This window comes from Pseudomonas sp. NPDC096925 (assembly GCF_044762545.1).
Classification (GTDB): domain Bacteria; phylum Pseudomonadota; class Gammaproteobacteria; order Pseudomonadales; family Pseudomonadaceae; genus Aquipseudomonas.
Window position 1 is genome coordinate 1 of the sequence record NZ_JBIWEM010000014.1, and the last position, 57,326, is coordinate 57,326.

48 protein-coding genes and 1 pseudogene are annotated in these 57,326 nt (G+C 64.9%); 33 read left to right on the forward strand and 16 right to left on the reverse strand.

The features are described from left to right. Positions 1–210: hypothetical protein (locus tag ACIQYU_RS25470; protein WP_402802669.1), on the forward strand; the 210-nt coding region annotated here is incomplete at its 5' end. A 57-nt stretch (positions 211–267) separates the two neighbouring features. Here ACIQYU_RS25470 and ACIQYU_RS25475 read toward each other — a convergent pair. Together ACIQYU_RS25475 and ACIQYU_RS25480 are read right to left on the reverse strand one after the other, a co-directional pair. After that, a complete protein-coding gene (locus ACIQYU_RS25475) occupies positions 268–1,761 on the reverse strand; it encodes a CoA-acylating methylmalonate-semialdehyde dehydrogenase (protein ID WP_085626064.1) in 1,494 nt (497 codons plus the stop codon). Between the two features lie 73 nt (positions 1,762–1,834). Next, positions 1,835–3,181, reverse strand: a complete 1,347-nt coding sequence (locus ACIQYU_RS25480; RefSeq protein ID WP_207838117.1) for an aspartate aminotransferase family protein — start codon at positions 3,179–3,181, stop codon at positions 1,835–1,837. 118 nt (positions 3,182–3,299) lie between these two features. Here ACIQYU_RS25480 and ACIQYU_RS25485 point away from each other — a divergent pair, with 118 nt between their 5' ends. The 5 genes from ACIQYU_RS25485 to ACIQYU_RS25505 all read left to right on the forward strand — a co-directional run bounded on the left by ACIQYU_RS25485 (position 3,300) and on the right by ACIQYU_RS25505 (position 7,825). Further along, positions 3,300–4,217, forward strand: coding sequence for a LysR family transcriptional regulator (locus ACIQYU_RS25485; protein WP_046616867.1), 918 nt, complete (start codon positions 3,300–3,302; stop codon positions 4,215–4,217). Positions 4,218–4,307: 90 nt separating this feature from the next. Beyond that, a complete protein-coding gene (locus ACIQYU_RS25490) occupies positions 4,308–4,970 on the forward strand; it encodes a TetR/AcrR family transcriptional regulator (RefSeq protein ID WP_012270360.1) in 663 nt (220 codons plus the stop codon). A gap of 9 nt (positions 4,971–4,979) precedes the next feature. After that, the gene (locus ACIQYU_RS25495; protein WP_207838114.1) at positions 4,980–5,564 is read left to right on the forward strand and encodes a YigZ family protein; all 585 of its coding nucleotides are present in this window, start codon (positions 4,980–4,982) and stop codon (positions 5,562–5,564) included. Between the two features lie 540 nt (positions 5,565–6,104). Next, positions 6,105–6,791, forward strand: coding sequence for an SDR family oxidoreductase (locus ACIQYU_RS25500; RefSeq protein WP_207838112.1), 687 nt, complete (start codon positions 6,105–6,107; stop codon positions 6,789–6,791). 86 nt (positions 6,792–6,877) lie between these two features. Beyond that, positions 6,878–7,825, forward strand: a complete 948-nt coding sequence (locus ACIQYU_RS25505) for an adenosine deaminase (RefSeq protein WP_233694896.1) — start codon at positions 6,878–6,880, stop codon at positions 7,823–7,825. A 31-nt stretch (positions 7,826–7,856) separates the two neighbouring features. Here ACIQYU_RS25505 and ACIQYU_RS25510 read toward each other — a convergent pair whose 3' ends face one another. Next, entirely contained in the window at positions 7,857–8,570 is a 714-nt protein-coding gene (locus tag ACIQYU_RS25510; RefSeq protein ID WP_207838107.1) for a helix-turn-helix transcriptional regulator, read from the reverse strand. A 490-nt stretch (positions 8,571–9,060) separates the two neighbouring features. Between ACIQYU_RS25510 and ACIQYU_RS25515 the strand changes: the two genes are divergently transcribed. Continuing rightward, positions 9,061–9,258, forward strand: a complete 198-nt coding sequence (locus ACIQYU_RS25515; protein ID WP_082888227.1) for a hypothetical protein — start codon at positions 9,061–9,063, stop codon at positions 9,256–9,258. Here the strand turns inward: ACIQYU_RS25515 and ACIQYU_RS25520 are convergent. After that, on the reverse strand, positions 9,209–10,390 hold the full coding sequence (locus ACIQYU_RS25520) for a multidrug effflux MFS transporter (protein WP_207838105.1): 1,182 nt from the start codon (positions 10,388–10,390) through the stop codon (positions 9,209–9,211). The genes ACIQYU_RS25515 and ACIQYU_RS25520 overlap by 50 nt on opposite strands. 193 nt (positions 10,391–10,583) lie before the next feature. Further along, positions 10,584–10,781, reverse strand: coding sequence for a heavy-metal-associated domain-containing protein (locus ACIQYU_RS25525; RefSeq protein WP_063911122.1), 198 nt, complete (start codon positions 10,779–10,781; stop codon positions 10,584–10,586). A gap of 144 nt (positions 10,782–10,925) precedes the next feature. Between ACIQYU_RS25525 and ACIQYU_RS25530 the strand changes: the two genes are divergently transcribed. The 5 genes and pseudogenes from ACIQYU_RS25530 (at position 10,926) to ACIQYU_RS25550 (ending at position 16,282) form a co-directional block, all read left to right on the forward strand. Further along, a complete protein-coding gene (locus ACIQYU_RS25530; protein ID WP_207838104.1) occupies positions 10,926–11,312 on the forward strand; it encodes a hypothetical protein in 387 nt (128 codons plus the stop codon). 52 nt (positions 11,313–11,364) lie between these two features. Then, a complete protein-coding gene (locus ACIQYU_RS25535) occupies positions 11,365–13,764 on the forward strand; it encodes a heavy metal translocating P-type ATPase (protein ID WP_402802676.1) in 2,400 nt (799 codons plus the stop codon). Continuing rightward, the gene (gene cueR, locus ACIQYU_RS25540; RefSeq protein WP_063911119.1) at positions 13,761–14,171 is read left to right on the forward strand and encodes a Cu(I)-responsive transcriptional regulator; all 411 of its coding nucleotides are present in this window, start codon (positions 13,761–13,763) and stop codon (positions 14,169–14,171) included. Before ACIQYU_RS25535 ends, cueR begins: the two co-directional genes overlap by 4 nt. Positions 14,172–14,536: 365 nt before the next feature. After that, positions 14,537–15,424 (forward strand): annotated as a pseudogene (locus ACIQYU_RS25545) (sensor histidine kinase); the annotation flags it as partial. A 129-nt stretch (positions 15,425–15,553) separates the two neighbouring features. Then, entirely contained in the window at positions 15,554–16,282 is a 729-nt protein-coding gene (locus ACIQYU_RS25550; RefSeq protein ID WP_370290390.1) for a methyl-accepting chemotaxis protein, read from the forward strand. Positions 16,283–16,347: 65 nt separating this feature from the next. Here ACIQYU_RS25550 and ACIQYU_RS25555 read toward each other — a convergent pair whose 3' ends face one another. Together ACIQYU_RS25555 and ACIQYU_RS25560 are read right to left on the reverse strand one after the other, a co-directional pair. Next, a complete protein-coding gene (locus ACIQYU_RS25555; protein WP_207838095.1) occupies positions 16,348–17,127 on the reverse strand; it encodes a helix-turn-helix transcriptional regulator in 780 nt (259 codons plus the stop codon). 80 nt (positions 17,128–17,207) lie between these two features. After that, a complete protein-coding gene (locus ACIQYU_RS25560; protein WP_402802679.1) occupies positions 17,208–18,485 on the reverse strand; it encodes an acetyl-CoA C-acetyltransferase in 1,278 nt (425 codons plus the stop codon). A 118-nt stretch (positions 18,486–18,603) separates the two neighbouring features. Here ACIQYU_RS25560 and ACIQYU_RS25565 point away from each other — a divergent pair, with 118 nt between their 5' ends. From ACIQYU_RS25565 to ACIQYU_RS25600, 8 genes are all read left to right on the forward strand, one after another. Beyond that, entirely contained in the window at positions 18,604–19,956 is a 1,353-nt protein-coding gene (locus tag ACIQYU_RS25565) for a 3-oxoacyl-ACP reductase (protein ID WP_207832845.1), read from the forward strand. Positions 19,957–19,958: 2 nt separating this feature from the next. Then, positions 19,959–20,810 (forward strand): MaoC/PaaZ C-terminal domain-containing protein, encoded by an 852-nt coding sequence (locus ACIQYU_RS25570; protein WP_207832843.1) that lies wholly within the window; start codon positions 19,959–19,961, stop codon positions 20,808–20,810. Between the two features lie 56 nt (positions 20,811–20,866). Then, entirely contained in the window at positions 20,867–21,172 is a 306-nt protein-coding gene (locus ACIQYU_RS25575; protein WP_333957886.1) for a MazG-like family protein, read from the forward strand. Beyond that, positions 21,169–21,918 (forward strand): methyltransferase domain-containing protein, encoded by a 750-nt coding sequence (locus ACIQYU_RS25580; RefSeq protein WP_100413275.1) that lies wholly within the window; start codon positions 21,169–21,171, stop codon positions 21,916–21,918. The genes ACIQYU_RS25575 and ACIQYU_RS25580 overlap by 4 nt, the downstream gene beginning before the upstream one ends. Positions 21,919–21,939: 21 nt before the next feature. After that, the gene (locus ACIQYU_RS25585; protein ID WP_333957885.1) at positions 21,940–22,575 is read left to right on the forward strand and encodes a DUF4136 domain-containing protein; all 636 of its coding nucleotides are present in this window, start codon (positions 21,940–21,942) and stop codon (positions 22,573–22,575) included. A gap of 19 nt (positions 22,576–22,594) precedes the next feature. Next, positions 22,595–23,164 carry a DUF4136 domain-containing protein gene (locus tag ACIQYU_RS25590; RefSeq protein WP_207832838.1) on the forward strand — a complete coding sequence of 190 codons (570 nt, stop codon included), beginning with the start codon at positions 22,595–22,597 and terminating at the stop codon, positions 23,162–23,164. A 273-nt stretch (positions 23,165–23,437) separates the two neighbouring features. After that, the gene (locus tag ACIQYU_RS25595) at positions 23,438–23,908 is read left to right on the forward strand and encodes a prepilin peptidase (protein WP_233688300.1); all 471 of its coding nucleotides are present in this window, start codon (positions 23,438–23,440) and stop codon (positions 23,906–23,908) included. Between the two features lie 120 nt (positions 23,909–24,028). Continuing rightward, on the forward strand, positions 24,029–24,805 hold the full coding sequence (locus ACIQYU_RS25600; protein WP_233694893.1) for a response regulator transcription factor: 777 nt from the start codon (positions 24,029–24,031) through the stop codon (positions 24,803–24,805). 118 nt (positions 24,806–24,923) lie between these two features. Here ACIQYU_RS25600 and ACIQYU_RS25605 read toward each other — a convergent pair whose 3' ends face one another. Together ACIQYU_RS25605 and pbpC are read right to left on the reverse strand one after the other, a co-directional pair. Then, positions 24,924–26,588 carry a ShlB/FhaC/HecB family hemolysin secretion/activation protein gene (locus ACIQYU_RS25605; RefSeq protein WP_402802684.1) on the reverse strand — a complete coding sequence of 555 codons (1,665 nt, stop codon included), beginning with the start codon at positions 26,586–26,588 and terminating at the stop codon, positions 24,924–24,926. 92 nt (positions 26,589–26,680) lie between these two features. Next, on the reverse strand, positions 26,681–29,035 hold the full coding sequence (gene pbpC, locus ACIQYU_RS25610) for a peptidoglycan glycosyltransferase PbpC (RefSeq protein ID WP_233694891.1): 2,355 nt from the start codon (positions 29,033–29,035) through the stop codon (positions 26,681–26,683). Between the two features lie 77 nt (positions 29,036–29,112). On the opposite strand from pbpC, the gene ACIQYU_RS25615 reads away from it, so the two are divergent. Continuing rightward, entirely contained in the window at positions 29,113–29,406 is a 294-nt protein-coding gene (locus ACIQYU_RS25615; RefSeq protein ID WP_025337571.1) for a hypothetical protein, read from the forward strand. Positions 29,407–29,567: 161 nt separating this feature from the next. Here the strand turns inward: ACIQYU_RS25615 and ACIQYU_RS25620 are convergent, their stop codons facing one another. Then, positions 29,568–34,469, reverse strand: coding sequence for an alpha-2-macroglobulin (locus tag ACIQYU_RS25620; RefSeq protein WP_233688297.1), 4,902 nt, complete (start codon positions 34,467–34,469; stop codon positions 29,568–29,570). A gap of 249 nt (positions 34,470–34,718) precedes the next feature. On the opposite strand from ACIQYU_RS25620, the gene ACIQYU_RS25625 reads away from it, so the two are divergent. Further along, positions 34,719–36,056 (forward strand): MATE family efflux transporter, encoded by a 1,338-nt coding sequence (locus tag ACIQYU_RS25625; RefSeq protein ID WP_402802688.1) that lies wholly within the window; start codon positions 34,719–34,721, stop codon positions 36,054–36,056. Between the two features lie 121 nt (positions 36,057–36,177). Here ACIQYU_RS25625 and ACIQYU_RS25630 read toward each other — a convergent pair whose 3' ends face one another. From ACIQYU_RS25630 to ACIQYU_RS25650, 5 genes are all read right to left on the reverse strand, one after another. Continuing rightward, complete coding sequence (locus ACIQYU_RS25630) at positions 36,178–36,633, reverse strand: REP-associated tyrosine transposase (protein ID WP_063911105.1); 456 nt, start codon at positions 36,631–36,633, stop codon at positions 36,178–36,180. A gap of 151 nt (positions 36,634–36,784) precedes the next feature. Further along, on the reverse strand, positions 36,785–38,698 hold the full coding sequence (gene speA, locus ACIQYU_RS25635; protein WP_207832825.1) for an arginine decarboxylase: 1,914 nt from the start codon (positions 38,696–38,698) through the stop codon (positions 36,785–36,787). Between the two features lie 152 nt (positions 38,699–38,850). Beyond that, entirely contained in the window at positions 38,851–39,222 is a 372-nt protein-coding gene (locus tag ACIQYU_RS25640) for a translation initiation factor Sui1 (protein ID WP_063911103.1), read from the reverse strand. 298 nt (positions 39,223–39,520) lie between these two features. Then, positions 39,521–40,057 (reverse strand): NUDIX hydrolase, encoded by a 537-nt coding sequence (locus ACIQYU_RS25645; RefSeq protein ID WP_207832823.1) that lies wholly within the window; start codon positions 40,055–40,057, stop codon positions 39,521–39,523. Between the two features lie 2 nt (positions 40,058–40,059). Then, positions 40,060–41,127, reverse strand: a complete 1,068-nt coding sequence (locus tag ACIQYU_RS25650) for a DUF2333 family protein (protein WP_207832821.1) — start codon at positions 41,125–41,127, stop codon at positions 40,060–40,062. 246 nt (positions 41,128–41,373) lie between these two features. Here ACIQYU_RS25650 and ACIQYU_RS25655 point away from each other — a divergent pair, with 246 nt between their 5' ends. The 6 genes from ACIQYU_RS25655 to accC all read left to right on the forward strand — a co-directional run bounded on the left by ACIQYU_RS25655 (position 41,374) and on the right by accC (position 49,492). After that, positions 41,374–42,732, forward strand: coding sequence for a diguanylate cyclase (locus ACIQYU_RS25655; protein WP_207832819.1), 1,359 nt, complete (start codon positions 41,374–41,376; stop codon positions 42,730–42,732). A 1,429-nt stretch (positions 42,733–44,161) separates the two neighbouring features. Continuing rightward, complete coding sequence (locus tag ACIQYU_RS25660) at positions 44,162–44,941, forward strand: methyl-accepting chemotaxis protein (protein WP_371053098.1); 780 nt, start codon at positions 44,162–44,164, stop codon at positions 44,939–44,941. A gap of 205 nt (positions 44,942–45,146) precedes the next feature. Continuing rightward, a complete protein-coding gene (locus ACIQYU_RS25665; protein ID WP_207832815.1) occupies positions 45,147–46,919 on the forward strand; it encodes a protein-disulfide reductase DsbD in 1,773 nt (590 codons plus the stop codon). A 179-nt stretch (positions 46,920–47,098) separates the two neighbouring features. After that, positions 47,099–47,554: a type II 3-dehydroquinate dehydratase gene (gene aroQ / locus ACIQYU_RS25670; protein ID WP_003255330.1), complete on the forward strand. Its 456-nt coding sequence runs from the start codon at positions 47,099–47,101 to the stop codon at positions 47,552–47,554. A 100-nt stretch (positions 47,555–47,654) separates the two neighbouring features. Further along, positions 47,655–48,119, forward strand: a complete 465-nt coding sequence (gene accB / locus ACIQYU_RS25675; RefSeq protein ID WP_207832813.1) for an acetyl-CoA carboxylase biotin carboxyl carrier protein — start codon at positions 47,655–47,657, stop codon at positions 48,117–48,119. A 17-nt stretch (positions 48,120–48,136) separates the two neighbouring features. Beyond that, entirely contained in the window at positions 48,137–49,492 is a 1,356-nt protein-coding gene (gene accC / locus ACIQYU_RS25680) for an acetyl-CoA carboxylase biotin carboxylase subunit (protein WP_046615992.1), read from the forward strand. 192 nt (positions 49,493–49,684) lie between these two features. Here the strand turns inward: accC and ACIQYU_RS25685 are convergent, their stop codons facing one another. Further along, positions 49,685–51,538, reverse strand: coding sequence for a sigma-54-dependent Fis family transcriptional regulator (locus ACIQYU_RS25685; RefSeq protein WP_207832810.1), 1,854 nt, complete (start codon positions 51,536–51,538; stop codon positions 49,685–49,687). A 283-nt stretch (positions 51,539–51,821) separates the two neighbouring features. On the opposite strand from ACIQYU_RS25685, the gene ACIQYU_RS25690 reads away from it, so the two are divergent. The 5 genes from ACIQYU_RS25690 to ACIQYU_RS25710 are packed head-to-tail and all read left to right on the forward strand — an operon-like array spanning position 51,822 to position 57,153. Next, a complete protein-coding gene (locus ACIQYU_RS25690) occupies positions 51,822–52,877 on the forward strand; it encodes an ATP-NAD kinase family protein (protein WP_233688292.1) in 1,056 nt (351 codons plus the stop codon). A 22-nt stretch (positions 52,878–52,899) separates the two neighbouring features. Then, the gene (locus tag ACIQYU_RS25695; RefSeq protein WP_207832806.1) at positions 52,900–53,877 is read left to right on the forward strand and encodes a thiamine pyrophosphate-dependent dehydrogenase E1 component subunit alpha; all 978 of its coding nucleotides are present in this window, start codon (positions 52,900–52,902) and stop codon (positions 53,875–53,877) included. Between the two features lie 33 nt (positions 53,878–53,910). Further along, positions 53,911–54,933 (forward strand): alpha-ketoacid dehydrogenase subunit beta, encoded by a 1,023-nt coding sequence (locus ACIQYU_RS25700; RefSeq protein ID WP_013970705.1) that lies wholly within the window; start codon positions 53,911–53,913, stop codon positions 54,931–54,933. Next, positions 54,930–56,036: an acetoin dehydrogenase dihydrolipoyllysine-residue acetyltransferase subunit gene (locus ACIQYU_RS25705; protein ID WP_233688291.1), complete on the forward strand. Its 1,107-nt coding sequence runs from the start codon at positions 54,930–54,932 to the stop codon at positions 56,034–56,036. The genes ACIQYU_RS25700 and ACIQYU_RS25705 overlap by 4 nt, the downstream gene beginning before the upstream one ends. Positions 56,037–56,088: 52 nt before the next feature. Further along, positions 56,089–57,153 (forward strand): 2,3-butanediol dehydrogenase, encoded by a 1,065-nt coding sequence (locus ACIQYU_RS25710; protein ID WP_233688305.1) that lies wholly within the window; start codon positions 56,089–56,091, stop codon positions 57,151–57,153. The last annotated feature ends 173 nt before the right edge of the window (positions 57,154–57,326 follow it).

Sequence of the window (57,326 nt, forward strand, 5' to 3'; positions counted from 1 at the left end):
CGTAGCGGGAGGCGAATAATACAGCGTTTAAAACCGCTGTCAACCTTCATCTCAACCGCCATCGATCATTTGATCGAAGCCCTTTCAGCACCTTCAGAATCGCCTAACTCGTTGAATTTCAAGGAGTTTGTCGTTCCGTTGTCGCTGGAAGTGGGGCGCATTATAAGGGGATTCGAAGGGGCGTCAACCTTTAATTTCAAGAAACTTTAATATCGCTGAAAAACAAAGCGGGGAGGCCTACCGGCCTCCCCGCTTCTGCTTCATCCCTTACAAACTAGGGAACGCAAACTGCGAAGCCTCATGGCTGGCCCGCTGCGGCCAGCGCTGGGTGATAGCCTTGCGGCGGGTATAGAAGCGCACCCCGTCCGGGCCATAGGCATGCAGGTCACCGAACAGCGAGCGCTTCCAGCCACCAAAGCTGTGGTAGGCCACCGGCACCGGCAGCGGTACGTTCACACCGACCATGCCCACTTCGATCTCATCGCAGAACAGGCGCGCCGCTTCACCGTCACGGGTGAAGATGCAGGTGCCATTGCCATACTCGTGATCATTGATCAGTTGCATGGCCTGCTCCAGGCTGTTCACACGCACTACGCACAGCACCGGGCCGAAGATCTCTTCCTTATAGATGCGCATCTCCGGGGTCACCTTGTCGAACAGGGTGCCACCGACGAAGTAGCCATCCTCATTACCGGCCACACGGAAGCCACGGCCATCCACCACCAGCTTGGCGCCAGCAGCAACACCGTCATCAATATAGCCCACCACCTTGTCACGGGCAGCAGCCGTCACCAGCGGGCCCATGTCCAGGCCGCACGAGGTGCCGGCACCAATCTTCAGTGCCTTGATCTGTGGTTCCAACTTGGCAATCAGGGCGTCGGCCACCTGGTCACCCACGCACACCGCCACCGAAATGGCCATGCAACGCTCGCCGCACGAACCGTAGGCCGCACCCATCAGTGCGCTCACGGCGTTGTCCAGGTCGGCATCCGGCATCAGCACCGCGTGGTTCTTCGCACCACCCAGGGCTTGTACGCGCTTGCCGCGCTTGGTGCCTTCGGCGTAGATGTACTCGGCGATCGGCGTCGAACCGACGAAGCTCAGGGCCTTCACTTCCGGCGCTTCGATCAGCGCATCCACCGCTTCCTTGTCGCCATGCACCACGTTGAGGATGCCCTTCGGCAGGCCGGCTTCCAGCAGCAGCTGGGCGATGAACAGGGTCGAGCTCGGGTCGCGCTCGGAAGGTTTGAGGATGAAGGCGTTACCGCAGGCGATGGCCAGTGGGTACATCCACAGTGGCACCATGGCCGGGAAGTTGAACGGGGTGATACCGGCAACCACGCCCAGCGGCTGGAAGTCGGACCAGGCATCGATGTTCGGGCCGACGTTGCGGCTGTACTCGCCTTTCAGCACTTCCGGCGCTGCGCAGGCGAATTCGACGTTCTCGATGCCACGCTTCAGTTCGCCGGCGGCATCCTCGAGGGTCTTGCCGTGCTCTTCGCTGATCATCTGCGCGATACGCGCTTCGTTCTGCTCCAGCAGTTGCTTGAAGCGGAACATCACCTGGGCGCGCTTGGCCGGTGGGGTGTTGCGCCAGGCCGGGAAAGCCGCCTTGGCCGAGTCGATAGCCTCCTGCACGGTCGCGCGGCTGGCCAGTTCGACCTTGCGCACGGCCTGGCCGGTGGACGGGTTGAAGACATCGGCGGTGCGCTCACCCTTGGTAACCAGTTCGCCGTGGATCAGGTGCTGAACAATGCTCATGCAAAACTCCAGATAAAGAAGGTAGAGGCAGGCGCGCGATGTGTTCACGCGCCTGGCATCAGAATCAGAACGATCAGTCGATCAGGTTCAGGGTTTCGCCCACAGCGTCGAACAGGCGGTCCAGCTCCTGCGGCGTGGTGTTGAAGGTTGGGCCGAACTGCAGGGTGTCGCCACCGAAGCGTACATAGAAGCCTGCCTTCCACAGTTTCATCGCCGCTTCGTATGGACGCACGATGGCATCACCGTCGCGGGCAGCGATCTGGATCGCGCCGGCCAGGCCGTAGTTGCGGATATCGACGATGTTCTTGGTGCCCTTCACGCCATGCAGCAGCTTCTCGAAGTGCGGCGCCAGCTCGGCGGCTGCCTGCACCAGGTTTTCCTTCTGCAGCAGGTCCAGCGCGGCGATACCGGCGGCACAGGCTACCGGGTGGGCCGAGTAGGTGTAGCCGTGCGGGAATTCCACGGCGTACTCCGGGGTCGGCTGGTTCATGAAGGTCTGGTAGATCTCGCTGCTGGCGATCACCGCACCCATCGGGATGGCGCCGTTGGTGACCTGCTTGGCGATGCACATCAGGTCCGGGGTCACGCCGAAGGCTTCAGAACCGGTCATCGCGCCCATGCGGCCAAAGCCGGTGATCACTTCGTCGAAAATCAGCAGGATGTTGTGCTGGGTGCAGATTTCACGCAGGCGCTTCAGGTAACCCTTCGGCGGCGGCAGTACGCCAGCCGAACCCGCCAGCGGCTCGACGATCACGGCAGCGATGTTGGAGGCGTCGTGCAGCTCGATCAGCTTGAGCATTTCGTCAGCCAGGGCGATACCGCCCTCTTCCGGCATGCCTTTGGAGAAGGCGTTCACCGGCAGCACGGTGTGAGGCAGGTGGTCGACATCCAGCAGCTGACCGAACAGCTTGCGGTTACCGTTGACGCCACCCAGGCTGGTGCCGGCGATGTTCACACCGTGGTAGCCACGGGCACGGCCGATGATCTTGGTCTTGGTCGCCTGGCCTTTCAGGCGCCAATAGGCACGCACCATCTTCAGCGCGGTGTCGGCACACTCGGAACCGGAGTTGGTATAGAACACATGGTTCAGGTCGCCCGGGGTCAGCTCGGTGATCTTCTCGGCCAGCTGGAACGACAGCGGGTGGCCGAACTGGAAGGCCGGGGAGTAGTCCAGGGTGCCGATCTGCCGAGCCACCGCCTCGGTGATTTCCTTGCGGGTGTGCCCGGCGCCGCAGGTCCACAAGCCCGACAGGGCATCGAAGATCTTGCGCCCCTGGTCGTCGAACAGGTAGTTGCCTTCGGCGGCCACGATCAGGCGTGGGTCGCGCTGGAAGTTGCGGTTGGCGGTGTAAGGCATCCAGTGGGCGTCCAGCTTCAGCTGGCTGGCGATACCGGCGGAGGCGGTTTCGGGCATGTTCATCGGCGGTTCCTCGGAAGACGATCAGGCAACGATGGATGTTGTTGCAGCTAACTTGGCACGGCGATAAAGTCTGAAAAAGCCAACATTTCTAATCTTCAGACAGGCCCTGACTAAACTAATGAGCCGACGCCCCGATCCACTCGCCCAAGTCAGCGATTTCGACATACGTCTGCTGAAGATCTACCGCAGTGTCGTCGAGTGCGGCGGCTTCTCGGCCGCCGAAAACGTGCTGGGCATCGGCCGTTCGGCCATCAGCCAACAGATGAACGACCTCGAGCAACGCCTCGGCCTGCGCCTGTGCCAACGCGGCCGTGCCGGGTTCTCACTGACAGAGGAAGGCCGCGAGGTCTACCATTCGGCCCTGCAACTGCTCAGCGCCCTGGAAAGCTTCCGCACCGAAGTCAACGGCCTGCACCAGCATTTGCGGGGCGAGCTGAACATCGGCCTGACCGACAACCTGGTGACCCTGCCGCACATGCGCATCACCCATGCCTTGGCCGAGCTCAAGGACCGCGGCCCCGACGTGCGCATCCAGATCCGCATGATCGCCCCCAGCCAGGTCGAGCACGGCGTGCTCGACGGCAGCCTGCACGTCGGCGTGGTGCCGCAGACCAGCCCGCTGTCGGGCCTCGAGTACCAGCCGTTGTACAGCGAGCGCTCACTGCTGTACTGCGCGGTCGGCCACCCGCTGTTCTATGCCGATGACCAGCAGATCGACGACGACCGCCTCAACAGCCAGGAAGCCATCACCCCCACCTTCCGCCTGCCGGCCGAAATCCAGGCGCATTACCAGGCGCTGAACTGCACGGCCAGTGCTTCGGACCGTGAAGGCATGGCGTTTCTCATCCTTACCGGGCGCTACATCGGCTACCTGCCGGACCACTACGCCACGTTCTGGGTGCAGCAAGGCCGCTTGCGCGCCCTCAAGCCCCAACAACGCTTCTATGACCTGAGCCTCAGCTGGGTAACGCGCAAAGGCCGACGGCCTAACCTGGTGCTGGAAAGCTTCCTCGAAAGCCTGGCTGCGACACGCTGATGCCAGTCTGTGCCGCAAACGCTTGTCACTTCGGCACAGGCAGGTAATCTTGTCCGACAGCCGCAGCCACTGACCCGTACGGAATCGTCCATGACCCTAGAAGTCCCTGCGCATCGCCTCTCCGCCTCGGGCAAGCCCGCGGGCCGCATCCGCCAGAAGAACGAACAGGCCATTATCCAGGCCGCCGAAGACGAGTTTGCCCGCCATGGTTTCAAGGGCACCAGCATGAACACCATCGCCCTCAAGGCGGGGTTGCCCAAAGCCAACCTGCATTACTACTTCACCAACAAGCTGGGCCTGTACATTGCCGTGCTCAGCAACATCATCGAGTTGTGGGACAGCACCTTCAACGCCTTGAGCGTCGAGGATGACCCGGGCGAAGCCCTGAGCCAGTACATTCGCACCAAGATGGAGTTCTCCCGGCGCAACCCGCAAGCCTCGCGGATTTTCGCCATGGAAGTGATCAGCGGCGGCACCTGCCTTACGGAATATTTCAGTGCCGACTACCGCGAATGGTTCCGGGGCCGGGCCGCGGTGTTCCAGGCCTGGATCGAAGCCGGCAAGATGGACCCGGTCGATCCGGTGCACCTGATCTTCCTGCTGTGGGGCAGCACCCAGCACTACGCCGACTTCGCCACCCAGATCTGCCAGGTTACCGGCCGCAGCCGCCTGACCAAGCAGGACATGGAAGACGCGAGCAACAACCTTATCCACATCATCCTGAAAGGCTGCGGCATCAAGCCGGCTGCCTGACCGTCATTTATGCCTTCTACCCTGCTCGACCTCTGCGAATACCGCGAGGAAATCCGCAAAAGCCGCTTCATCACCCTCGCCGGGCCGATCAGCAGTGCCGCCGAAGCGATGAGTTTCATCGAACGCCATAGCGACCTGGCGGCGACCCACAACTGCTGGGCCTGGAAGCTCGGCGCCCAGTACCGCAGCAGCGATGACGGCGAACCTGGCGGTACCGCGGGGCGGCCAATCCTCGCGGCCATCGAAGCGCAGGACTGCGACCAGGTGGTGGTGCTGGTAATCCGCTGGTACGGCGGCATCCAGCTGGGCACCGGTGGCCTGGCCAGGGCCTACGGCGGCGGCGCCAACAAGTGCCTGCAACAGGCACCCAAGCGGCTGCTGGTGCAGCGCAGCGAATTCACCTGCAGTTGCAGTTTCAGCGAACTGGCGCTGGTGAAGTTGCGCCTGGCGGAGGTTGACGGCCTGGTCCTGGATGAGCAGTTCACCGCCAATGGCGTGGACCTGCTGATTGCACTCGGTGACGTCCACCTGGCCCCACTGCAGCAGCAGTTGGCCGACTTGAGCCGCGGACGCATTCTGCTCGAAGCACGCTGAACATTGCCCACAACAACTGTGGGCCGGCCTGTGGATAAGCTTGGGGCATTCGCTTGCAGGTCAATGTTTTCAAGGCCTACAGAGCTTTGATCATATTTTGATCACCGTTTGATGACAGCGACAAACTGCTGAAAGCCCAGAAGTTATCCCCAGCACGAGGCCAGAGGCGCCAGCCTGCAGCCTCTCGGTTTGCACACAATAACTGTGGAACAGCCTGTGGATAACCCGTGCGCCAACAGGCGAAGTGCCCGCCCAGACAAGGGCGCGGCGCGACTGGTCGTTTTTTAGCCAGCTCGCACGCCGAATTACCCACAGGAGAACGCGATCCTTTGTGGGAGCGGCCTTGCGTCGCGATAGGGCCGCAAAGCGGCCCCGGCAATTCATGGGGTGTTGCTGAAATCCTGGTGCTGCTTCGCAGCCCATCGCGACACAAGGCCGCTCCCACAGGTACTGCACCGCTTTTGAATGAAGGGCCGCAAATTGGCCCCAGTGCATTATCCTCAATACCTTCCCTGCAAACTGATCACGGAGTGCGTACACATGGCTAACGCAAAAACTGCACTTATCATCGGCGCCTCGCGCGGGCTGGGCCTGGGCCTGGTGCAGCGCCTGCACGAAGACGGCTGGAACATCACCGCCACCGTGCGCAACCCGCAGCAGCCCGGCGCCCTGGCCGATGTACCTGGCGTGCGCATCGAGCAGCTGGAAATGAACGATACGGCTCAACTCGATGGCCTGAAGCAACGCCTGCAAGGTCAAGTGTTCGACCTGGTATTCGTCAACGCCGGCGTCATGGGCCCCCTGCCGCAAGACCTGGAGGCGGTGCAGAACAAGGACATCGGCGACCTGTTCATGACCAACGCCGTGGCACCCATCCGCGTGGCCCGCCGCCTGGTCGGCCAGGTACGCGAAGGCAGCGGCGTGCTGGCCTTCATGAGCTCGATCCTGGGCAGCGTGACCATCCCCGACGGCGGCGAAGTCTGCCTGTACAAGGCCAGCAAGGCGGCCCTGAACTCGATGATCAACAGCTTCGTCGTCGAGCAGCAACGCCCCGACCTGTGCGTGCTGGCCATGCACCCGGGCTGGGTGAAAACCGACATGGGCGGCGAAAACGCCGAGATCGATGTGCTGACCAGTACCCGCGGCATGCTCGAACAGATCAAGGCACAAAGCGGCAACGGCGGCCTGCGCTTCATCAACTACAAGGGCGAACCCTTGGTCTGGTGATTCACCGGGTCACAGCCTGGCCGGGCGCATTGCCCGGCCAGCCTCTGTAGAATGGCGGCAACCGTACCTGATCGAGATGACCCACTATGTATGATTGGTTGAACGCCCTGCCCAAGGCCGAACTGCACCTGCACCTGGAAGGCTCGCTGGAGCCCGAGCTGCTGTTCGCCCTGGCCGAGCGCAACAAGATCGCCCTGCCCTGGGCCGATGTGGAGACCTTGCGCGGTGCCTATGCCTTCAACAACCTGCAGGAGTTCCTCGACCTGTATTACCAGGGCGCCGACGTGCTGCGCACCGAGCAGGACTTCTACGACCTGACCTGGGCCTACCTGCAACGCTGCAAGGCGCAGAACGTGATCCACACCGAACCGTTCTTCGACCCACAGACCCACACCGACCGCGGCATCCCCTTCGAAGTGGTGCTCAACGGCATCAACCAGGCACTCAAGGACGGTCGCGAGCAACTGGGCATCAGCAGCGGCCTGATCCTCAGCTTCCTGCGCCACCTCAGCGAAGATGAAGCACAGAAAACCCTCGACCAGGCCCTGCCGTTCCGCGATGCCTTCATCGCCGTTGGCCTGGACAGCTCGGAAATGGGCCACCCACCAAGCAAGTTCCAGCGCGTGTTCGACCGCGCCCGCAGCGAAGGCTTGGTCGCCGTTGCCCATGCCGGCGAGGAAGGCCCGCCCGAGTACATCTGGGAAGCCCTGGACCTGCTGAAGGTCAAGCGTATCGACCACGGTGTGCGCGCCATCGAGGACGAGCGCCTGATGCAGCGCATCATCGACGAGCAGATCCCGCTCACGGTGTGCCCGCTGTCGAACACCAAGCTCTGCGTATTCGACCACATGAGCCAGCACAACATCCTCGACATGCTCGAGCGCGGCGTGAAGGTCACGGTCAATTCGGACGACCCGGCCTACTTCGGTGGCTACGTCACCGAGAACTTCCACGCCCTGTACACCCACCTGGGCATGACCGAAGACCAGGCCCGTCGGCTGGCCCAGAACAGCCTGGATGCCCGGCTGGTCTGAATGACATGACGGCGACATGACAGTGTCGCGGTCAACCGACCTGCCAGGTTGGCACGCGGGCAATGCGATTGATCTGCTGAACACCCAGTGCAGAGATATGCAATGCCCGCGAGTCCTCGGCCTCGCGCATCCACCCCGATTGCAGGAACAGCCGGAACAACGCCTGCCCCAGTACCCCGCCCAGGTGCGGCCCCTCATCGCTCCACTCGGTGCAGCGGCAGATCACACAGCCACGTTGCTGATGCGGTGCCAAGGCATCGATGTAGACCCCGACCAAAGCCAACTGCGCCCGCCCCTCCTCGCTCACCATCAGCTGGCGACCGCTACCCTCCAGCCAGCCGGCCACCACCAGACGGTGATACAGCTCACCGGCCAGTTCCCCACCCAGGTGATCGCCACAGCGACGCGCCCTGCGTATCGACATGGGCAGCGATGATACCGGCGCCTTGGCCCGCTCCCCCTTGGTACTCTCCAGCTGGACACTGGCCAGGGCCTCCACCGCCGCCCCGACTTGCGGGGTGGCAAGGCGGAAGTAGCGCTTGCGGCCCCGCGCTTCGTGCCGGAGCAAACCGGCCGACGACAACAGCGAAAGGTGAGCGCAGGCCGAGGACGAGGTCAGGCCGGTCATTACCGCGAGCTCGTTGGCCAGCCGCGGCGTGCCATCGATCAATGCCCACAACATGGCACTGCGTTTGGGGTCGGCCATCAGGCTGGCGATCTGGCTGATACTGCTGGCTGCGTTCATGTCCCTGTAACTCCCTGCAAGTTCACTGTGTGGATGCGATGGCCAACCCTGGCAGGGAAGCGCCTCTCGCTGGCACTGGCCTGGTTCGCCAGTATAAGCCGCAAAAAACGCCATTCAGGCAGCCCCGCGCAGTGGTGCCGCAGGCAAAAAAACCACTGGGTATGCCTACCCAAGGCAAGCAGTGAAACGGTGCGTGAAACCTGCCCGGACCGCACGGGCAAGCAGCCCGGCACACCCTGGCAGGGGCACGGGAACGACAGGCGGAAAAAACACCGAATGCAACTTCGGACGCGGCCGACACCTGATTTCCACAAGTAGCGCAAGCCAAAGCGAAGGTTCCACGTGCTTGCGGGCATTGCGCCCCAAGCAGGCAAAAGCGTGCAGAAAAGTTTCCAGTCGACCGTCAGTCAGGACACTGAAGCAGGTCATGGCAGGAAGAAGGGGTAGCGCTACACTTCATCCGCTCTCCCCCCTTTGGAGGTATGCCGCGATGAAAATTGTCGTCAGCGCGTCGAGCCGAAACCCCGCCTGCCCCTGGCAGGTTCAGCTCGATCAACACGTGGTCAGTTTCCGCAGCGAGGCCGAGGCGCGTGCCTTCGTCGCCACGCTGGAAACCCGCCTGCAGGCACCTCACCCGCTTATGCGGGAACCTTGGCCGGCAAACGTCGGGTCAGCAGCGCGACACTGACCACCAGTGCCCCGCACAAGCTGATCACCAGCGCCATCGGCACCGCACTACCATCATGCAGCAGCCCGACCAGCGCCGCTGCGCCGGCGGCGACACTGAACTGCAGGCAGCCCATCAGCGCCGAGGCACTCCCGGCCCGCGTGCCCTGCCCGCTCATGGCACAGGCAGAGGCGTTGGGGATGATGCAACCGAGGCTGGAAATGCAGACGAACAGCGGTACCAGCAATGGCCACAGCTGTGTTGGTCGCAATGCCGCCACGCCCAGCAACGTCAGGCCCGCAGCCAGGTACAACCACACCGCACGCGCCAGCAGGAACGCCGGCCCACGCTTGGCCAGCAAGCGTGCATTCACCTGCGCCACCAGGATAAAGCCGGCAGCATTGGTGCCGAATAACCAGCCGTAATGCTCGGCCGGCACGCCGTAGAGCTTGATGAACACGAAAGGTGAACCGGCGATGTAGGCAAACATGCCGGCAATGGCGATACCACCGGTCAAGGCATGGCCGATGAACACCCGGTCAGCGAGCAGACGCATGTACTGACGCAAGGCGCCAGCCAGCGGTTGCCGCGGTATGTGCTCGGGCAGGCTTTCCGGCAGGCCCAGGCTGACCGCCAGCAGGCAACCTGCACTGAACAGGCTAAGGGCGAGGAAGATCGATTGCCAGCCGGCCAGGTTCACCAACACCCCGCCCAGCATCGGTGCCAGGATTGGCGCCAGCCCCATGACCAGCATCAGTTGCGAGAACACCTTGGCCGAGGCCACCGGGTCGCACTTGTCACTGACAATGGCCCGCGACAGCACCATCCCGGCGCAACCGCCCAGCGCCTGGACGAAACGCGCCAGCACCAGGGTGTCGAGGTTGGGGGCATAGGCACAGGCCAGTGACGCCAGGGTGAACAGGGTCACCCCGAACATCAGCGGCTTGCGTCGGCCAAAGCGGTCAGCCACCGGCCCGTAGGCCAGTTGCCCGATGGACAGGCCAAGGAAGTAGGCGGCCAAGGTGGCCTGGACGTGTTTTTCATCGGTGGCGAACGCCTGCGCCATGGCCGGGAAGGCGGGCAGGTAGAAGTCGATCGCCAAGGGCCCGAACGCACTGAGTGCGCCCAGGATGAGCACCATTCGCAGGTTCATCAGGAATCCATAGCAGGCTAAGCAAGTGCTTGATTCTACCTGCTGTGGACCCTATCGACATGAAAACATTTGCAACAATACTGGGCCTGGTGCGGCCCCTGTAGGAGCGGGCGTGCCCGTGAATCAGGCGGCGCGGTGGATGGCACCGGTTGCGCCGGTGTTCGCGGGCACGCCCGCTCCCACAGGTCAGTATTCAGGCCGCCTCGGCCTGATAACCTTCATCGCGAATGGCCGTGAGAATCTGCTCCTGCGCCAACTCACTCTGTACCCGTACCTGCCTGGCCGCCAGGTCGACCTCCACCTTGGCCGCGGCATCCTGCTCCTGCACCGCCCGGGTCACGGCTTTCACGCAATGGCCACAGGTCATGCCTTGTACATTGAACACTTGCATGGAGTTACCTCCTTCAGGTTTTCCACGAGTCTCAAGCTTGCCATCGGGGCAAGGTCAAGTCCTGCCGACAACAGCCGGGGTGGAAATCCGCGCGCGCGTCGGCCAAGCTGCGCCTTTGATGATCAGGCAAGCAGGAGATTTTTCATGTTCAGGGCAGCATTGGGCGTCGTCGGGCTGTTGAGCACGCTGGCTGCAGTGCCACCGGCCAGCGCCGAGGGCAACTCGGACTACAGCGTGCTGATCATTTCCCGGGAGCGCCTGGAAGTGGCCACCAGTTGCGAAATCGGCATCTACCTCAACGACCAGCTCTCCGGGCGCGTATTCCAGGAGCAGTCCACCTCGTTCAACCTGCCGCCCGGCCCGGTAGACGTGCGCCTGCGCCTGCTGCCCGGGCAAATGCCCGGCTGCGCCGCGGGTGTCGAGGACCAGCGCAGCACACGATTGAACCTGCAGGCGGGCCAGATCAACAAATACCGCATCGCCATGGGGCACTATGGTCTGGAGTTGAAGCGAGCCGGCCTGGGCTATTGACCTTACCTGCGTGGCAAGGTTGATGCTGGAGGCCTGTCCAAGGAGGAGAGCCATGCCCGCATCCACCACATACGACCTGCCGATCTCCGGCATGACCTGCGCCAGCTGTGCCGGCCGGGTCGAGCGCGCCCTGCGCAAGGTCACCGGCGCTGAACAGGTCAGCGTCAACCTCGCCACCGAACAGGCCCGGGTCCAGGCCCCGGCCAACAGCCTGCCCGCCCTCGTCGACGCCGTACGCGAAGCCGGCTATGGCGTGCCCACCCGCACCGTCGAACTGCAGATTGGCGGCATGACCTGCGCCAGTTGCGTCGGCCGCGTAGAGCGCGCCCTCGGCAAGCTGCCGGGAGTTGAGCAGGTCAGCGTCAACCTGGCCAGCGAACGCGCACACCTCGAAGTGCTCGCGGCCCTCGACGACAACCTGCTGATCGACGCCGTGCAAAAGGCCGGCTACAGCGCCAGCCTGCCGCAAGCCGCCAAGGCCGACCAGCCTGCTACCCAACGCCGCCTGCGTAACGAACGCCTGGCGGTCGCTGCAGCGTTGCTGCTCGCCCTGCCGCTGGTGGTGCCAATGGTAGTGCAGCCGTTTGGCCTGCACTGGATGTTGCCAGCGTGGGTGCAGTTCCTGCTGGCCACGCCGGTGCAGTTCATTCTCGGCGCGCGTTTCTACGTGGCCGCCTGGAAAGCCGTGCGCGCCGGTGCCGGCAACATGGACCTGCTGGTGGCCCTGGGCACCAGCGCCGGTTACGGCTTGAGCCTGTACCAGTGGGCGCAAGCCCCCGCCGGCATGGCCCCGCACCTGTACTTCGAAGCCTCGGCCGTGGTGATTGCCCTGGTGCTGCTGGGCAAGTACCTGGAAAGCCGTGCCAAACGCCAGACCGCCAGCGCCATCCGGGCCCTCGAAGCCTTGCGCCCGGAACATGCCGTGCGCCTGGTCGATGGCCAGGAAGAAGACGTGGCCATTGCCCAACTGCGCCTTGGCGACCTGGTACTGGTCAAACCCGGCGAGCGCTTCCCGGTCGATGGCTTGGTCGAAGACGGCAGCAGCCATGCCGATGAAGCCCTGATCAGCGGCGAGAGCCTGCCGGTGCCCAAGCAACCCGGGGACAGCGTCACCGGTGGCGCCATCAATGGCGAAGGCCGGCTGCTGGTCCGTACCCAGGCACTGGGTACCGAAACCGTGCTGGCGCGCATCATCCGCCTGGTGGAAGACGCCCAGGCGGCCAAGGCGCCAATCCAGAAGCTGGTCGACCGGGTCAGCCAGGTATTCGTCCCGGCCGTGCTGGTACTGGCGCTGATCACCCTGGTCGGCTGGTGGCTGGCTGGCGCACCGCTGGAAACCGCGCTGATCAACGCCGTCGCCGTGCTGGTCATCGCCTGCCCCTGCGCCCTCGGCCTGGCCACACCCGCAGCGATCATGGCCGGCACCGGGGTCGCCGCCCGCCATGGCATCCTGATCAAGGACGCAGAAGCCCTGGAGCGAGCCCATGCGGTCAACCGTGTGGTGTTCGACAAGACCGGCACCCTCACCTCCGGCAGCCCGCGCGTTGTCCACAGCCAAGCGCAGGTGGGCAGCAGCGCCGACCTGCACCGCCTGGCCGGCGCCCTGCAGCGCGGCAGCGAACACCCGCTGGCCAAGGCGGTACTGGATGCCTGTGCCGAACAGGGCCTGGACGTGCCTGCTGTTGCCGACAGCCAGTCGCTGACCGGGCGTGGTATCGCCGGGCGCGTGGAGGGCCGCGAGCTGGCCTTGGGCAACCGCCGGCTGCTCGACGAAAGCGCCCTGCCACCCGGAGACCTGGCCGCGAAGGCCCAGGCCTGGGAAGCCGAGGGGCGCACCCTGTCATGGCTGATCGAACGCGGCGCACAGCCGCGGGTGCTGGGCCTGTTCGCCTTCGGTGACAGCCTCAAGCCCGGCGCCGCGCAGGCGATCGATACCCTGCACGCGCAACGCATCAGCAGCCACCTGCTGACCGGCGACAACTGCGGCAGCGCCAAAGTGGTGGCCGACGCCCTGGGCATCGACGACGTGCATGCCGAAGTGCTGCCGGCCGACAAGGCCGCGACCGTGGCCGCACTGAAGCAGGATGGCGTGGTTGCCATGGTCGGTGATGGCATCAACGATGCTCCGGCGCTGGCTGCAGCCGATATCGGCATCGCCATGGGTGGCGGTACCGACGTGGCCATGCAGGCCGCCGGCATCACCCTGATGCGCGGTGACCCACGCCTGGTACCGGCCGCCCTGGAGATCAGCCGCAAGACCTATGCGAAGATCCGCCAGAACCTGTTCTGGGCGTTCATCTATAACCTGATCGGCATCCCGCTGGCTGCGCTGGGTTACCTCAACCCGGTACTGGCCGGCGCCGCCATGGCCCTGTCCAGCGTCAGCGTGGTGAGCAACGCGCTGTGGCTCAAGGCCTGGAAACCCACCAGCAACACTCAGGAGGCCCCATGAACATCGGCCAGGCCGCCCGCCGCAGCGGGCTCAGCACCAAGATGATCCGTTACTACGAGTCCATCGGCCTGCTCAAGCCCGCCACGCGCAGCGACAGCGGCTACCGCCTGTACCAGGCGGAAGACTTGCACAGCCTGGCCTTCATCAAGCGTTCCCGCGACCTGGGCTTTTCCCTCGAGGAGGTCGGCAAGCTGCTGACCCTGTGGCAGGACCGCCAACGCGCCAGCGCTGATGTGAAAGCGCTGGCCATGCAACATATCGATGAACTGAACCGGCGCATCGAAGAGCTGGTGAGCCTGCGCGACACCCTCGGCGAACTGGTCTCGCACTGCCAGGGGGACGAGCGCCCGGACTGCCCGATCCTCAAGGACCTGGCCAACGGCGCTGCGGGCGGCTGCTGTCACTGAGGCGCCCCGCAATCCTTTGGTATGCCATATACGTCCAAACACGACCGAATAGTCACCAACTGCGACTTTGTCCAATAAATACGGGCGTTTTCCTACATTAAACCCGGATGCTGCCGATGCAGTTGTTACCTGCCTCGTGTATCGAAAATAAAAATCCGGGAGCGTCGATGAGCATCAAACAGAAACTGACCTGGGCATTCGCGGTCATCGCCGGCTTGCCCATCGTCCTTGTGGCCACCCTGGTGGTCCTCAACCTGCGTGGCGAAGCCCGCGACGGATTCCTCGATGGCAGCAGCCGGGAAATCCGCCAGGTCAGCAACGCAATGAACATCTTCTTCCAGGGCATCAACCAGAACGTCGAGTACATGGCCTCGCAGCCCCTGGTCGCCGCCACGGGCAGCGAACTGAACAAGTACATGAGCGCAACCCCGTCCTATGAACTGGGCGACCATGCCAGCAAAGTGCTGGAGTTCATGACTCGTCTGGCCACCACGCACCCCAGCTATGCGTACCTGTCCTACGGGGTGAATGACGGTGGTTACGTCGGCTGGCCGGCCGGGCAGAAGTTCGTCAATTACGACCCGCGCACCCGCCCCTGGTACCAATTGGCCATGGCCAACCCTGGCAAGACCTTGCGTACCGGCGCCTACTACTGGGCTGCCGACGACGCCGTGCTGGTCAGTACCGTGCGCACCGTCGCCAACCAGCTGGGCAACCCTGGGGGCGTGGTCAACGTCGACGTGTCGCTCAAAGGCCTCACCGAGATCGTCCAGCAGATCAAGCTGGGCGAAAGCGGCTACTTGCTGCTGGTGGAAAACAACGGCAACGTACTGGTCGACCCCCGTGACGCCAAGCACAACTTCAAGCAACTGGCGAGCTTTGGCGACGGGTACGCCGAGCTGGCCAAGCACGGCAAGGGGCTGGCCGAAGTGGAGCTCAATGGCGTGCGCTACATGGCCAACATCTACCCGGATGAACAGCTGGGCTGGACCTTGATCGGCCTGATCGAGCAAAGCGAAGTGATGCAGACCACCACCCGCCTGACCTGGCTGATCGGCATCGTGGCCGTGGTGCTGGCTGCGCTGTTCGCCGTGGTTGGCGCCACCTTCGCCAAGCTGATCGTGCGTCCGATCAACAGCGTCACCAGCGGCCTGGAAGATATCGCCCAGGGCGAAGGCGACCTGACCCGCAACCTGGAAATCCGTGGCCGTGACGAAACCGCGCAACTGGCCAACTGGTTCAACCAGTTCCTCGGCGCCATTCGCAGCCTGATCCAGCACATCGGTACTGCCGCCAGCAAGATCCTCAGCACCTCCAGCAGCTCGACCAGGGTTTCCAGCGACATGGCCGAAGCCGCAGGCCGCCAGCGCGAAGCAGTGGACATGGTCTCCACCGCCTTCCACGAAATGGTCGCCACCGCCAACGAAGTGGCTCGCTCCTGCAGCCAGGCGGCGCAGTCGGCCGACAGCGGCCAGCAACAGGCACGCGAAGGGCAGCAGCAGATCGATGCCGCAGTACACAGCGTCGACCGCCTGAGCCAGGAGATCGAACAGTCGGCGCAGTCGATCCAGCAGTTGGAGCGTGACAGCAACGCCATCCAGTCGATCCTAGGCACCATCCGCTCGATTGCCGAGCAGACCAACCTGCTGGCGCTCAACGCCGCCATTGAAGCGGCCCGTGCCGGCGAGCAGGGCCGTGGCTTTGCCGTGGTCGCCGACGAAGTGCGTGCGCTGGCCAAGCGGACTGCCGACTCCACCGCCGAGATCGACGGCCTGCTGGGCAACCTGGCCAGCCGCACCGCCGAAGTGGCCGCACAGATGCACGCCAGCCTGGAGGTTTCGCAGCAGTCGGTGAGCCGCATCGGCCTGGCCCGTGACAGCTTCGGGCAGATCCGCGAGTCGGTGGATGTGATCCGCGACATGAACACCCAGATCGCCACGGCGGCCGAAGAGCAGCACCAGGTGGCCGAGGACATCAACCGGCACATCAGCCAGATTCACGGCGATGCGCAGCTGGTGGCGGAACTTGCCCAGGCGGCGCGGGTGGATTCGGAGAGCCTGGCCGGGTTGTCCAATGAGCTGGATGCACTGGTGCGCAGGTTCCGTACCTGATGTGTTGCCTGTGCCGGCCTCTTCGCGGGCATGCCCGCGAAGAGGCCGGCACAGGCGACCAATCACTAAAGCTTCAATTCTCCCGGCGTCGCGCCAAACAATTGCTTGAACGCCGCAATGTAAGCCGAGGTGGAGTCATACCCACACCCCAACGCCGCCTCGGTCACACTCTCCCCCGCCTCCAGCAGCGCCAGCGATGACAACAGCCGCATACGCTGCCGCCAGTTGCGAAAGCTCAAACCCGTCTCCCGCTGGAACAGCCGCATCAGCGTCTTCTCCGAACACCCCAACTCCCGCGCCCACTGCTGCAAGGTCTGCGGCTGGTCCGGTGCAGCGATCAGGCCATTGCACAGCGCCAGCAACCCCGGGTGCCGTGGCAGTGGCAGCGAAAAACCGACCTCGGGCAGCGTGCGCAACTGGTCGAGCAGCACCGCCACCAGCCGCGCCTCGGCGCTGTCACCCTCCGGGTAGTCTGCCGGGAACAGGCAGAACTGCTTGATCAGTTCGCGCGCCAGCGGGGTCACTTCCAGCACACGGCACTGTTCCGGTGCCCATGGGCAGGCATCCCGGCGCACGTACAGGCTGCGCATTTCGGCCTGCATCGAGGTGACCACCTCATGTTCGGCATCGGCTGGTATCCACACGCCCCACTGAGGCGGAGCGAAGTAGCTGCCCTCGTGGGTATACACCCCGAGGACGCCGCTGATCGCGTAGGAGAACTGCACCCAGTCGTGCTGGTGGCGGGTGGTCCAGGAGCCGGCGCCGAGGCTTTCGGCACGGGCATAGAGCGGCCTGGGCAGGTGGTCCAGCGCCGGGATGGCGCGGGGGTGTCCGATGATCGGCATGGCGGCTTCTTGTAGTTCTGATCAGACAAGCCTAACAGTTGATTCATGGTCAAGTCAGGCGCGCTCCCACAGGGTTTGCCTCAGCGCTCTACGATAACCGTCACCCCCTGCCCACCCGCCGCGCAGATCGAAATCAGCCCTCGCCCCTTCCCCGCCCTCGCCAGCAACTTGGCCAGGTTGGCCAATATCCGCCCCCCGGTGGCGGCAAACGGGTGCCCGGCCGCCAGCGAACTGCCCTTGACGTTGAGCTTGCTGCGGTCGATCGCCCCGAGCGGCGCATCCAGCCCCAACCGTTCGCGGCAATAATCGGCATCTTCCCAGGCCTTGAGCGTGCATAGCACCTGGGCAGCAAAGGCTTCGTGAATCTCGTAATAGTCAAAGTCCTGCAGCGTCAGGCCATTGCGCGCCAGCAGCCGCGGCACCGCATACACTGGCGCCATCAATAGCCCTTCGCGTCCCGTAACGAAATCCACCGCAGCGGTTTCGCCATCGACCAGATACGCCAGCACCGGCAGCCCCTGCTGCTCGGCCCATTTCTCGCTGCCCAGCAAGACCAGCGAAGCGCCATCGGTCAGCGGTGTGGAATTGCCCGCCGTCAGCGTGCCCTGCCCGCTGCGATCGAAGGCCGGCTTGAGCCGGGCCAGTTGCTCCAGGTTCAGGTCGGGGCGCAGGTTGTTATCACGGGTCAACGACAGAAACGGCGTCAGCAGGTCATCCTGCCAACCTTCGGCGTACGCGGCAGCCAGCGCCTGGTGGCTGAGCAGCGCCAGCTCGTCCTGTTCGGCACGGCCAATGCGCCAGGCCTGGGCCATGCGTTCGCAATGCTCGCCCATCGACATCCCGGTGCGCGGTTCACCGTTACGCGGCAATTCGGGTTTCAGGTGGTGGGGGCGCAGCTTGAGGAACGGCTTGAGCCGCTCGCCCAGGCTTTTGCCACGGTTGGCTTGCAGCAGGATGTGGCGCAAGCCTTCGTTGACCGCAATCGGCGCATCGGAGGTGGTGTCCACGCCGCCGGCAATGCCACAGTCGATCTGCCCCAGGGCAATCTTGTTGGCCACCAGCAGCGCCGCCTCCAGCCCGGTGCCGCAGGCTTGCTGGATGTCATAGGCCGGCGTCTGCGGCGACAGGCGCGAGCCTAACACGCACTCACGGGTCAGGTTCATGTCACGCGAGTGCTTGAGCACCGTACCGGCCACCACCTCCCCCATGCGCACCCCATGCAAGCGGTAGCGTTCGATCAGCCCTTCAAGGGCGACAGTGAGCATCGCCTGGTTGCTGGCCGTGGCATAGGCACCATTGGAGCGGGCGAAGGGAATTCGGTTGCCGCCCAGGATCGCGACCCGGCGAAGTGAACGCATGCGCTTGTTCCTCCTGAAACAATTTGATCCGTACAGCCTAGGTGTTTTTACCGCATTCGAACGACCTTGCCACAAAGTTGGTCCACACTTTCAAGCTTGCCTTCCGGGAGACCCACTCATGAGCGATCGCTACCTCGGCTTTGCCAACTCCAACCTCGGCCGCCGTCTTGTGGATGCCCTTGGCCTGCCACGCCCGGCGCCGCTGGAGCGCTGGCAGACAGGCCGCCTGCGCCCGGTCGAAGGTGCTCTGGTACTGGGTGGCGGGGCACTGGCGAGCCAGGTCGAAGCCATTGCCCCGTGCCTGACCGACACCCTTTACAGCTTCAATACCGACAACCTCAAGGCCGAGGCATGGGTAGCTGGCCTGGGACCGAAGATCAAGGCCGTGGTATTCGATGCCAGTCACCTGTCCGACAGCGACGCGTTGAAGCAGTTGCGCGAATTTTTCCAGCCACTGCTGCGCAGCCTGGCGCCGTGCGCCCATGTGGTGCTGCTGGGCCGTGCGCCAGAAAGCCTCGACAACCCGTTGGCCAGTATCGCCCAACGGGCCCTGGAAGGCTTCGGCCGCTCGCTGGCCAAGGAACTGCGCAACGGTGCGACCGCGCAGTTGCTATATGTCGGCCCCGGCGCGGAAGACCAGCTGGAAGGCGCCCTGCGCTTCTTCCTCTCGCCCAAAAGCGCCTTCATCTCCGGCCAGGTGCTACGCCTGCAAGCCTGCGCCAGCCAGGTCAAGGACTGGACACGGCCTCTGGCTGGCCGCCGCGCCCTGGTGACGGGCGCCGCGCGCGGCATTGGTGCCGCCATAGCCGAAACCCTGGCGCGGGACGGCGCCGACGTACTGCTGCTCGATGTGCCGCAGGCCAGCCAGGACCTCGATGCCCTGGCCGCGCGCCTGGGCGGCAAGGCGCTGCCCCTGGACATCTGCGCCAGCGACGCGGCAACGCAACTGCTCGCGGCCCTGCCCGACGGCATCGACATCGTGGTGCACAACGCCGGCATCACCCGTGACAAGACCCTGGCCAACATGACCCCGGAATACTGGGACGCGGTGCTGGCGGTCAACCTCAAGGCACCGCAGCTGCTGACCCAGGCGCTGTACGACAACGGCGCCCTGGGTGAAAACGCGCGCATCACGCTGCTGGCCTCGGTCAGCGGCATCGCCGGCAACCGCGGGCAGGCCAACTATGCCGCGAGCAAGGCCGGGCTGATCGGCCTGGCCCAGGCGTGGGCGCCCCGGCTCGCCGAGCGCGGCGGCAGCATCAATGCCGTGGCCCCCGGCTTCATCGAAACCCACATGACCGCCGCCATGCCCATGGGCCTGCGCGAGGCCGGGCGACGCTTGAGTTCGCTGGGCCAGGGCGGCCGCCCGCAGGATGTCGCCGAAGCCATCGCCTGGCTCAGCCAGCCGGGCTCCGGGGCAGTCAACGGCCAGGTGCTGCGGGTATGCGGCCAGGCCTTGATGGGGGCTTGAACATGAGCCGACACTGGCACGACCTGCACAGCCCGGCTTCGCGCGCCAACCTGTACCTGCGCGCGGTCAGCAAGCGCACCATCAGCGGCGCTCATCTGCCGGACGACGGCCTGCGCTGTTTCATCCGCGTCCAGCCGGGCAACCTGGCCGCCTATCGACGGTTGTGCCACTTCACCGACGATGGCCGGCTACCGGGGACTTATCCCCATGTCATGGCATTCACGCTGCAGTTGCAATTGATGACCGCGCCAGACTTCCCCTTCCCGCTGCTCGGCCTGGTGCACCTGCACAACCGCATCGAAGTGGTGCGCCCACTGGGCGGTATCGAAGGGCTGCGCTTTGCGGTGTATGCGGCCAATCTGCAAGCACATGCCAAGGGCGGCACCTTCGACCTGGTTACCGAAGCCGAAGACGGCATCGGCCTGATCTGGCGCGAGACCAGCCGTATGCTGGTGCGCGGGCTGAAGCTGGAAAGCGAGGCAGGCGAACCTGCCGAGGACGAGCCACAAGCATTACCAGAGGCGAGCCGCTGGTACGCCGACAAGGATATCGGCCGGCGTTATGCCAAGGTCTGCGGGGACTACAACCCGATCCACCTCAGCGCCGCCAGTGCTCGGCTGTTCGGCTTCCCCACGGCGATTGCCCATGGCATGTGGAGCAAGGCCATGGCCCTGGCAGCACTGCGCGGGCACCTGCCGCACAGTGGCTATGCCTTCGAGGTGGATTTCCGCAAACCGGTGCGCTTGCCGTCGGAGGTGGTGCTAGGTGCCAGTGAGGCGGGGGCTGCGGGTGAGCTGCGGCTGGATGGGCATGGAGGGGTGCTGCATATGGTCGGGCGCTGGGCTCGGCTTTAGGCCCCTTGCTTTGCATCGGGCCTGCGCAGAAGCTATGCAGCATTAGGAGACCCCCGATGAACCTGCAAGAACTCACCCAACGCCTGCACCAGATCCGCGACAACAACGACTGGCGCCGCTTCCACAGCCCGAAGAACCTGGCCATGGCCGCCAGCGTCGAAATGGCCGAGCTGGTGGAAATCTTCCAGTGGCTGAGCGAGGACCAATCGCGCCAGTTGCCCGCCGACCAGCTGGCCCACGCCGGCCAGGAAATCGGCGATGTGGTGCTGTACCTGTTGCTGCTGTGCAGCGAGCTGGGCCTGGACATGGACCAGGTGGTGCGGGCCAAGCTGGCCGACAGCGAGAGGCGCTTCGCCCGATGAACGACCGTCACTTCGATGAGCTGGCCACCCGCTTTGCCGAGAAGATCTACGGCGGTGCCAAGGGCGCGATCCGCCTGGCCGTGTTGCAGGCCGACCTGGCCGAAGCCCTGCCCGACCGCCCGCTGCGCATTCTCGACATCGGTGCCGGGTTGGGCCACATGGCCTTGTGGCTGGCCCAGCGCGGCCACCAGCTGACCCTGGCCGAACCCGCCGCGCCGATGCTCGACGGCGCACGGGCGCGCTTTGCCGAAGCCGGCCAACCGGCCACCTTCATCCAGGCCCCCTGGCAAGACCTGCTCGGCCAGCTGACCGAACCCTACGACCTGGTGCTATGCCACGCCGTCCTTGAATGGCTGGCCGAGCCCGAAAGCATCCTGCCAGTGCTGCACCAGCTCACCGCCCCCTCCGGGTGGCTGTCCCTGGCCTTCTACAACCGCGACGCACTGGTCTATCGCAACCTGCTCAAGGGCCATTTCCGCAAGTTGCGCAGCAATCGGCTGGAAGGTGAAAAGCAGAGCCTGACCCCACAAAAACCGCTTGATCCACGCGAACTCAGGGCGCAACTTGAGCCTATGTGGCAGGTTGAAAGCGAAAGTGGCGTGCGGGTGTTCCACGACTACATGCCCAAGGAATTCCAGGGCAAGGCCGAGCTGCTCGACCTGCTGGAAATGGAACTGGCCTACCGTCGCCACCCCAGCTTCGCCGGGCTCGGCCGCTACCTGCACTGGGTCTGCCGCCCTCGCTGAACCACCCGCCGGGAGGAATACATGCCGTACCGTCTGTTGTGCCTGGTCGTGCTGCCGCTTGCCCTGGCTGGCTGCCAGGGCAGCAACCCGTATGTGGCCAGCAGCCGCCCGTTGCCACCGGCCCCTGCCCAGGCGGCCACTACCTTCGATGCCAGTGCCTATCCGGCACCCACCCGTGATTACGGCCACTATCGCAGCTGGAGCTGGCGCAATGGCCAGTTGCCCAGCGGCTCGGTCGATACCGACCCGGCGCAACTGGCCGATGCCGTCAGCGGCGCGCTCGACCAACACGGCCTGCGCCCCGCCCGGGGCAGCCCCGGCGACTTGCTGGTCAGCGCCGACATACGCCTGGAAAAGCGCTTGCGCCAGGTACGTGACTACGATGCCTACGACCCCTACTACGGCCCGTACCCCTACGGGGGTGTCGGCTATGGCGGCTACCGCCATGGCTATGGGGCCTATGCCAGCGTGCCCGTCGTGCGCACCTACGAGGTGCAGGTGATGGTGGTGCGTATCGACCTGTACGACGCCCGCAGCGGCCAGCCGGTATGGAGTGCCAGCGCCGAAAGCGGCAGCGACAAGGACTCGCCGCGTGAACGCGAAAGTGCCTTGCGCGATTCCGTGCACAAGGCGCTCAGCGGCTATCCTCCCAGTTGATATCTAACGGAGAACCATCATGTTGCGCCGTCTCCTTCTACTGTCATTCGCGTTATTGCTCGCCGCCTGCTCCAGCAATAACGTCCAGCAGGATTTCGATGCCAGCCGTGATTTTGCCGCCTACCGCAGCTGGGCATGGCAGGAGCCGGGGCTGCAGTACCGCCCGGACGACCCGCGAATCAAGAGCGACCTGACCGAGCAGCGCATTCGCCAGGCGGTCGCCGACCAACTCGACCAGCGCGGCCTGCGCCCGGTACAAGGTGGTGCGCGGCCCGACCTGACAGTGCGCGCCTACCTGATCGTCGAGCAGCGTCAGCAACAGATCACCACCCACTACGGCGGTGGCTGGGGGGGCTACTGGGGCGGTTACTGGGGTGGCCCGATGTACAACGAAACCCGCAGCGTCGACTACAAGGTCGCCACCATCCAGATCGACCTGTTCGATGGGCATGACAGCAAGCTGGTGTGGCGCGGCAGTGCCGAGCAGATCATGAACAACTACCCGCCGAGCCCCGAGGAACGCAACAGCGCAATCCACAACACCGTGACCAAGGTATTGGCCAACTACCCGCCGGGCAGCAGGAAGTAACCCCTGTGGGAGCGGGCGTGCCCGCGAAGAAAACGACGCGGTGCATGGCACCGGCGTTGCCGGTGTTCGCGGGCACGCCCGCTCCCACAGGGACACGATTCCGGGCAAGACAGCTGTACCTGCCAGACCTGTGTCAGCTACGACAAAATCCATCCCGGCCACGCCTTTTTGCCTGTCCCGCCCCACTCCCCCGCAGGTTCCCGTCTATCTTCACTTAAGGAAACCTGACTGACCGGGTAGATGTGTTCAACATTTGGGAAGGACGACCTGCCAATGCAAAGCATTGTTCTCCTGATGTGGCTTGCCTTGTGCTCCGAACAGGACGTGCGTCAACGCCAGATATCCAACATGCTCACCCTTGGCGTGGCTACCTGCGCCCTGATCTGGCTGTTCGCCACCGGCCACAGCTGGATCGGCGCCGATGCCAGCGATGCCGGCTGGGCGCTGGCCATCGTCATGTTACTGACCCTGCCTGGCTACATGCTTGGACGTTTCGGTGCCGATGACGTCAAGCTGATGGGCGCACTGGCCTTGGCCACCAGCCCGCAATACGTGCTTGGTACCTTTATTGGCGCCGGTGTCAGCGTGCTGCTGTGGCTGCTCACCCGCCGGCGTCTGTGGACCTTGCTCAACCCAAAGGTGAAAAAACGTTTGCAGGCCCTGACCGAGGAAATGGGCGACAAGCAGGCCTTTGTCCCCTATGTGCTGACCGGCTTTCTTTTGACAGCTGTCTGGATCCAATGAATTTGCCTGTGGTCCGATGCCTTGTACATACCTTGTACATATTCGCGTGGTGCGGCTATTTTTAAGCTGCCAGAGCGTCTGGCCCCGGGAGCAGGGCCGTATACGAACAGGGAGTGGATCGTGACCAGACCAGTGAGTGAATTGAAGATTCTAGTGGTAGATGACCAACCGGTCATTGTCGAACAACTGTGTGAATTCCTCGAAACCAAGGGCTATGTCTGCGTACCAGCCCATTCAACTGACGAAGCCATCGAGCGCTATGCGGCAGACCCGGCCATCGGCCTGCTCATCTGTGACCTGCATATGCCGGAACGAGATGGCATCGAACTGGTGCGAGCCTTGAAAGGGGTCGACCGCAGCCAGCGCATGTTCGAAGCCATCATGTTGACTGGGCGTGCCGAGAAACAGGACGTGATCCGCGCGTTACGCGAAGGCTTTGCCGACTACTACCAGAAACCGATGGACCTCGATGAACTGCTGGAAGGCGTACGTCGGCAGGAAGAGGCGTTGCTGGAGCGCCAGCGCAACTTCCGCGACCTTGGCGGATTGAATCAGCGCCTGCAGGAACTGGCCGAGTCGATTGACGAGCTCTACCAGGATCTGGAAAGAGCCCGGGGCCAAGGTACTCACCGGCGTGCCACAGATGTGGAAGAAAGCGAAAGCGAGCTGCCAGCGGCGTTCGAGAAGCTGTCGCCACGCCAGCTGGAAGTGGCGCGCCTGGTGAGCAAGGGCAAGACCAACTACCAGATCGCCTGTGAGCTGGGCATTACCGAGAACACCGTGAAACTGTATGTGTCGCAGGTGCTGCGCCTGACCCACATGCACAACCGCACCCAGCTGGCACTGGCGCTGACGCCCAGCTCTTCGCCGATGCATCAGCGATTTACCACCCATTGAGTGCCTTGCAGCCAATCACGACACCTGTGGGAGCGGGCGCGCCCGCGAACACCGGCACAGCCGGTGCCGTGCACCGCGTTGGACTCTTCGCGGGCATGCCCGCGCCCACAGCGCCCCCTTACAACTGAACGCCAACAGTCAGAGTCAGCCGCGGCCTACGGTCCAGGCTATCCAATGCCACATCCGCCAGAGGCTTGGCCACCTCCAGCGCCACATTGAACAAGCGCCCATCGCCCAACCGCACACCAAGCGCCGCCGAGGCCAGATGGGCGTCCTCCACCGGCCCGCGGTTGTGCCAGGCCTGCGCCGTATCCAACACCACATAGGGCTGCACCAGCGCCAGCCAGCTATCACGAACGCTGTAGTTCAACTCGTAAGCCACACCCCAGCCCTTGTCCCCGTCCGCCTGGTCACGCGGGTAGCCACGGCCGAAGTTCTGCCCGCCAAACCCCGCACGCTCGCTGTCGGGCAAGCGGTCATCACTCCAGTACAACGCCCCGGACACCACTCCCTGCCAGCTATCGAGCAACGCATCACTCTGCAACCCTGAAAGCCGCAACCGCAGAAAATCCAGATCGTAGCCGGCGTCGCTGCGCGCCCCCAGGTAATCCAGCCCCTGATAGACCCCGACACTGGCGATACGCAAACGCCCCGCTTCCACCTTGCGCCAGTCGCCCTCGAATGACAGCGCACGCACATAGGTGTCGTAGTCCCGGGCCAATGGCAACCCATCCACCCGGTCTTCGAAGTGCTCACTGACCGAATACACCTGCCCCTGCACCACCATCCGTTCATCCGACCTGACGATCACCGGCTGGCGCAGGCCGATCGCATAGCGGTCGCTGTCGCGCTTACGGGTGATATCGCGGCCATCGTCCAGACGAATACGCGTGCCGGGTTCGCTGCGGTAGCGCGAAGCCGACAGCAGCAACTGGCTGCCGCCCGCGTCCAGATACTGGCTGTAGGCCAGACGCTGGTAATGCACCTGGTCATCCCCCGGTGGCAGCAACAGGCTGGCCTCGATCTGTTCGGCAAAGCGGGTCTGGGCGTGGCTGGTTGCCGTCAACAGCGCCTGCGCGTCGTCGCGGTTGCCATCGACCACGGTAACCGCAGCGCTGAACGGCTTGCGCCGCGCATGCACGGTCAACCGAGCGGCGCCATCAGCGGTTTGCGCCACCGCCAGCTGCGGCTCTATCGTCACCCCCGGCAGGCGCTCGGCCAGGCCCAGGTAGCGCTCCAGCGTTTCCCGGGTCAGCGGTCGCTCGGCGGCAAGCCGCTCCAGCAACTGGTGCAGATAGGTACTGGCCGGGCCAATATCGCCATCCACGCGGTAATCACGGATATAGCCTTCGACCAGCACCACATTGACCCGGCCATCGGCCACCTCCTGCGGCGGCAGGTAGGCGTACGACAACAGGTAGCCTTCCTGCCGATAGCGCTGGGTCAGGCGCGCGGTGTATTGCTGCAGTTCGCCCAACGTGGTCTGACGCCCGATCAGCGGCTGATAGTGTTCGCGCAGGTCGCTCAAGGGGAACACCGTGCCACCTTCGAAGCGCACTTTATGCAGCACCAACGGGGTATTCGCAGGCGCCCACGTGGGGCTGTCGCCATCCGCCACGCCCAGCTGCAGGTGAGCGCTGACCGGGCGGTAGGCATCTATCGGCAGGTTGGCGCCGGGCAGGCGACGTTCGTACTCATGGCTGTCGAGAAAACCCGGCAAAGGTTCGGCATGGGCCGCAAGCGCCCAAGGCAGCAACAACAGGGGCACGGCCAGAGGACGCATAGGGCGCTCCATGTTCCCTTGGGTTGCGGGGCGCCAGCCGGTCACACCCGTTACCTGCAAGCGTAGGTGCTGCCTCGGTCCTCGTCGAACGGCTACTCGCTGACCTGGAACGCCACGCGCGCCGTCTCGCCGCTTTCATCCAGCGCGCTGATTTCAGCCTGGCCTACCTGCTGGAAACGCACCAGCAGGCTGTCCTGACCTTGGGTTTCGCCCAATGGCTGACCGTTGAGGAACCACCAGCGCCGCCCTCCACCACCCAGCGCCGACACATGCAGTTGCAACGGTTCGCTGCTGGTGGCCGGGCGGCGCAGGTTGTCGCCCGGGCGCACGCCCACGATCGACAGCGGTGGCGCGCTGGCCGACAGCTGCGGCGGACAGGCCGGGTCGATGGCCGGCAGGCGCGCCACACGCCGCTCGACGCGTGGCAGCCAAGGCTCCAGCGGGGCCGGCCAGAGGGCGATGTCGCGGGCCTTGGCGCCCGGGCAACTGCCATCGACGCGCAGCCCCTGGTCGTTGACCCACACGCTTTCGCGCAGGCCCAGGCCGAGTGGCTGGTCGGCGGCCTGCAGGGTTGGCGGCGTGGTGCCATCCAGGGTCCAGGCGAAACGCTGACGCCGGCAGTTGGGATCCTGCTTGTTCATCGGCTGGCCCAGCGGCCAACAGATTGCCGCCACGCCGACATTCGCCGGCACCCGCTCCACCGGCACGCTGATGCCACGCTGGCTGTCACGGTTGCTCAACAGGTCGTGCACCTGCAGCATCAGCGGCGCTGCCGAAGCCAGCCCGAATTGCCCGGGGACCGGCGTGCCGTCGGGGCGGCCGATCCATACGCCGATCAGGTAGCGCGGGCCCACACCAATCGACCAGGCATCGCGAAAGCCATAGCTGGTGCCGGTTTTCCAGGCCAGTTGCGGGCGCTGCACCAGTTCGGCATGCGGGTCGCGGTCGGGACGTGCCTGGCCGCTGAGGATGCGCCGGATGATCCACGCCGCCCCCGGTGACAGCAGGCGCCGTTCCAGTAACGGGTCCTGCGGTTGCAGGCGCACTCGCGCACTGTTGCCACCCCGCGCCAGCGCAGCGTAGCCACCCACCAAGTCCTCCAGGCGACTGCCCGCGCCCCCCAGGATCAACGACAGGTTGGGCTCGGCCAGGGGCGGCAGTATCAACGGCATGCCCGCCATGCGCAGTTGCGCGGCAAAGCGTTTCGGGCCGTAGGCCTCCAGCAGCTGCACCGCCGGCAGGTTGAGTGACAGCGCCAGCGCCGAACTGGCCGATACCGGCCCGCTGAAGCCCATGGAGAAGTTACCGGGGCGGTAGTCGCCATAGCGTCGCGGCACATCCTGCAGCAGCGACTCGGAATGGATCAGGCCGTCATCCAGCGCCATGCCGTAGAGGAACGGCTTGAGCGTGGAGCCGGGCGAGCGCAACGAACGCACCATGTCGACATGCCCGAAGCGGCGCTCGTCGGCCAGGTCGATCGAGCCCAGGTAGGCACGCACCGCCATGGTTTGCGCCTCGACCACCAGGATGGCGGCGGAGGTGCGCTCCGGCAGCCGTGCGCGCCAGCCCAGCAGCAGGTCTTCGAGGCGCCGCTGCAGCGCGGCGTCGAGCGTGGTGCGGATCAGCGGCGGGCTGTCGCTGCTGTTCAGGCGCCGGGCCAGCAGCGGCGCCAGGGCCGGTTCCTGACGTGGCGCCAGCAGCAGCGGTTCTTCGGCTGCCTCACGGATTTGCTGTGCCGGCCACACCTGGTATTCGGCCAGGCGTTGCAGCACCTTGTCCCGGGCGCGCTGGGCACGTTCGGGGTGGCGGTCCGGACGCAGGCGGCTGGGCGCCTGGGGCAGTACGGCCAGCAGCGCCGCTTCGGCCGGGGTCAGGTGCATGGGCGACTTGCCCAGGTAGGCCCAGCTGGCGGCTGCCACGCCCTGCAGGGTGCCGCCGAAGGGCGCGCGGTCCAGGTAGATCTGCAGGATTTCGCGCTTGGAAAAATGCCACTCCAGCTGCGCCGTGCGCCACAGCTGGCGCAGTTTGCCGGCCAGGGTGCGCTCATGCGGGTCGAGCAGGCGCGCGACCTGCATCGACAGCGTGCTGCCGCCCGACACCACACGCCCGCCGTGCAGGTTCAGCCAGGCAGCGCGGGCCAGGGCCAGCGGGTTGACCCCGGGGTGGCTGTAGAACCAGCGGTCCTCGTAGGTCAGCAGTGCCTGCAGATACAGCGGCGAAACCTCGTCGGGGCTGACCGGGTAGCGCCAAACGCCATCGGCATCGGCAAAGCGCCACAACGGCGTGCCGTCCTCGGCCAGCACCACCCGGGCCAGGTCGTCGCCGGGCATGGGCAGCGGCCAGAGGCGGTCGGCCAGCCACAACAAGCCGAACAACACGAGCATGCCGATCATAGTGGCACGCAACAGCCTGCCCGCACGGGTACGCGGCCGCGTTAAGCTTGGCATCGGGAACCGACCTGGCCAGGTGATGGCCAAAGGCTTGGGAACGGCAACCTCGCCGATTCGTTCATCAGGAAGCAACTATGCATGTAGAAGGTTTTTTCGAGTGGCTGGGCCAGGCGCTGGGGTCGTTGATCCGCTTCATCGTCGACGCATTGAGCGGGCTGTTCAACCTGCTGGCCAGTGCCGGTGGCAATTTCATCGATGGCCTGGCGCGCACGTTGGGCATGGAAACCTCGCTGCTCAGCATCCTCGCCCTGATCATCGGGCTGGTGCTGCTGTACTCGGCAATCCGCGCGTTCATGCGTGCCTCGATCATCCTCGGGATCATCTGGCTGCTGCTGGGGTTGTGGGTGATGAGCTGGGTAATACACTGACATTGAACTGCCCGGCGCGGACCTGTGGGAGCGGCCTTGTGTCGCGAAAGGGCTGCGCAGCAGCCCCAGATTTTCAGCTCCGCCGCTTGAGTTGCCGGGGCCGCTTTGCGGCCCTTGCGCGACACAAGGCCGCTCCCACATAGCCCGCGCCTGACAGGCGCTTAGCGGGCTCTTACGGTCATCTCCCCTTGCCCATCCCCCACGGCCTGCAGGTTCGGCCGGTACATCGATTCGACTTGCGGCGGCGGCACGCGGTAGGTGCCCGGGGTCACCGCCCGCGCCAGGTACAGCAGGTGGGTGGTGCCGTAGCTGTCCAGCTTGAGCGCGGCGACGTAACGGTCATCGCGGTACTCCTGGTGCACCACACTGGCGTTCTGCATCGACTCGCGCCATTCCTTCACCGCACTGCTGGCGTTGTCCAGGCTGGCGGCACTCTGCGCCAGGTTCTGGTTTTCCAGCTCCAGACCTGCCGGTAGCAAATCCACCACCAGCGCATCCGGCACCCGGTCTTCAGCCTTGAGCGCCAGGTGCACCAGCACCAGGTCGCCACTGCGCAGGTTGTGCAGGTCCAGCGGCTGGCCATTCATGCCCAGGTACTCACGGCGGATCTGCATGCCGTTGCCACCGGCCGCAGGCGCCTGGCGAGGGTAACCCGACAGGGTCAGTTGCTGGTACAGCGTCTCGCTGCCCTGGTTCTGCACACTCAGCGGCGAGGCCAGCAACGGGCCTTCGAGCTTCATGCCGGACTCGGCATTGTTGAACTCGCGCACTTCGCCCGCGCTGTCCAGGCGCGCCTGCCACTGGCCTTCCGGCTTGCCCAACAGGCCACGGCCGGCCAGGAACAGCGCATTGCGCTCCTGGGTCGACAGCCAGCGATTGGCCGCCAGCTCATCCGCCAGGGCGAACAGACGCTGGTCGACCTGGCGGCTGGCCAGGTTGCTTTCCTGCAGCAGCGCCAGGATCAGTGCCTGGTCGCGCAGGGCGCTGCCATAGTCGGCCATCCAGCCTTTACCGCGGCTGATGCCCAGGCCCGCCTGCAGGGCCTGCTCGGCACGCGGCTTGTCGCCCATCTTGTCCAGCGCCACCGCCAGTTGTACCAGCGGCAGGCCAGAGCGGGCGTCGGCGCGGCGTTCGAACAGGCCACGCAGGGCACCCAGCGGCGCCTGCTGGCTGCGCGACAGTACCAACGCCGCGTAGGCCTGCACGGCGAAGCGGGTGTGTTCGGCGTTCTCGCTGTAGTCGACCTCGATCAGGTTGCGCTCCTGCAGGTAGCGCAGCAGGCGTTCGCTGGCCTTCTTCAGCGCTTCGGCCGGCACACCATAGCCTTGGTCACGAGCACGCAGCAGGAAGTCGGTAACATAAGCGGTCAGCCAGTACTCTTCTTCGCTGTCCGAGCTCCACAGGCCGAAGCTGCCGTTGTAGCGCTGCATGCCCAGCAGGTGCTCGATGCCCATCTCGATCTTGCGCTTGCGTACATCGGCCGGCTCGCCCTTGATGCCCAGGCGCTTGAGGCTGTCGGCATCGGCGTACAGCGACGGGTAGAGGCCGCTGGTGGTCTGTTCCAGGCAACCGTAGGGGTAGGCTTCGAGGGCACGGATCTGCTCGGCCAGGTTCAGCGGTGGCCGGCTCGACAAGGCCAGGCTGGCTTCCAGGCCAGCGGGTTCAAAGGCGGCCAGGTCTGCTTCAGGCAGGGTCCAAGGCTGGTCCTTCAAGGCCACGCGGTAATGCTTGAGCATCGCCGGGTAGGCCGGGCGCACGCCCAGCGTCCACTCACGCTCGAACGCGCCGGTCGGCTCGTTCGGCAGCTGCAGACCAGTGACCCGCACATGCACCTTGCCCTGCCCCAGGCCACCCTGGGCCTGTACCGGGATCATCAGCGTCGAGCGCTGACCTTCAGCCAGGGCAACGTTCTGCACGGCGTTGGCCGCCAGGCTCAGCTGCCCTTCGGTGCTGATTTCAACGTTCAGCTGCTGGGCACGGCCCGACAGGTTGGCCAGGTCCAGCGCCAGGCTGGTGCGGTCGCCACCGGCCAGGAAGCGCGGCGCCGAGAGCTCGGCAATCAACGGCGCAGCGACCACGGTCTTGCCTTCGGCCATGCCGAAGTGTTCCTCGGTCCAGGCCTGGGCCATCAGCCGCAGTTCGCCATTGAAGTCGGGGATATCGACCGTGGCCTGGCCCTCGCCCTTGTCGTCCAGGGTCACCGGCAGGCTTTGCTGGGCGACGATGGTCACCGTGGTATTGGGGCGCTTGCCACCCTTGGCCATCGCCGCGTCACCGCCGAACGCCAGGCTGGCCAGGCGGCCCTGGCCGGCTTCGATCAACTGGCCGTAGATATCCAGCTGGTCAGCACCGTAGGCCTTGCGCCCGAACAGGCTGGCGAACGGATCGGGGGTCTTGAAGTCGGTAATGTTGAGGATGCCCACGTCCACCGCCGACAACAACACATGCACCTGCTTGGGCACGCTGCCATCGGCATTTGCAGCCTTGACCTTCACGGTCAGCGGCTGTTTCGGGCGCATTTTCTCCGGCGCCTGCAGGCTCACCGCCAGCTTGCGCTCGGCGCGGTCCAGCGGCAGGTGCAGTACGCCCACCGCACGTTTCGGCGTGGCGTTGGCCTTGCGCTCGCCGGGGCGGATCACCAGCGCGCTGATGTACAGGTCGTGGCGCGCCCACTGCTTGTCCAGCTGCACGTCGAACGTCTTGCCCTCGGCGGGCACGTCGATCTCCTGCCACCACAGCGGGCCATCGCTGGACTCGATCATCAGGTAGCCACTGCCGGCTGCGGGCGGGGTGACGGTGACCTTGGCGGTAGCGCCGTCGGCGTAGGCCGGTTTGTCCAGCGCCAGCTTGACCTGGTCCGGCCGCACCGCACCGCCTTCGGCGTTGTCCTGGGCGCGGTAGCCGGCCCAGAAGCGCGCGCTGGACACCAGGCCAGTCTGTGGGTCTTCCACCTCGACACGGTACGGGCCCCATTCCACCTGGAAGCTCAGCTTGGCGGTGGAGCCGGCCTTGACGCTGACAGTCTCCTCGCTCTGGGTGAGGAACTTCTCGTTGTAGGCGTAGCTCCAGCCATCGCTCTGCGAGTAGTTCCAGTAGTAGTCGCGACGTTCGCGTACCAGGCGCACCTTGAGGTCGTTGGCCGCCAGCTTGTTGCCATCGCGGTCGGCCACCAGGAACTCGAACTCCACCGGCCCGTCACTGTCGGTTTCCTCACCGTCGAACAGGCCGCGCAGGCCTGGCAGGCGCTCGGCCGGCCAGATGGGTTGTTCCAGGCGCCGGGTGATCGGCCGGCCACCGGACTCCTGCAGGCTGGCCTGTACGGTCAGTTGCAGCGGCGAGCGGGCTTCGGCCCAGCGGCTTTCGATATCGACCACGGCCTTGCCGGCCTGGTCCAGGGTGACTTCGTCCAGCTCCAGGTCCTGGTTCAGCTCGGTTTCGGTGACCGAGCCGAACTGGTAGCCCGGCAGCGCCGGCACCGCCTCGCGCAGCGGGCGAACATAGGCCTGGCCGCTCAGGCGGTTGCCGGCAGCCGGGGCGCCGTAGAGGTAACGGCCATTGACCTGGATGCGCGCATCCTGATCCGGAGCCAACGGTTTGCTGCTGCCCTTGAGTTCCAGCGCCAGGCGCTCGGGCAGGAAGTCTTCGACGAGGAATTCATACACCTGCTTGCGCCCGCCGCCCAGGTCGAGCAGCAGTTGCCAGCGGCCGGTCGGGGCCTCGCTGGCCAGCTGCAGCTGGTACTGGTACAGGCCGTTGCTGTCGGCTTCCCAGACGAACTTGCGGTTGACCTGCTCATCCGGGCGGCGCACTTCCACGCTCACCGGCTGAGCCTTGACCGGCTTGCCGTCCTGGTCGCGCAGCAGGCCGTTGAGCAACACCGTTTCGCCTGGGCGATACAGGTCACGCGGGCCGAAGATGAAGAACTGCAGTGGGTTGGCCTGCGGGCCGGTGATGTCGAACTCGGCCAGGTCCAGTGCCGCGCTGCTCAGGCGCAGCAAGGTGGTGTGCACACCCTGGGTGGCGATCAGGGTGTCGGCCTTGGGCGTGATCGGCAGCTGGGCGTGGCCATCGCTATCGGTGCTGGCCTGGGCCAGCAGCTTGCCCTTGTCGTCATGGATTTCCAGGTTGACGCCGTTCATCGCCTTGCCGCCCTCCAGGGCCTGGGCGAACACATCCAGGCGGTCGCGGTAGCGATGCGCGGACACACCGATGTCGCTGAGGGTGAACAGGGTCGCTGGCTGCGAGTAATCGTAGGTGCCCGAGGCACGCATCACTGCCAGGTACACGCCTGGCTCCTGCAGCGGCTTGATGCCGGCGATTGGCAGCAGCACGGTTTCGCGGGTATTGCGTGCGGGGTTGAGATCGAAGCGGCCGCTGTAGACCAGCTCGGCCATCTCCAGGGTTTCCTTGGACTGGTAGTAGTACAGGCTGCTGTTGCGCCCCCAGTTGACCAGGAAGGTCGAGAGCATGTCCGGCTTCACGCGGAAGAACTCGACATCGACCTTGTCGACGTTGAGGGCAATCACCGGCAGGCCCTCGGCCAGGCGCGTGGGCAACAGCGATCCACGGCTGGCGAAGCCGATGGTCGGCTGCATGTCGCGGGTTTCCAGGCGGCTGACCGACTCGCTGTCCAGCTGCTTGCCGTTGACTGCCTGCAGGCCCTTGTCGACGGTCAGTACCAGCTTGCGCTGCGGCTCCAGATGGCGCAGGCGCAGCTCCATCTGGTTGTCGGAGAGTTCCCAGGCGCCGTCGAGCTTGCCTTTGACCGTGTCGACCAGGTGCACTTTGCTGGCGAAGTCCTGCTTGGCATCCAGCGGTGCGGAGAAGCTGATCGACAGCGTTGCAGCGCCATCGAGCTGCACTTCGGAAACATCCAGCACGGTGAGCTCGCGGCCCTCGTAGCGCTTGGCGAGTACGGCCGGGTCTTCGCGCTCGGGCGCCGGGGTGGCGGCGGGCGCAGTGGCCGCCGGCTTTTCGGCTGGCGCCGGTTTGTCAGGCGTCGAAGAGTCACAGGCACTGAGCAAAGCCAGCGCGCAGGCCAGCAACAATCCTTTGTTGAACATGGAGTAGAACTCTTTGGCAGCATGTACGTTGAGGGCAGCAACTATAGCGCAACTATGGTCGCGCGAATTGGCTACATGGCCGGTACACTGCTGGCAATTTATAAAAGCGGGGGCGCTTTGCGCCCCTTTCGCGATGCAAGGCCGCTCCCACAGGTACTGCACAGGCTTCCGGTTTGGGCGCCCCCTGTGGGAGCGGCCTTGTGTCGCGAAAGGGCTGCGCAGCAGCCCCAGGATTTCCCAGGACACCCGATGACCTCACTGACCACCGACTGGCAGCACCGCCCCACCCACCACAAGGTCTGGGCCCTGGCCGCGCCGATGATCCTGTCCAACATCTCCGTGCCGCTGGTAGCCCTGGTCGACAGCACCGTCATCGGCCACCTCCCCCACGCCCACCAGCTTGGCGCCGTGGCCGTGGGGGCCACGCTGTTCACCTTCATGGTCGGCCTGATGGGTTTCCTGCGCATGGGTTCCACCGGCTTCGCCGCCCAGGCCGCCGGCCGTGGCGATGGTGCTGCGTTGCGCCAGGTGCTGGTGCAAGGGCTGCTGCTGGCGGTCGGTTTCGCCCTGCTGATCGGCCTGCTGGCCCTGCCCTTCAGCCAGTTGGCGCTGCACGCGATGCAACCCAGCACGGCCCTGCAGCAAGCCACCGAAGACTTCTTCCACACCCGCCTGCTCGGCCTGCCTGCGGCACTGGCCAGCTACGCGCTGGTCGGCTGGTTCCTCGGCACGCAGAACGCCAGGGCGCCACTGGCCATCCTGCTGACCACCAACCTGCTGAACATCGCCTTGAACCTGTGGTTCGTGCTTGGCCTGAACTGGGGCGTGCTGGGTTCGGCGCGGGCGTCGGTGATTGCCGAATGGAGCGCCGCCCTGCTCGGCCTGGCCCTTACCCGCCCGGCCTTGCGCGCCTACCCGGGGCAGATCGTGTGGGCGGCGCTCAAGCGCTGGCAGGCCTGGAGGCCGCTGCTGGCGGTGAACCGCGACATCTTCCTGCGCAGCCTGGCGCTGCAACTGGTGTTCCTGCTGATCACCGTGCAGGGCGCACGCCTGGGCGAAGCCACCGTGGCGGCCAATGCCCTGCTGCTCAACGGCCTGCTGCTGACCGCTTATGCGCTTGACGGGTTGGCACATGCGGTGGAGGCCCTGTGCGGCCATGCCATTGGCGCCCGCGACCGCGACACATTGCGCCGCTCGCTGGTGGTGGCCTGTGGCTGGTCGCTGATCACCAGCCTGGGGTTTGCCGGCTTGTTCCTGCTGGGAGGGCACCTGTTCATCGATTTGCAGACCGACATCGAGAGTGTGCGGGCAGCGGCTTATCCGTACCTGCCGTACCTGGCATTGCTGCCGTTGATTGCGGTGTGGAGTTACTTGCTGGATGGGCTGTTCATTGGTGCGACCCGGGCGCGGGAGATGCGCAATGCGATGTTGCTGTCGGTGCTGATTGCGCTGCCCCTTGGGGTGGTCATGAGCGGATTTGGCAACCATGGGTTGTGGTTGGCCTTTCTCGGATTCATGGCGTTACGGGCGGTGACGTTGGGGTGGGTGGGGTGGCGGTTGCAGGAGAAAGGTGAGTGGATTCAGTAATGCCGCGGCCGCTTTGCGGCCCATCGCGACGCAAGGCCGCTCCCACATTGATCGGCGGACGCAGGACTTTGTGGGAGCGGCCTTGTGTCGCGAAATGAGGGCGAAGCCCTCACCTGCTGACTCACAGCCACACACAATCCCAATGTGGATACTCGCCAGCCCGCTTTACCAGGCCAGCCCGAATCGGGTTTGCAATGATGTAGCGGGCGACGGCCCTCACATCCTCCTCGCGGCGCAAAGCCCGGTCATGAAAGCTGGTCTGCCAGATATGCCGCCTGTCGGCCCCTACCTTGTACAGCGCACAACTGCTTCTGGACTTGAACTCGCACATCAGCCTACTCAGGCTCGACGGCCCAAGCTCAACAAGCCAGTGAAGATGATCCGGCATCAAGACCCACGCCAGAGATCGACACGCCTTGCACTCTTCGCTGAGCCGTAATTGCTGGATAACTGTTCTGGCGAACAAAAAGTCTTTGAACAACGGTGTTCGGTTGCGAGTGGTTGTGGTGAGCAGGTAGAGACGCCCTGGTTCGGACACTCGGCCACTACGTAAACGATGGGAGCCGGGACTTTCCATGTCATCCTCCTTTGAACATTGCATTCAAAGGTAGCGGCGCTGATGTGACAGGCGAGGACTGGACCATTACCAGGTATGACGCGGTGAGGGCTTCGCCCTCATATCGCGACGCAAGGCCGCTCCCACAAAAAAGGCAGGAGCGGCCTGGCGGTTACGACGACAGGTACGAAGACCGGGTCAACCCCAGGCGCAAGGCATCCAGATACTGGGTCCGCTCACGCGCAGTGATCTTGGCGCTGGCCACCTTGTCACGGTAGTGGGTCATCAACTCCTCCGGCGACAGGTGCACGTAGCGCAGCATGTCTTCGATGGTGTCGTGGGTCTCGATACCGGCGTGGTACACGCTACCGTCGGCGTTCTGGTAGATGTTCACCGAATCGGTGTCACCGAACAGGTTGTGCATGTCACCGAGGATTTCCTGGTAGGCACCGACCAGGAACACACCCAGCAGGTAGTCCTCGCCCTCCTTCACCGCATGCACCGGCATGCTGGTCTCGATGCTCTGCTCGTCGACGTACTGGTTGATCTTGCCGTCGGAGTCGCAGGTCAGGTCCTGCAGCACGGCACGACGCATCGGCTCTTCGTCCAGGCGGTGCAACGGAATGATCGGCAGTACCTGGCCGATGGCCCAGGTATCCGGCAGGCTCTGGAACACCGAGAAGTTGCAGATGTACTTGTCGGCCAGCTTGTCGTTCAGCTCGTCCAGCACCTGACGGTGCGAGCGCTGGCGGGCTTTCAGCGAGTTGTGCAGGCGGCGGCACACGGCGAAGTAGCACTGTTCGGCCAGGGCCTTCTCGGCCAGGCTGATCTTGCCATCGGCATACTGCGCAGCCACGTCACCCAGGTAGTGGGTAGCGCGCCAGTAGGTCTCGGTGACCATCTCGATGTCGGTCGGGCCGAGCAGGTCGACCAGCCACTGCACGGTCTCGGGCAGGGCTTCCTTGTTCTCGATGGTCGGCACGTCGTCGTTGTGCTTCTCGACGTCGGTCACCTGGATCACCAGCATGGCGTGGTGCGCGGTCAGCGAACGGCCACTCTCGGAGAAAATGTGCGGGTGCGGCAGGCCCTGCGCGTCGCAGAACTCCTTGAGCATGCCCACCACCACGCCGGCGTAGTCGTCCATGTCGTAGTTGATCGAGCTGGCATTGCGCGAGTGGGTACCGTCGTAGTCCACACCCAGGCCACCGCCAACGTCGATGTGGTCGACCGGCAGGCCCAGCGCACGCAGCTCACCGTAGTAACGGATGGCTTCCTTGAAGCCGTGCTGGTAGTCGGCCAGGTTGGCGATCTGCGAGCCCATGTGGAAGTGCAGCAGGCGGATACCCTGGTCCAGGCCGGCATCGCGGAAGCGCTGCACCACCGAGATCAGCTGGGCGGCAGACAAGCCGAACTTGGACTTTTCGCCACCGGTGTCGGCCCACTTGCTCGAGGCCAGCGACGACAGGCGCACGCGCAGGCCGACCTGCGGCTTGACCTTGAGCTCGGCAGCCTCGTCGATCACCAGGGCCACTTCCGACTCTTTCTCGATGACGATGAACACATTGTGGCCGAGCTTCTGGCCCATCAGCGCCAGGCGGATGAACTCGCGGTCCTTGTAGCCGTTGCAGACGATGGTGCCGCCTTTCGGCGCCAGCGCCAGCACTGCCAGCAGCTCAGGCTTGGAGCCGGCTTCCAGGCCAATGGAGACGTTCTGCGTGGCGATGATGTTCTCCACCACCGCTTCCTGCTGGTTGACCTTGATCGGGTACAGCGCGGTGTACTTGCTCTGGTATTCCAGGCGCGCGATGTTGGCGTCGAAGGCGCCGGTCAGTTGGCGCACGCGGTCCTGCAGAATGTCGGGGAAGCGCACCAGCAATGGCAGCGACAGGCCGCTCTGGCGCAGTTCGTCGACCTGTTCGAACAGGTCGATCGGTGCGCTTTTCGGGCCGTTGGGGCGTACTTCGACGCGCCCGGCTTCATTGATGGCGAAATAACCAGCGCCCCAATGGCGGATGCCATAAACACTGCGGCTGTCGGCCACGGTCCATTGGCTACCATCGTCTTTGCGTGTGCGTCGTACGGACATTCAAGTCCCCTATAGATAAGTCGAAGACACTGCCCCGCAAGGAGGCGGGCGCAGTGTAAAAGCCAAAAATGACGATTCGTCCGTGCCCTGGGATAGACCCTGGTCACGGCAACGAGTTTAGAAAGCACTGGGCAAAAAATCGCGTGGCCGCATCAGCCGCCGGACTTTTTCGCCTTGAAACCCTGCTTGGTCAGCTCACCGATCAGCAGCTCGACATGGTCGCCCTGGATTTCGATGACCCCATCCTTCAGGGCGCCACCGGTACCGCAGCGGCGCTTGAGGGTAGAGGCCAGCTCCTTGAGCTGGTCGAGCGGCAGCGGCACGCCGGTGACGGTGGTCACGGTCTTGCCGCCGCGCCCTTTGCTTTCGCGGCGCACACGGGCAATGCCATCGCCTTCGGGGATGATTTGCTGCTTGCAGGTACAGGCATCCACCGGCTGGCCACAGTCGGGGCAGTGCCGACCAGCGTCGGTGGAGTAAACGAGACCGCCAAGGGCGGCGAAGGAAGAAGCTTTCTTGGCCACTTTTGTTCCTCTGTGCTGAGGACAAAAACTGGTCGGCCCCAGGGGGTTGAGCCCGACCGCGAAGCCCCACTCTGGCAGGGGCGGCGCTACCACCGCAAGACCTGCGGCAGCCCGAAAAGGGCGCGCAGTTTAACGATAAATCCGGCTGTTGCTAAGTACTGGATTGCGGCATTTTGCGAATGTTTTGCGACCCCTTCGCGGGTAAACCCGCTCCCACAGGTACTGCGCAGGTTTCACGGCCTGTGAAATCCCTGTGGGAGCGGGTTTAACCGCGAAGGGGCCGGCATGGCCCACGCATCTATTTGAGGCTTGCTTTATAGCGCTGCAACGCCGCCAACGAGTCCGGGCAATACGGCTTCGTCAGGCTCTCCTCTTCAGCCTGTTCCAGGCCAATGAAGCGCGCCTCGATCACCTCTTCCGGCTGCAGCCGCAACGGCGCATCCGAAACCGCCGAATACACCGCACACCACAAGCGGTTATCCGGCTGGTCGAAGTAGAACCGCTCATGAAAGCGCAGCTCCACACCGTCGATCCCCAGCTCCTCGGCCAGCTCCCGCGCAGCCGAATCGGCATACGCCTCCCCGGCCGTCACCATGCCGCCTGCCGCCACATCCCAGTACCCCGGGTACAGCGCCTTGCTCAGGGTGCGCCGGTGCACGCACAGCTCACCGGCGCTGTTGAACAGCAAAATGAACGTGCAACGCCCGATCAGGCCGCGCTCGCGCAGTTCGGCGCGGGGCAAGGCCCCCAGCACCTGGTCGGCTTCGTCCACCCAGGTGACCAGCTCGCGGTCGGAAGCCGCCCGGTGGGCGGCCTCGTTTGGGCTGATAGCCATCATCAACCCTGCGACAGCAGCTGACGCAGGTCGATGACCGCGGCGTTGGCCCGGGAAATGTAGTTGGCCATGACCAGCGAGTGGTTGGCCCACATGCCGAAGCCGCTGCCGTTGAGCACCATCGGGCTCCACAGCGCTTCTTGCGAGGCTTCCAGCTCACGGATGATCTGGCGCACGCTGACCGTGGCGTTCTTCTTCGCCAGCACGTCGGCAAAGTCCACCTCGATGGCGCGCAGCAGATGCGACAGTGCCCAGGCCTGGCCACGGGCTTCGTAGAACACGTTGTCGATCTGCAGCCACGGGGTTTCCACCAGCTCCTCGTCCACCTGCGGCGCCTGGCCGGCGACCACCGACTCGGTCTTCAGCGTGGTGTTGAGCTTGACCCGGCCAACGCTGGCCGACAGCCGCTGCGACAGCGAGCCCAGGCGGGTGGCCACGTCACCCAGCCAGTTGTTCAGGTTGTCGGCACGGGTGTAGAAGATCGCGCCCTTGTCGCCGGCAGCCAGACGGGTCTGGTAGCGGGTCAGCGACTTGATGCCCTCTTCGAACTCCGACTCGCTCGACGGCAAGATCCAGCTCTTGTTGTCGAAGTTGAAACGCGGCTCGGCCTTGGCCAGGTCGGCGTCTTCGGTGGACTGCGACTGCGAACGGGCGAAGTCCTTGCGCAGGGCACGGGACAGGTCGCGCACCTGGACCAGCACGCCATATTCCCAACTCGGCATGTTGTCCATCCACAGCCCCGGCGGGAAGCGGTCGTTGGAAATGTAGCCACCCGGCTTGTTCAGCAAGGTGCCGGCCACGGTCTTGAGGGTTTCGATAGTGGTGTAACCCACCACCATCTGCTGGCCAGTGCGCTCGGCGGCGGCCTGGGCGTTCTGCTGCACCGGGAACAGGTCCGGCTCCTGGCTCCAGTACCAGCCCAGGCCGATACACACCAGCAGGTACAACCCGATCAGGGTCCCCAGGGCACGGCTCCAGAGGCCGCCAAGGTAGCTACGGGCGGCGGCGCCACGGCCGTCGACACGCTCGCGGGGCTCGGCTTTGGCCTCGCGGTTTTTCCAGTCCAGCATGGCTTTGTCCTTATCAGTCACGACGGTTCAGGGGCTTGGACCACAGGCCTGCGCCAGGGTGCCACGGCAAGCCCGCGTGGCAGCACTATAAAGCAGACACCGCCTTACGCATAAGCGACCAATCAGTCAGCAACTGAATATTCGTTCTACCCGCTTTGTTGATGCAGGGCACTCACGCATCCGGCAAGAGCTGCTAGCATAGAGCCATCATTGCCCCTGCACATCCCAACCTAAAGTAGCCAGGACATGAGCCAAGCAGTCGAGCCGAGCCCGCAGTGCCCCGCCCAACAGCAGACGCGTAGCGGCCTGCGCAAGGACGACCCGCTCGATCAGGTGCTGCTGCCGCCCCTGCGCAAGCCGGTGTACATCCTGCTGCAGGACCACGAACGTGCCCAGCGCCTGGCCCAGCAACTGGAGTTCTTTGGCCTGGTGGTGCAGGCGCTGGCCAGCCCTGCGGCGTTTCACGCCTCGATCGACGAATACCCGCCTTCGGCCATCATCATGGATGTCGACTTCAGCGGCACCGGCCAAGGCCTGCTGCTGGCTGCCCAGGTGCAGCAGGGGCTGGCCCGACACATCCCGCTGCTGTTCTTCAGCCACCACGAAACCGACACCCCGACCCGCCTGGCCGCCGTGCGCGCCGGTGGCCAGGACTTCCTCACTGGCACCCTGGAAGCCTCCAGCCTGCTGGAAAAGGTCGAACTGCTGACCAATGCCGCCCAGCACGACCCGTTGCGCGTGTTGATCATCGACGACTCGCGCACCCAGGCCCTGTACACCGAACGTGTGCTGGCCAGCGCCGGCATGATCACCCGCAGCCTGACCGACCCGATCCGCACCATGGCCGAGCTGGCCGAGTTCCAGCCCGACCTGATCATCCTCGACCTGTACATGCCGGCCTGCACCGGCCCTGAGCTGGCCAAGGTGATCCGCCACAGCGACCGTTATGTGAGTGTGCCGATCATCTACCTGTCTGCCGAGGACGACCTGGACAAGCAGCTGGATGCCATGAGCGAAGGCGGTGATGACTTCCTGACCAAACCGTTTCGCTCACGCCACCTGATCACCACCGTGCGCAACCGCGCCGCCCGTGCCCGGCACCTGAAGGCGCGCATGGTGCGCGACAGCCTGACCGGGTTGTACAACCACACCCACATCCTGCAACTGCTGGAAGACTGCAGCTTCCGCGCCCGTCGTGAGCAGCAGCCGTTGAGCTTTGCCATGCTCGACATCGACCACTTCAAGAAGATCAACGACCGCCACGGCCACCCCATGGGCGACCGGGTGATCAAGAGCCTGGCGCTGTTTCTCAAGCAGCGCTTGCGCAAGACCGATTTCATTGGCCGTTATGGTGGCGAAGAGTTCGCCGTTGTCATGCCCAATACCGCGCTGGACGCGGCGCACAAGGTGCTGGACGAGATCCGCCGGCGCTTTGCCGAGATTCTCTACCCGGCGCAGCCTCGGGACTTGCAGTGCACCTTCAGTGCAGGCGTGGTGCAGCTGGATGAGGGGCTGGATGCGCTGACCATGGCCAGTGCGGCGGACGAGGCGCTGTACCGGGCCAAGCATGCGGGGCGTAATTGCGTGGTGCGTGTAGAGCCCTGAGTTCTTCATCGCCTGTACCGGCCTCTTCGCGGGCTTGCCCGCTCCCACAGGGATTGCGCCTGCATTCAGGTCTGGTAGATATCCTGTGGGAGCGGGCAAGCCCGCGAAGAGGCCAGTACAGGCAATGCAAATACAGGCACTGTGCCACTTTTTTATGACGCCAACCGCCTGTCGTCATCACCCCGTCACAAAATCGCAATAACTTCAGCCACCGACCTCTCCCCCTCCCCGCAGGAAGCTCGCGGCTATGCGCCTGAAGTGGCTGACCAATTTCAACACCCTGTTGCTGGTAACCGTGTGTATTGCCCTGGGCGCCACCTTGTGGTGGTCGCAGCGTGCCCTGGAGCGCCCCTACCAGTTGATGGAGCGCTACCTGGGCCTGTCCCAGCAGTTCCAGAACCAGGCGGCCCGCAACATCCAGGCCTACCTGGGCAGCGGCGATGCCCTGCGCCATGCCGCAGCCATGGAGGCCAACCAGAAACTGCAGGCCGCGCTGGCCGAGTGGCCTGGCGCACTGGCCGACAAACTGCGCCCCAGCCTGGACAGCCTGCAGGCCTTTACCGCCGAGGAGCTGCTGGCCGCCGGCAAGCTGGCTGGCGACCCGCAAGCCCTGCTGCTGCAGGCCGAGCGGGAACTGGGAGCCAACTTCGAACAACTGGCCGGCTACGCCCGTGACAGCGGCAGCGCCGACGCCAACCGCTACCTGGTGCCATTGCTCGACGCCACCGTGCACCTCGGCCGCCTGTCGCTGGCCCGGGACAAGCTGGTCAGCAGCGGCCGCCCGGAACTGGCCGACGAAGTGGAGCGCGAGCTGCAACTGATCCGCGCCCAGGCCCAGGCGATCGACGCCTTGCCCTTGCTGGGCGTAACCCGTACCGCCGAATCCGGTGCCAACGACTTCGCCGCGATGATGGGCCTGGAAACCCAGGCCAGCGCCCAGCAGGAAGACATTGCCGTTGGCCTCAAACGCGAACTGCAGAGCCTGCTCAGCCGCTACCCGGCCGAACTGCAGCGCACCCGCGAACAGATCGAGCGCCGCGTCGCCCTGGCCGCCAGCACCAGCCAGCGCCTGGAGGCCGTACAGCAGGCCATCGCGGCGCTGGAGCCCGAGGTACGCGGCCAGCACGCGAAAATTGCCGCCGAAGTGCGCATCATCCAGGGCCTGATGATCGGCCTGATCCTGCTTATCGCCCTGCTGATCGACACCTTGCAACGGCGCCTGGCGCGCACCCTGACCGGCCTGGCCCCGGCCCTGTCACGCTGGGCCGAGGGCGACTTCGCCAAGGCCATCGCCCTGGGCAAGACCAACCGCGAACTGCGCGACATCCAGGAATCGCTCAACCGCCTGCGCCAGTACCTGGTGGAGCTGGTCGGCACCATCCGCCACAACGCCGAGCAGGTGGCTGGCAGCAGCCACGCCCTGGCCGGCATGAGCGCCGCCCTGCATGACGGCGCCGAGCGCCAGGCCGGCGACACCGGGCAGATCCGCGATGCCCTGGGCGAACTGGAAGCGACCATCCAGCAAGTGGCCGGCGACGCCAGCGCCGCCGCCGACGCCAGCCGCGATGCCGGGCGTGCAGTGGAGCAAGGCCAGGCGGTGATTGGCCAGAGCCTGTCGGGCTTGCGTGAGCTGGTCGATGAAGTGCAGGGCAACGCCCGCATGATCGAACAACTGGCGGAAGAGTCGGCCACCATCGGCGGCGTGCTGACAGTGATCCGCTCGATTGCCGAGCAGACCAACCTGCTGGCGCTGAATGCCGCGATCGAAGCGGCCCGGGCCGGTGAGATGGGCCGTGGATTTGCCGTGGTGGCCGATGAGGTGCGTTCGCTGGCGCAGCGCACCACCGGGGCTACCGGCGAGATTCAGGCCTTGATCGACCGCTTGCAGCAGGCAGCCAGAAGTTCGGTGGCCGGGATGCGCGCGCAGCTCGAACATGCCGAGGCCACGGCCAACCAGGCCCAGGCGGCGGATGGGGCGCTGGACGAGATTGTCTGTGCCATTCGCACCATTTCGGACACTGCGGTGCGGATTGCCGATGTCACGGCGCAGCAGAGCGGTGCCGTGAGCGAGATTCGCGACCACAGCGAGCGGATACATGAGTTGGGTGAGGACAACCTGCAGCGCATTGGCGAGGGGCGTGAGCAAGGCGAGCAGTTGCTGAGTTTGGGGGGCGAACTGAACCGGGCGGTGCGGGCCTTCAGAGTCTAGGTTGGCCTGTACTGGCCTCTTCGCGGGTAAACCCGCTCCCACAGGGATAGCCTATGCGCTCGAGGTGGGAGCGGGTTTACCCGCGAAGAGGCCGGCACAGGCAGCACATGAGCCAGCGGCCATGTGTCGCCCCTTCCGCCAGCATGGCCCCAACCTGCACCAACTCCGCTATCATGCCCAGCACGTTCCACCTCGCGAGTCCGCCATGCGCCGCCTGTTTTTTCTGCTGTTCCTGCTGCTGGCCAGCCCTGCCTTCGCCACAGGCCTGCTCGACAACCGCCCCAGTGCCACCCTCGGCGCCGCGTCACTGGCCAACAACGCCGACTTCCTGCCGGTACACGAGGCCTTCAAGCTCAACCTGGTGCAGGCCGATGCGCAAACCATCAAGCTGCGCTTCGTCGCCACCGATGGCTACTACCTCTACCGCCACCGCTTCCAGTTCCGCACCGAACCGGCCGACATTGCCCTGGGCACACCGAACATCCCCAAGGGCGAGGCCAAGCACGATGAATTCTTCGGCGATGTCGAGGTGTACCACGGCGTGCTCGATATCGAGCTGCCGCGCAACGATCCGCGTGCCTTCACCCTGCTGGTGGGCTATCAGGGCTGCGCCGACAAAGGCCTGTGCTACCCACCGGAAACCGCACGCCTGAGCATCGATGGCGAAGGCGGCGCAAGCACCCCGGCCACCGCTGAACACGCCTGGACCTGGAAGTCGCTGCTGCTGTTCTTCCTCGCCGGGGTCGGCCTGACCTTCACCCCCTGCGTGCTGCCGATGCTGCCGATCCTCTCCGGCGTGGTGCTGCGAGGCCAGGCCGGTGGCCTGCGCGGGCTGGCGCTGTCGCTGGCCTACGTGCTGCCGATGGCGGCCAGCTTCGCGGTACTCGGTGCCCTCATGGGGCTGTTCGGCGCCGGCCTGAACCTGCAGGCACGCCTGCAGTCGGCCTGGGTGCTGGTGCCTTTCGCGCTGTTCTTCGTGGTGTTTGCCCTGGCCATGTTCGGCCTGTTCGAGCTGAAACTGCCTCAGGCCTTGAGCAACCGTCTGAACAATGTCGCCAGCCACACCCGGGGCGGCTCGCTGCTGGGCGCGGCAATACTCGGCGTGCTCTCCAGCCTGCTGGTTTCGCCATGTGTGTCGGCGCCCCTGGCCGGTGCGTTGCTGTACATCAGCGCCAGCGGCGATGCCCTGGGTGGCGCACTCAAGCTGTTCGCCCTGGGCCTGGGCATGGGCGCACCCTTGCTGCTGGTGGCCACCGGTGGCGCGGCCTGGCTGCCGAAAAGCGGCCCTTGGCTGAACACGGTGAAAAACGCCATCGGCGTCCTGCTGCTGGGCCTGGCCATCGGCTTGCTCAGCCGTGTGTTGCCGGGCCCGATGACCTTGCTGCTGGTCGGGTTCCTCGCCGCTGGCGTGGCACTGTTCCTCGGCGCCCTCGAGTTCGTCGTCAAGACCGCACGCCAGCGCCTGGCCCAACTGCTTGGCCTGGCCTTGCTGGTGTACGCCCTGGCCTGCTGGTACGGTGCCCTCAGCGGCCAGGGCGACCCGCTGCGCCCGCTACCGCCGGCAACCCTTGTGGCCACCGGCAACAGCCCGGCGGTGCAGGCGGATAGCTGGCAGACCATCACTACCCCCGCCGCACTGGACGCCGCACTGGCCCAGGCCAAGGCGGCCGGCCAGCCGGTACTGCTGGACTGGTACGCCGACTGGTGCATCAGCTGCAAGGTGATCGAACGCGAGGTGTTGACCGCGCCGCAGGTGCAAGCACAGCTGGCCGGCTTCAAACTGCTGCGTTTCGACATCACCGAAAGCAATGCCGACCAACGCAGCCTGCTCGACCGCTACCAGCTGTTCGGCCCTCCTGCCCTGTTGTTCTTTGCCGCGAACGGTAGCGAAATAACCGCTGATCGGGTCATTGGCGAGATAAATGCCGGTGAATTTGCGCAAATTCTGACACGCGTACGCGACAAAGTCGGTCTATAACTTCCCCCGAGCTGTGAAAAATCCTGAAATCAGTGACCAAACCTAATCATTTGGTCACATACTTCGCGCGAACCTCGGACATCGTGCTGGCTATTGCCGGGAACTGGACACTTGCCGTCGCTTTACGGCACACTCGCCGCGCTGTGTCGAATTGCCCTACAAATCCAAGGAATCCGCAGATGGCAACGCTACTGGTGCTTCACGGCCCCAACCTCAACCTGCTCGGTACCCGCGAGCCTGGCCACTACGGCGCCGTGACCCTGGCCCAGATCAACCAGGACCTGGAGCAACGTGCCCGCGCCGCAGGCCACCATCTGCAGTACCTGCAGAGCAATGCTGAATACGAACTGATCGACCGCATTCACGCCGCACGCAACGAGGGTGTGGACTTCATCCTGATCAATCCGGCTGCTTTCACCCACACAAGCGTCGCATTACGTGACGCATTGCTTGCGGTGAGCATCCCATTCATCGAAGTGCACCTGTCCAACGTGCACAAACGCGAACCGTTCCGCCACCACTCCTACTTTTCCGATGTTGCCGTAGGGGTGATCTGCGGCCTGGGCGCCAGCGGTTATCGCCTGGCCCTGGAGTCCGCGCTGGAACAACTGGCTGCCAACGCACAGCCCAAATGATGAAAACCCTGGCCTCAGTGGGCCAGGGTTCGAGAGAAACGTTTCAGATACGTTTTTTTGTATTTCGCCCCCTGACCGAACCTTTGGGAGTTGATGATTAATGGATATCCGTAAAGTCAAGAAACTGATCGAGCTGCTGGAAGAGTCTGGCATCGACGAACTGGAGATCAAGGAAGGCGAAGAGTCGGTCCGTATCAGCCGTCACAGCAAGACCCCAGCTGCCCAGCAGTACTTCGCACCGGCTCCGGTAGCCGCTGCCCCTGTTGCTGCCCCGGTCGCCGCCGCTGCCGCTCCGGCCGCTGAAGCCGCTGCCGCCGCCCCGGCCCTGAAAGGCACCGTGATCCGCTCGCCGATGGTAGGTACCTTCTACCGCAAGCCTTCGCCGACCTCGCCGAACTTCGCTGAAGTTGGCCAGACCGTGAAGAAAGGCGACACCCTGTGCATCGTTGAAGCCATGAAGATGATGAACCACATCGAAGCCGATGTTGGCGGTGTCATCGACGCCATCCTGGTAGAAGACGGCCAGCCGGTTGAATTCGACCAGCCGCTGTTCACCATCGTTTGAATCGCGGAGAGCCAACGATGTCTGGGAAGCTCGAAAAAGTCCTGATCGCCAACCGCGGGGAAATTGCCCTGCGGATCCTGCGTGCCTGCAAAGAGCTGGGTATCAAGACCGTCGCCGTGCACTCCACCGCCGACCGTGAACTGATGCACCTGGGCCTGGCAGACGAGTCGGTCTGCATCGGCCCTGCATCGTCCAAGGATTCCTACCTGCATATCCCGGCGATCATCGCTGCCGCCGAAGTGACCGGCGCCACCGCGATCCACCCGGGCTACGGCTTCCTGGCGGAAAACGCCGACTTCGCCGAGCAGGTGGAAAAATCCGGTTTCGCCTTCATCGGCCCGAAAGCCGACACCATTCGCCTGATGGGCGACAAGGTTTCGGCCAAGGACGCGATGATCAAGTCGGGCGTACCGACCGTGCCGGGCTCCGATGGCCCGCTGCCGGAAGACGAAGAGGTCGCCCTGGCGATCGCTCGTGACGTCGGCTACCCGGTGATCATCAAGGCCGCCGGTGGCGGTGGTGGTCGCGGCATGCGCGTGGTGCACAAGGAAGAGGACCTGATTGCCTCGGCCAAGCTCACCCGTACCGAAGCCGGTGCCGCCTTCGGCAACCCGATGGTCTATCTGGAGAAGTTCCTGACCAACCCACGCCACGTGGAAGTACAGGTACTGTCCGACGGCCAGGGCAACGCCATCCACCTGGGTGACCGTGACTGCTCGCTGCAGCGCCGCCACCAGAAGGTGCTGGAAGAAGCGCCAGCCCCGGGCATCGATGAAAAAGCCCGTCAGGAAGTGTTCAAGCGCTGCGTCGATGCGTGCATCGAGATCGGCTACCGTGGTGCGGGTACTTTCGAGTTCCTGTACGAGAACGGCCGCTTCTACTTCATCGAGATGAACACCCGCGTGCAGGTTGAGCACCCGGTTTCGGAGATGGTCACTGGTATCGACATCGTCAAGGAGATGCTGAGCATCGCCGCTGGCAACAAGCTGTCGTTCCGCCAGGAAGACGTGGTGATCCGTGGCCATGCGCTGGAATGCCGTATCAACGCCGAAGACCCGAAGAAGTTCATCCCGAGCCCAGGCAAGGTGAAGCACTTCCACGCCCCGGGCGGCAACGGCGTGCGTGTGGACTCGCACCTGTACAGCGGTTACTCGGTTCCGCCGAACTACGACTCGCTGATCGGCAAGCTGATCACCTACGGCAAGGACCGCGACGAAGCCATGGCGCGCATGCGCAATGCCCTGGACGAGATCGTCGTCGACGGCATCAAGACCAACATCCCGCTGCACCGCGACCTGGTGCGTGATGAAGGTTTCTGCAAAGGCGGCGTCAACATTCACTACCTCGAGCACAAACTGGCTAGCCAGGAGTGATCACGTAGTGTGATGTACCGAAACCCCGGACTTGTGCCGGGGTTTTTTATTGCCTGGGGGATCCTGGGGCCGCTTTGCGGCCCATCGCGACACAAAGCCGCTCCCACAGGGTTTCGCAAGGTCTCAAGGTTGACGCTGTACCTGTGGGAGCGGCCTTGTGTCGCGAAAGGGGCGCAACGTGCCCCGAGGACCCTACACCTTCATCCGCGGCATCTCGATGTGATGCTCATGAACCCGCCGGTACAAGGTCGCCCGCGATATTCCCAGTGCCCGCGCCGCATCGGCCGGCTTCCAGCGATGGCGGATCAGCGCATCCAGCAACAACTGCCGCGCCGGGCACGACACCCCGCTTTCAGCCGAGCCAACCGCTTCACCCCGCACCTCCTGCGGCAGGTCCTGCAACTGCACCCGCCCGCCCTCACTCACCGCACAGGCATAGCGCAACACCTGACGCAGCTGGCGCAAATTCCCCGGCCAGCGGTAAACCAGCAGCGCCTGCAGCGCATCATCCGCCAGCACCACCTCAACCCCACAGGCCTCGGCCTCCTCGGCCAGCAACTGGTGAATCAGCCCCAGGCGGTCCTCACGCTCGCGCAGCGGCGGCAACTCGAACCGGGCATTGGCCAGGCGGAAGTACAAATCCTCACGAAAACGCCCCTCCTCCACCATCGCCGCCAAATCACGATGGGTCGCGCAAATCACCTGGATATCCACCCGCTCCCGCCGCGCCGCGCCCAGCGGCGCCACTTCACCCTCGGCCAGCACGCGCAGCAACCGGGTTTGCAGGTTCAGCGGCATGTCACCGATTTCGTCGAGGAACAGCGTGCCGCCATCGGCCTGCTGCAAAAGCCCCTGCATGCCTTTGCTGGAAGCACCGGTGAAGGCCCCGGCCACATAGCCGAACAGCTCGCTCTCGATCAGGCTTTCCGGAATGGCCGCGCAGTTCAGGGTGACGAACGGGCCATCGCGACGCAGGCTTTGCTGGTGCAGCTGGCGGGCGAACACCTCTTTGCCAGCCCCGGTCTCGCCTTGTACCAGCACCGCCAGGTTGCAGTCCTTGACCCGTGTGGCCAACCGCAGGTGCTGCTCGATGCGGGCGTCCTGGGCCTGACGCAACGGCTGCGCAGGCTGGCGCTGGCGGGGTGCGCTGACCCGGCCGTAGAGCCCACCCAGGCCCGGCAGGCGTTGAGCGGACGATGCGTTCACGCGGCGCAGCTGGTCCATGTCGAACAGCTCGCCAATGTGCTCGGGCAAACGCCCCAGGTGCGCCACCAGCCGCTGACGCGCCAGGCTGTTGATCGCCTGCAGGCGGCCATCGGCATCCCAGGCCAACAAGTAGTCGGGCTGGCTTTCCACATAGCCCGGCGTGCCATGGGCGCGCATCACCCAATGGCCCTGGGCGCTGTGCATGAAGAAGGCATTTTCGATCTCGCGGGCGGTCTGCTCGACCAGTTGGCGGATCAGGTGCTGGCTGCGGCGGTCGTCCGGCGACTGCAGGGCCGAGACATCCACGACGCCCAGCAACTCGCCCAGCGGGTCGAACACCGGCGCCGCCGTACAGGTCAGGCCAATGAACGCAGCGCGGAAGTGGTCGCGCTTGTGCACCGTGACCGGGGCCTTGCTGGTCAACACCGCCGCCACGCCGCAGGTGCCCTCCTCGCCCTCCGACCAGCAGGTGCCCAGGTACAGCCCGGCCTTGCGGCAGTCGTTGCGGATGGCCGACTCGACCCGGTAATCGATGGTGCGCCCCAGGGCATCGGTGAGCAACACGCAGTAGTCGGCACCGCGTACCCGCTCATGCAAGCGGGCCACGGCATCGCTGGCAATGCGCAGGAACAGTTCGGCGCGTTCGCGGCATTCGTTGAGCAGGCTTTGGGACAGGATGCGCGGCCCCTGCTGGGACCCGGGATCGAGGCGGTACAGCTCCATGGAGCGGCGCCATGAATCGAGAATCAGCGGTGGCACCGGCGCCTGCGGCAGGCGGTCGGCATTCTTCAACACCCTGCTGACGCAGTCGACATGGGCTCGGGAGTTCGCGGCAAGCATTCAGGCCCTCCGGTTCTCGTTGCTGTTTTTATCGTTGTCCGGCCATTAAGCGCTTCCGGGCATGCCCCGACAAGCACTGCGTGATTACCGGGCGGCTTGAGACGCAGCGTCTCAGCGTCTCGGCAAGGTCGGCCCAGCGCTGGCACCGGGCGTCTCGCCAGCAGAACCATCAGCACCTGACGGGGCGCAATGAAACCGCTCTATTGCAGGCACTTCAGCCAATTCAAAAGAAGCTGGCACCGCGCTTGCTCCTGCCCTGACAAACAAGAATACGAGGTGCGCCATGCCGCTACCCGCCCCGACCGTCGGGATCATTGCCAACCCTGCCTCTGGCCGCGACCTGCGCCGCCTGACCGCCAACGCCGGGCTCTATTCGAGCACCGACAAGGCCTCGGCAATCCAGCGCCTGCTCGCTGCTTTTGGTGCCACCGGCATCGGCCAGGTGTTGTTGCCCAGCGACATGACCGGCATCGCCGCCGCCGTGCTCAAGGCCAGCCGGGGCCCGGCAGCCCGTGACCAGCACTGGCCGGCCCTCGAAATACTCGACCTGCCGCTGACCCAGACCGTTGCCGATACCCGCCTGGCCACCCGCCGCATGGTCGAGCGAGGCGTGGCGATGATCGCCGTGCTCGGCGGCGACGGCACCCACAAGGCAGTGGCCGCCGAGGCCGGTGACGTACCGCTGCTGACCTTGTCCACCGGCACCAACAATGCTTTCCCCGAACTGCGCGAGGCCACCAGCGCCGGCCTGGCCGGCGGCCTGCTTGCCAGCGGCCGGGTACCGGCCAGCATCGGCCTGCGCCGCAACAAGCGCCTGCTGGTGAAGGTGCCCGAGCAGCAGCTTGCCGAATGGGCCCTGGTGGAGGTGGCGGTGTCGCCCCAGCGTTTCATCGGCGCTCGGGCACTGAGCCGCAGCGAGGACCTTTGCGAAGTCTTCGCCTGTTTCGCCGAACCCCATGCCATCGGCCTCTCGGCCCTGTGCGGCCTGTGGTGCCCGGTCTCGCGCCAGGACCCGCACGGCGCCTGGGTACGCCTGAACCCCGGCGCCGAACAAGCGCTGCTCGCGCCGCTGGCACCCGGCCTGCTGCAAGGCTGCGGCATCACCGCCAGCGGCCCACTGACGCCCGGCGTCGCCCACCGCCTGAGCCTGGCCAGCGGCACGCTGGCGCTGGACGGCGAACGCGAAATCGAATTCGCCGAGCGCGATACCCCCACTATCACCCTCGACCACCAAGGCCCATTGAGCGTGGACGTCGAGGCCGTGCTGGCGCATGCCGCCCGCCATCACCTGCTGGCCGTACCGCGCGGCCACCGGTTGCACCCTGCAAACCCGTGTTGAGACAACCCTGGAGAACAACAAGATGTCCAATCAACTCAGTACCGAACAATTGCTGCATGCCTATGAAGTGATGCGCACCATCCGCGCCTTCGAGGAGCGCCTGCACGTGGAGTTCGCCACCGGCGAGATCCCCGGCTTCGTCCATCTGTATGCCGGCGAAGAGGCTTCCGCTGCCGGGGTCATGGCCCACCTGCGCGACAGCGACTGCATCGCCTCGACCCACCGCGGCCATGGCCACTGCATCGCCAAGGGGGTCGACGTGTACGGCATGATGGCCGAGATCTACGGCAAGAAGACCGGCGTTTGCGGCGGTAAAGGCGGCTCGATGCATATCGCCGACCTGGAAAAAGGCATGCTCGGCGCCAACGGCATCGTCGGTGCAGGTGCCCCCTTGGTGGCCGGCGCCGCGTTGGCGGCCAAGATCAAGGGCAACGACGATGTGTCGGTGGCATTCTTCGGCGATGGCGCTTCCAACGAAGGTGCCGTGTTCGAGGCCATGAACATGGCATCGATCATGAACCTGCCGTGCATCTTCGTGGCCGAGAACAACGGCTACGCCGAAGCCACCGCCTCGACCTGGTCGGTGGCCTGCGACCACATCGCCGACCGCGCTGCCGGTTTCGGCATGCCCGGCGTCACCATCGACGGTTTCGACTTCTTTGCCGTGTACGAGGCCGCCGGTGCTGCCATCGAGCGCGCACGTTCCGGGCAAGGCCCATCGCTGATCGAGGTCAAGCTCAGCCGCTACTACGGCCATTTCGAAGGCGATGCACAAACCTACCGCGCCCCCGATGAAGTGAAGAACCTGCGCGAATCCCGCGACTGCCTCATGCAGTTCCGCAACAAGACCACCCGCGCCGGCCTGCTCACGGCTGCGCAACTGGACGCCATCGACGCCCGCGTCGAAGACCTGATCGAAGACGCTGTGCGCCGCGCCAAGTCCGATCCCAAGCCACAGCCCGCCGACCTGCTCACCGACGTCTACGTCGCCTACCCCTGAGCCGCGGATTACAAGAACAACAGGAGAATCACCATGGCAAGAAAGATCAGCTACCAGCAGGCCATCAACGAAGCCCTGGCCCAGGAAATGCGCCGCGACAACACGGTGTTCATCATTGGCGAAGACGTCGCCGGCGGCGCCGGTGCCCCCGGCGAGGATGACGCCTGGGGTGGCGTGCTGGGCGTGACCAAGGGCCTGTACCACCAGTTCCCGGGGCGCGTGCTCGACGCGCCGCTGTCGGAAATCGGCTACGTCGGCGCCGCGGTCGGTGCCGCCACCCAGGGCCTGCGCCCGGTGTGCGAGCTGATGTTCGTCGACTTCGCCGGCTGCTGCCTGGACCAGATCCTCAACCAGGCCGCCAAGTTCCGCTACATGTTCGGCGGCAAGGCGGTCACCCCGCTGGTGATGCGCACCATGTACGGCGCCGGCCTGCGCGCAGCGGCCCAGCACTCGCAGATGCTCACCTCGCTATGGACGCATATCCCCGGCCTGAAGGTGGTCTGCCCGTCCTCGCCGTACGATGCCAAGGGCCTGTTGATACAGGCGATCCGCGACAACGACCCGGTGATCTTCTGCGAGCACAAGCTGCTGTACAGCATGCAAGGCGAGGTGCCGGAAGAGGTCTACACCGTGCCGTTCGGCGAAGCCAACTTCCTGCGTGATGGCGACGATGTGACCCTGGTGACCTATGGCCGCATGGTGCATGTGGCGCTGGAGGCCGCCAACAACCTGGCCCGCCAGGGTATCGACTGCGAGGTGCTGGACCTGCGCACCACCAGCCCGCTGGACGAAGACAGCATTCTGGAAAGCGTGGAAAAGACCGGCCGCCTGGTGGTGATCGACGAAGCCAACCCACGCTGCTCCATGGCCACCGACATCAGCGCACTGGTGGCGCAGAAGGCCTTCGGCGCGCTCAAGGGCCCGATCGAGATGGTCACCGCCCCGCATACTCCTGTGCCGTTCTCCGATGCACTGGAAGACCTGTACATCCCTGACGCGGCGAAGATCGAGGCTGCGGTACGCAAAGTGATCGAAGCCGCAAGGAGTGCCGCATGAGCCAGATCCATACCCTGACCATGCCCAAGTGGGGCCTGTCGATGACCGAGGGCCGGGTGGACACCTGGCTGAAGCAGGAAGGTGATGAAATCAACAAGGGCGACGAGGTGCTGGACGTCGAGACCGACAAGATCAGCAGCAGCGTCGAAGCCCCGTTCAGCGGCGTACTGCGTCGCCAGGTGGCCAGGCCGGATGAAACCCTGCCGGTCGGTGCGCTGCTGGCAGTGGTGGTGGAAGGGGAAGCCGAAGAGGCTGAAATCGATGCCGTGGTGCAGCGCTTCCAGGCCGAGTTCGTCGCCGAAGGTGGCGCTGACCAGGCCCAGGGGCCAGTGCCACAGAAGGCGGAAGTGGGCGGTCGCCTGCTGCGCTGGTTCGAGCTGGGCGATGGCGGCACGCCGCTGGTGCTGGTGCACGGCTTTGGCGGCGACCTCAACAACTGGCTGTTCAACCACCCGGCGCTGGCAGCCGAGCGGCGGGTGATCGCCCTCGACCTGCCGGGGCATGGTGAGTCGGGCAAGGCCCTGCAACGCGGCGACCTGGATGAACTGAGCGAAACCGTGCTGGCCCTGCTCGACCACCTGGACATCACCAAGGCCCACCTGGCCGGCCACTCCATGGGCGGCGCAGTCAGCCTGAACGTGGCGCGCCTGGCACCGCAGCGGGTGGCCAGCCTGAGCCTGGTGGCCAGCGCCGGGCTGGGCGAGGCGATCAACGGGCAGTACCTGCAAGGCTTCGTCGCTGCCGCCAACCGCAATGCCCTCAAGCCGCAGATGGTGCAGCTGTTTGCCGACCCGGCACTGGTCACCCGGCAGATGCTGGAGGACATGCTCAAGTTCAAGCGCCTGGAAGGGGTGGACGACGCGTTGCGCCTGCTGGCATCGGCCATCGCCGACGGCGACCGGCAGCGCCACGACCTGCGCGGGGTGCTGGGGCAACACCCGGCCCTGGTGGTGTGGGGCGGCAAGGACGCGATCATCCCGGCCAGCCATGCCGAAGGGCTGGAGGCTGAAGTGCTGGTGCTGCCTGAGGCTGGGCACATGGTGCAGATGGAAGCGGCCGAACAGGTCAACCAGCAACTGCTCGCATTCCTGCGCAAGCACTAAGCCCTTTCCGTGAGCCTGGAGAAAACCCATGAACGACCTGAGCCACACCCACATGCGCGCCGCCGTCTGGCATGGCCGCAATGACATTCGCGTCGAACAGGTGCCCCTGCCGGCCGACCCTGCGCCCGGATGGGTGCAGATCAAGGTGGACTGGTGCGGCATCTGCGGCTCCGACCTGCACGAATACGTCGCCGGCCCGGTATTCATCCCGGTGGAGGCACCGCACCCGCTGACCGGCATCCAGGGCCAGTGCATCCTCGGCCACGAGTTCTGCGGCCAGATTGCCAAGCTGGGTGAAGGCGTGGAAGGTTTTGCCGTCGGCGACCCGGTGGCTGCGGACGCCTGCCAGCATTGCGGCACCTGCTACTACTGCACCCATGGCCTGTACAACATCTGCGAGCGTCTGGCCTTCACCGGCCTGATGAACAACGGCGCCTTCGCCGAGCTTGTCAACGTGCCCGCCAACCTGCTGTACCGGCTCCCGCAGGGTTTCCCGTCGGAGGCCGGGGCGCTGATCGAGCCGCTGGCGGTGGGCATGCATGCGGTGAAAAAGGCCGGTAGCCTGCTGGGCCAGACCGTGGTGGTGGTCGGCGCCGGCACCATCGGCCTGTGCACCATCATGTGTGCCAAGGCAGCGGGGGCGGCGCAGGTGATCGCCCTGGAAATGTCCTCGGCGCGCAAGGCCAAGGCTAAAGAAGTTGGCGCCAGCGTAGTGCTGGACCCCAGCCAGTGCGACGCCTTGGCGGAAATCCGCAAGCTGACTGCCGGGCTGGGAGCGGATGTGAGTTTTGAATGCATCGGCAACAAGCACACGGCCAAGCTGGCCATCGACACCATCCGCAAGGCGGGCAAGTGCGTGTTGGTGGGGATATTCGAGGAGCCGAGCGAGTTCAACTTCTTCGAACTGGTGTCCACTGAAAAGCAGGTGCTGGGGGCGTTGGCCTATAACGGCGAGTTTGCCGATGTGATTGCCTTCATCGCTGACGGCAGGCTGGATATTCGCCCGCTGGTGACCGGGCGGATCGGACTGGAGCAGATTGTCGAGCTGGGCTTCGAGGAGTTGGTCAACAACAAGGAGGAGAACGTGAAAATCATCGTTTCGCCGGGCGTGCGCTGATTGCACCTCAAAGGCTAAACGGAACCTGTGGGAGCGGGCGTGCCCGCGAAGCAGGCGACGCGGTGCCTGGCACCGGCTTCGCCGGTGTTCGCGGCTAAAGCCGCTCCCACAGGTATTGCGCAAAGCTGAAAGTCACCGCTGGACCTGTGGGAGCGGGTTTACCCGCGAAGAAG

Bases quoted from the DNA above. Each gene is read 5' to 3' on its own strand.
- ACIQYU_RS25620 (WP_233688297.1), bottom strand. From the start codon at position 34,469: ATGTTCAACAAAGGATTGTTGCTGGCCTGCGCGCTGGCTTTGCTCAGT.
- ACIQYU_RS25595 (WP_233688300.1), top strand. From the start codon at position 23,438: ATGCAAAGCATTGTTCTCCTGATGTGGCTTGCCTTGTGCTCCGAACAG.
- ACIQYU_RS25485 (WP_046616867.1), top strand. From the start codon at position 3,300: ATGAGCCGACGCCCCGATCCACTCGCCCAAGTCAGCGATTTCGACATA.
- ACIQYU_RS25565 (WP_207832845.1), top strand. From the start codon at position 18,604: ATGAGCGATCGCTACCTCGGCTTTGCCAACTCCAACCTCGGCCGCCGT.
- ACIQYU_RS25625 (WP_402802688.1), top strand. From the start codon at position 34,719: ATGACCTCACTGACCACCGACTGGCAGCACCGCCCCACCCACCACAAG.
- ACIQYU_RS25515 (WP_082888227.1), top strand. From the start codon at position 9,061: ATGAAAATTGTCGTCAGCGCGTCGAGCCGAAACCCCGCCTGCCCCTGG.
- speA (WP_207832825.1), bottom strand. From the start codon at position 38,698: ATGTCCGTACGACGCACACGCAAAGACGATGGTAGCCAATGGACCGTG.
- ACIQYU_RS25630 (WP_063911105.1), bottom strand. From the start codon at position 36,633: ATGGAAAGTCCCGGCTCCCATCGTTTACGTAGTGGCCGAGTGTCCGAA.
- ACIQYU_RS25665 (WP_207832815.1), top strand. From the start codon at position 45,147: ATGCGCCGCCTGTTTTTTCTGCTGTTCCTGCTGCTGGCCAGCCCTGCC.
- ACIQYU_RS25530 (WP_207838104.1), top strand. From the start codon at position 10,926: ATGTTCAGGGCAGCATTGGGCGTCGTCGGGCTGTTGAGCACGCTGGCT.
- ACIQYU_RS25495 (WP_207838114.1), top strand. From the start codon at position 4,980: ATGCCTTCTACCCTGCTCGACCTCTGCGAATACCGCGAGGAAATCCGC.
- ACIQYU_RS25520 (WP_207838105.1), bottom strand. From the start codon at position 10,390: ATGAACCTGCGAATGGTGCTCATCCTGGGCGCACTCAGTGCGTTCGGG.
- ACIQYU_RS25555 (WP_207838095.1), bottom strand. From the start codon at position 17,127: ATGCCGATCATCGGACACCCCCGCGCCATCCCGGCGCTGGACCACCTG.
- ACIQYU_RS25560 (WP_402802679.1), bottom strand. From the start codon at position 18,485: ATGCGTTCACTTCGCCGGGTCGCGATCCTGGGCGGCAACCGAATTCCC.
- ACIQYU_RS25480 (WP_207838117.1), bottom strand. From the start codon at position 3,181: ATGAACATGCCCGAAACCGCCTCCGCCGGTATCGCCAGCCAGCTGAAG.
- ACIQYU_RS25700 (WP_013970705.1), top strand. From the start codon at position 53,911: ATGGCAAGAAAGATCAGCTACCAGCAGGCCATCAACGAAGCCCTGGCC.
- ACIQYU_RS25475 (WP_085626064.1), bottom strand. From the start codon at position 1,761: ATGAGCATTGTTCAGCACCTGATCCACGGCGAACTGGTTACCAAGGGT.
- ACIQYU_RS25650 (WP_207832821.1), bottom strand. From the start codon at position 41,127: ATGCTGGACTGGAAAAACCGCGAGGCCAAAGCCGAGCCCCGCGAGCGT.
- ACIQYU_RS25580 (WP_100413275.1), top strand. From the start codon at position 21,169: ATGAACGACCGTCACTTCGATGAGCTGGCCACCCGCTTTGCCGAGAAG.
- ACIQYU_RS25590 (WP_207832838.1), top strand. From the start codon at position 22,595: ATGTTGCGCCGTCTCCTTCTACTGTCATTCGCGTTATTGCTCGCCGCC.
- accC (WP_046615992.1), top strand. From the start codon at position 48,137: ATGTCTGGGAAGCTCGAAAAAGTCCTGATCGCCAACCGCGGGGAAATT.
- pbpC (WP_233694891.1), bottom strand. From the start codon at position 29,035: ATGCCAAGCTTAACGCGGCCGCGTACCCGTGCGGGCAGGCTGTTGCGT.
- ACIQYU_RS25535 (WP_402802676.1), top strand. From the start codon at position 11,365: ATGCCCGCATCCACCACATACGACCTGCCGATCTCCGGCATGACCTGC.
- ACIQYU_RS25660 (WP_371053098.1), top strand. From the start codon at position 44,162: ATGAGCGCCGCCCTGCATGACGGCGCCGAGCGCCAGGCCGGCGACACC.
- ACIQYU_RS25605 (WP_402802684.1), bottom strand. From the start codon at position 26,588: ATGCGTCCTCTGGCCGTGCCCCTGTTGTTGCTGCCTTGGGCGCTTGCG.
- ACIQYU_RS25710 (WP_233688305.1), top strand. From the start codon at position 56,089: ATGCGCGCCGCCGTCTGGCATGGCCGCAATGACATTCGCGTCGAACAG.
- ACIQYU_RS25690 (WP_233688292.1), top strand. From the start codon at position 51,822: ATGCCGCTACCCGCCCCGACCGTCGGGATCATTGCCAACCCTGCCTCT.
- ACIQYU_RS25685 (WP_207832810.1), bottom strand. From the start codon at position 51,538: ATGCTTGCCGCGAACTCCCGAGCCCATGTCGACTGCGTCAGCAGGGTG.
- ACIQYU_RS25510 (WP_207838107.1), bottom strand. From the start codon at position 8,570: ATGAACGCAGCCAGCAGTATCAGCCAGATCGCCAGCCTGATGGCCGAC.
- ACIQYU_RS25500 (WP_207838112.1), top strand. From the start codon at position 6,105: ATGGCTAACGCAAAAACTGCACTTATCATCGGCGCCTCGCGCGGGCTG.
- ACIQYU_RS25655 (WP_207832819.1), top strand. From the start codon at position 41,374: ATGAGCCAAGCAGTCGAGCCGAGCCCGCAGTGCCCCGCCCAACAGCAG.
- ACIQYU_RS25705 (WP_233688291.1), top strand. From the start codon at position 54,930: ATGAGCCAGATCCATACCCTGACCATGCCCAAGTGGGGCCTGTCGATG.
- accB (WP_207832813.1), top strand. From the start codon at position 47,655: ATGGATATCCGTAAAGTCAAGAAACTGATCGAGCTGCTGGAAGAGTCT.
- ACIQYU_RS25525 (WP_063911122.1), bottom strand. From the start codon at position 10,781: ATGCAAGTGTTCAATGTACAAGGCATGACCTGTGGCCATTGCGTGAAA.
- ACIQYU_RS25585 (WP_333957885.1), top strand. From the start codon at position 21,940: ATGCCGTACCGTCTGTTGTGCCTGGTCGTGCTGCCGCTTGCCCTGGCT.
- ACIQYU_RS25490 (WP_012270360.1), top strand. From the start codon at position 4,308: ATGACCCTAGAAGTCCCTGCGCATCGCCTCTCCGCCTCGGGCAAGCCC.
- ACIQYU_RS25695 (WP_207832806.1), top strand. From the start codon at position 52,900: ATGTCCAATCAACTCAGTACCGAACAATTGCTGCATGCCTATGAAGTG.
- ACIQYU_RS25550 (WP_370290390.1), top strand. From the start codon at position 15,554: ATGGTCTCCACCGCCTTCCACGAAATGGTCGCCACCGCCAACGAAGTG.
- ACIQYU_RS25570 (WP_207832843.1), top strand. From the start codon at position 19,959: ATGAGCCGACACTGGCACGACCTGCACAGCCCGGCTTCGCGCGCCAAC.
- ACIQYU_RS25575 (WP_333957886.1), top strand. From the start codon at position 20,867: ATGAACCTGCAAGAACTCACCCAACGCCTGCACCAGATCCGCGACAAC.
- cueR (WP_063911119.1), top strand. From the start codon at position 13,761: ATGAACATCGGCCAGGCCGCCCGCCGCAGCGGGCTCAGCACCAAGATG.
- ACIQYU_RS25645 (WP_207832823.1), bottom strand. From the start codon at position 40,057: ATGGCTATCAGCCCAAACGAGGCCGCCCACCGGGCGGCTTCCGACCGC.
- ACIQYU_RS25615 (WP_025337571.1), top strand. From the start codon at position 29,113: ATGCATGTAGAAGGTTTTTTCGAGTGGCTGGGCCAGGCGCTGGGGTCG.
- ACIQYU_RS25505 (WP_233694896.1), top strand. From the start codon at position 6,878: ATGTATGATTGGTTGAACGCCCTGCCCAAGGCCGAACTGCACCTGCAC.
- aroQ (WP_003255330.1), top strand. From the start codon at position 47,099: ATGGCAACGCTACTGGTGCTTCACGGCCCCAACCTCAACCTGCTCGGT.